We start from the raw sequence: 40,625 nt of genomic DNA, 5'->3' as shown, positions 1-40,625 counted from the left end.
GAGCCAGGATCAAACTCTCCGATAAAAGTTTGAATAGCTCTTTTTGCAACGATTCAATCGTTGCGGTAAATCTAGAATTAACGTTGACGTAATTGTCTTGTTTTGTTCAGTTTTCAAGGTTCAATTTGTTGCTTGCTTCGTTTGAAGCGACCCTTTAAATATTACAGTATCAACACCGAAGTGTCAATAACTTTTTTTAAAAAGTTTTTTGTGTATCTGCCGTGTTTTGCGGCAACAGATAATAATATACCACCATATAAACTAGGGCGCAATACTTTTTTTCATCTTTTTTAATTCTTTTTCAAAATAGGTCTCAAGCCATATACTTTCTTTCTGCTTGTAAAATCAACCCAAATAAAAAAGCAGCGGCCGGCAGCCGCTGCTTTCTTCTATATAGTATCGATCAGTCACGATGACGCATCAATGGGAACAGCAGGACGTCACGGATGGACGGAGAGTTCGTTAACAGCATAACTAGCCTGTCGATCCCGATTCCAAGGCCGCCAGTCGGAGGCATACCGTATTCCAATGCTTCAATGAAGTCGTCATCCATCATGTGTGCTTCATCGTTACCCTCTTCTCTTTCTTTCAGCTGAGCTTCAAAGCGTTCTCTTTGATCAATTGGATCGTTAAGCTCTGTAAACGCGTTTGCGTGCTCACGGCCCACGATGAACAATTCGAAACGATCTGTGAATCGAGGATCCTCATCGTTTTTCTTCGCAAGCGGAGAAATCTCCACCGGGTGTCCGTAGATGAATGTAGGCTGAATAAGCTTGTCTTCTACTTTTTGCTCGAAGAATTCATTTACGACATGACCGTATTGCATATTGTCTTTAATTTCAATGCCATGCTCTTTAGCCAGTGCACGTGCTTCTTCAGCGGACATTTCTTTCCAGAAGTCTACTCCTGTATGTTCTTTAACGGCGTCTACCATATGAAGGCGGGTCCACTCAGGCTCAAGGTTCACTTCATAATCCCCGTATTGAACAGTAGTAGAACCGAATACCTCTTTTGCAATATGGGCGACAAGGTTTTCAGTCAGTGCCATGATGTCTCGGTAATCTGCATATGCTTCATAAAGCTCGATCATAGTGAATTCAGGGTTGTGTCGTGTAGACACTCCTTCATTACGGAATACTCGGCCGATTTCGTATACTTTTTCAAGACCGCCGACGATCAGGCGCTTCAAGTGAAGCTCGATTGCGATTCGCATATACAGCGGCATATCAAGAGCATTGTGATGCGTCGTGAAAGGACGTGCAGATGCTCCTCCCGCGATACTGTGCATCATTGGGGTTTCTACTTCAAGGTAGCCGTTGTTATCTAAGTATCTTCTCATTGATTGAATGATGCGGCTCCGGGCGATGAATGTCTCTTTGCTTTCCTGGCTTGTGATCAGGTCAAGGTAGCGCTGACGGTAGCGTTGCTCTACATCTTTCAACCCGTGGAACTTCTCGGGAAGAGGACGAAGCGCTTTTGTCAGCAAGGTGAATTCTTTTGCTTTAACTGAAAGCTCTCCAACCTTCGTTTTAAAAACTGTCCCTGTAATACCGACGATATCTCCAAGGTCTGCTGTGTTGAAGTATTCATACGCTTCTTCGCCGACTGCATCTTTACGTACATAAATTTGGACTTGTCCTTCGAGGTCCTGAAGGTGGGCAAATCCCGCTTTCCCTTTTCCGCGCTTCGTCATGATTCGGCCGGCAATCGTTACCGAAACCTCTTTTTCTTCCAGCTCTTCTTTCGAAAACTCATCATATTGTGATTTTATATCTGATGAGCTGTGTGTGCGTTCAAAACGTTTACCGAAAGGATCCATTCCTTTTTCACGGATGGATTCCATTTTTTCGCGCCTTACGCGGAACTGGTCATTTATTTCTTCGTGACTCATTGTGTTTCACTCCTATTCTATCTGCTTTCCTGCTTTACTAGACTGATACGAATATATACCATACTATTTTACACAATATCCGGGATTGTAACACCCCTAAAGTTCCAGTTCTTCGAGAAAACTGTCCCGTGTGTTTCACGCGGGGCGAAGGATACTGCAATAAAAAATCTATCTAAAAAAGGCCGCTCCGTTCATGATGGGTATCATGATTGGAATCCAGCCTTTATCAGAATAACAGATTTCGATTGATTTATCACGTGACGGTTTATTCACTATGTTCCAAATCACCCTGAGGGTCCAGGTCCTCGATCGTAATACCGAGCACATCTGCCACCTTCACCAGGAAGTCTTCTTTAGGAATGCGGCTCCCTCTCTCCACTTCACCGAGAACGGATACGGAGATGCTCAGTTCCTTTGCCAGCCCTTCCTGAGTGAATCCTTTCAGCTTTCTGAATGCACGAACGCGTCTTCCCCATTTATCTGTTTCCATAACCGAACTCCTTCTTTGTCAGGTATTTCGTCCAGAAAGCGATTGAACGGGGTGCCGTCAGCAGGATGCGTGATAGACGGTTCAAGCTCTAATAGCGGTATGAGAACAAACGCTCTTTCCTGCATCCTTGGATGAGGGACGAGGAGATCCTCTGCGTCAATCGTTTCGTGATCATAGAGCAGTATATCCATGTCTATGATCCTCGGTCCCCACTTGAACTCCCTTTTTCTCCCAATGTCATGTTCCACCTGCAGGCACTGCTGCAGCAATATTTCCGGACTTAAATCCGTACGGACTTCAATCACCATATTCAAAAATTCGCCTTGATCGGTAAAACCTACTGGATCCGTTTCATAGATGGACGATTTCCTTCTTACCTCTATCTTACCATGACTATCCAGGATATTAATGGCTTTTTCCAGATAAACCTCCCGCTCCCCCATATTCGATCCGAGGGAAAGGTATGCCATGCTCTTCATTGTGATCGACTCCTCGTAATCTCCACCGCCACCGACCGGTAATGACCGGGAATCGGCGGGTCGGGCTTGATCAGTGTTATCGTGCAGCTTTCAACAGCAGAGAATGATTTTAATAATTCCGAGGAAATCCTTTCGGCCACCGCTTCCACCAGATTAAGAGGTTCCCCTTCCACCACAGATTTGGCTATGGAATACACATCCGCATAGTTGACTGAGTCTTCAAGATTGTCAGTTTGGCCAGATTTTTTCAAATCGAGATGCAGCTCCACGCTCACCCGGAACCGCTGACCAAGCTTGTTTTCTTCGGAAAAAACCCCGTGATAGCCGTAGAATTCCATTTCGTTCAACATGATCTTATCCATCGTACTGCCCCTTTCCCATTAAAGCATCCGTCATCTTCGCCATCCTTGACATTTCCTTCACATCATGGACGCGTACGAGCTGGCAGCCCTTCTGAATGCCCCAGCATACCGTCGCACCCGTCCCTTCCATTCTTTCTTCCACCGGCAGGTCGAGCACGTGGCCGATGACCCGTTTTCGCGAGGTGGCGTAAAGAACCGGATATCCGAGGGATACGAGAATGTCGACGTTCCTCATCATTTCAAGGTTCTGTTCGAATGATTTGGCAAAGCCGATTCCCGGGTCGAGGATGATCCGGTCATCCTTCACCCCTGCTTTTTTTACAAGGGAGATGCTTTCCTGAAGATCTTGCACCGCATCCCTCATGAAGACGTCATACTCTTTATCCACGCGGTTGTGCATCAGGATGATCGGCACCCCTTTTTCAGATGCCACTTCTGCCATGAGCGGGTCTTTCTTGGCTCCCCAGACGTCATTGATGATATGGGCGCCTGCCTCGACAGCCGCTCTGGCAGTCTCCGCTTTATACGTATCGATCGAAATCGGGACATCGACTTCTTTGACAAGCGCTTTTATGATCGGGACCACCCTTGAAATCTCTTCCTCTGCCGTGACAGGGGTATGCCCCGGACGAGTCGATTCGCCGCCGACGTCAATGATGTCCGCTCCTTCTTCCACCATTTCCTTCGCACGCGCCGCCGCTTTCTGCACGGAGTCATATGATCCTCCGTCAGAAAATGAATCCGGCGTCACATTCAGGATCCCCATGATGAGGGTTTTGCTGGAATAGTCCAATTCATAGTTTCCGCATTTAATCGTTTTTGTCATGGGTGTTCCCTTCTTTCATGTCTTCTATGGAGTTCAAGTAAGGTACGTATTCCTGATAATGTTCATGCAGCAATCTCACATAGCGGCCGTCACGGCCTCTATATGTTTGATCCCCAATTTTCCTGACGGGTACGATTTCCTGCACGGAATTCGTTAAGAATACTTCGCTTGCCCCTTCCAGATCGCTTTCTTGGTAAAATCCTTCACGGACAGGAAGTTTCAATTTCTCCGCCAGGGCAAGAATGAACTGTCTGGTGATCCCGTTTAAAAGTCCGGTTTCAACAGCCGGCGTAAAAAGTTCTCCTTCTTTCAACCAGAAGATATTCGATGTGATGCCTTCGCATAGATAGCCGTCACCCGTAAGAAAGATCCCTTCTTTATCCGGGGCGGGACCGATTTCCCTTTTAGCAGCAAGGTTATTTAGATAATGATGGGACTTCAATCTTTCCTTTATCTCAGGGGTGCTCCGCCTCAGCTTGAGAATGATGCCCTCCTTTTCACGCAATGGCACGGATGGCGGTAATTCTTTTTGAAAAAGGATGACCGTGGGATCAACGTAGGGAGCTGTCTGCAATCCGATTTCACCCGGACCTCCCGAGACATTCAGCCGGCAGTAAGCATCTTCCAGTCCATTTTTTCTTAAAAGGGAGGTCACTACCTGCTTCATTTCAGCTTCCCCTAAATCTGCCTTGATGTTTAATGCATCGAGCCCATTCTTCAACCTCGCTAAGTGGTTCCCAAATAAAAAGGGATGGCCGCCATACGTCCGGAAGGTTTCAAAGACACCAAGCCCGTATAGATAACCGTGATCAAATGGGGAGATGGCCGCTTCTGACTGATGAACGATCTTGCCGCTAGAATAGATATACATTAAACCGGCAGCTCGGCTTTCTTATAGGTTTCCAGGAAGTTCTTCAGAAGCTGCTTTCCATATTGGGTCATGATCGACTCTGGATGGAATTGCACCCCTTCGACCGGGAGCTCTTTATGGCGGATGGCCATGATTTCTCCCTTAGAGGTCTCAGCTGTGATATCAAAACAATCCGGCAGGGTTTCACGCTTTACAATCAGGGAATGATAGCGTGTTGCTTCAAATGGGTTCTTGAGTCCTTTGAAGATGGTCTTTCCGTCATGATGCATGTCCGACACTTTACCGTGCATCAGACGTTCGGCGCGGATGACATCCCCCCCAAAGACCTGGGCAATCGACTGGTGGCCGAGGCACACACCGAAGATCGGTATTTTTCCTGCAAAATGAGAAATCGCCTCAAGGCTGATCCCTGCTTCGTCCGGACTGCAGGGCCCCGGAGAAATCATCAGGTAATCGGGTGACATCGCTTCTATTTCAGAGATGGTGATTTCGTCATTCCGTCTGACGGCCAGTTCTTCACCAAGCTCTCCTAAAAACTGAACAAGATTATATGTGAATGAGTCATAATTATCGATCATGAGTATCATGGTTGTCCCCCGTTTCCTTCCGCCATGGCTTTGGCCACCCAGAGCGCCCTGGCTTTCTTCAGCGATTCCTTGTATTCATATTTAGCGTTCGAGTCGATGACAACGCCCGCACCCGCCTGGATGTATGCATGCTGGTCCTTCACCAGCATTGTCCGGATGACGATATTCAATTCCATATCGCCGTTCACGCCGATCCAGCCGATCGACCCTGTATAAATGCCCCTTCTGACCGGCTCCAATTCTTCAATGATTTCCATCGTCCTTACTTTTGGTGCCCCGGTGATCGTGCCTCCCGGAAAAACAGAACGGATGACATCGGCATTGGTTTTCTGTTCATCCAATGTCCCTCTTACGTTCGAAACGATGTGCATGACATGCGAATACTTCTCGATGACCATGAACTCATTGACTTCGACAGTCCCGTAGGCGCAGACCCTCCCCAAATCATTCCGCTCAAGATCGACGAGCATGACGTGTTCGGCCCGTTCCTTTTCATTGCCGATGAGTTCCTGTGCGAGCGCTGCATCTTCCTCGGCATTTTTCCCGCGTGAACGCGTACCGGCAATCGGCCTTGTGCTCACTTCCGCACCCTTTTTCTTGACCAAAAGCTCCGGCGAACCCGACACGATCTGGAAGTCAGGCGTCTGGATGTAGCTCATATATGGAGAAGGGTTCAATTCACGAAGTTTTTTATAAACCTCGAATGGCTCAACACTGAGTTTCTCGGATTGCCTTACCGATAGATTGACCTGAAAAACATCACCCTGTGAAATATAATCCTGGATTTTTTTTACCGCATTTGAAAATTGCCCTTCATCCATTGATACTCCGCGGCCGGCGGTCTCCTTATCCAGCTGCGTATCGACTTGGATGTCACTATTTGCAAGCTTCCCTTTCCACACGTCCGTCCACGTTTGCAGCAGTGCTTCGGCATCTGACTTCTCCGCCTGCGTGAGGATCATCGTCCACATTACCTCTTCTTCGTGGTCAAATACCGCCCACTGATCTAGATAAAAGAAATACACTTCCGGAATCCCGAGATCATCTTGACTCAGTTCCGGCAGTTTCTCGATTCTCCTCGCATAGTCATAGCTCAGAAACCCGATGACCCCTCCCTGGAAATCAGGAAGATCGGGATTCCTCCCGGTTTTAAGGGGATCCAGCCATTTTTCCAGTTCCACCAATGGATCACCATGTCTGATTTCCGTGTTTTCAGCATCCTGTATGGTAAGGCCGCCCCCTGAGCTTTCCGCGATTGCTTTCGGTTGAAGTCCGGCAACACTATATCTTCCTCCCCGGCCGCTTTCCAGCAATACATGATGCGATTGGTCCCGGCTCAGTTGTTCATATGCTGAGAAGAATTGTTCTTTTGTAGTTCGGGTTTTATGAAAATATAAGTGCTGCACGTGCTTCACACTCCTACTGTTTTATCTTCTTTCATGATACATGAAGTTTGGGGAGGTTTCACTGTTGAAAGTATGGAAAGGGGGAGTTTTGTAGGAATCTTATCGTTTGGTTCAGTGAACTTTGAGTTTTGGCTGTTAATCTTCGAGTTTGGGGAGATAAATCTCAGGGATAGGGAGGGTTATCTTTGAATTTGAGTTGTAAATCCACCGGTTGGGGTCGGTAATCTAAGGTTAAGTCAGTTAATCTTTCGAATTCGGGACAGGAATTTTCGAATTTTCACCGTTAATCTTTGAAAATTGGCCAATAATCTTTCAAATTCACCAATTAATCTTTCAATTCCAGAGATAATTCCGTCAAATGTAAAAATAAGGAATTAACCCACCTGTCCCTCCACGCAAAACTTTTTTGCTGTGCTAACGAAGCCTACTGCTGGACGCTCCCCCAAAGTCTTTCAAATCAGAGGTAAAATTTCATACGACAAAAGAAAAAAATCCCGAAGCAATTGCCTGCTTCAGGATTTGGTTCACTTATTTATTCATCATCAAATTGATAAAGCGGGGTGCTGAGGTAGCGTTCACCGTTGCTTGGGATGACAGCGAGGACTTTTTTTCCTTTGCCGAGTTCTTTTGCCACTTTCAGCGCGGCGCAAATCGCGGCTCCGGATGAGATGCCTCCAAGGATGCCTTCCTCTTTGGCGGCTCTCCTTGCATAATCAAAAGCCTCTTCATTTTTCACCTGGATGACTTCGTCGTAAACAGAAGTATTCAGGACGTCAGGCACAAACCCTGCACCGATCCCCTGGATTTTATGAGGGCCCGGCTTACCGCCCGACAGGATCGGGGAGTCAGTTGGTTCCACCGCATACAACTTGATGGATGGATAATGCTCCTTCAATACTTCGCCGGCTCCGGTGATCGTTCCGCCCGTTCCGATGCCGGCAACAAAACCATCAAGCTGGCCGCCCATTTGCTCCACGATTTCTTTCCCTGTCGTTTCCCTGTGCACTCTCGGGTTTGCTTCATTCTTGAACTGCTGCGGCATGAAGTATCCTTTCTCATTGGAAAGTTCTTCGGCTTTGCGAATCGCGGCACCCATTCCTTCAGATCCCGGCGTCAATACTAGCTCCGCTCCATATGCACGCAGAAGGTTGCGCCTCTCCATACTCATAGTGTCAGGCATGACAAGTACGGATTTATAGCCTTTTGCTGCAGCAACCATGGCAAGGCCGATCCCCGTATTTCCGCTCGTCGGTTCAACGATGGAATCGCCCGGCTTGATCTTACCCGCTTTTTCAGCTTCTTCGATCATCGCTAAGGCGATCCTGTCTTTCACGCTGCTTCCGGGGTTCATATATTCTAATTTTAAGTAAACATCTGCGCTGTTGTCATCTACTAGTCGATTAAGCTTCACTATTGGAGTCTGACCGATTAATTCCGAAATTGAATTAGCCACTCTTACCATACATTCCACACTCCCAATCCCAAGTAATTTTGTTGGATTTATTATCTAAAACGTACCAATTTCCAATCATATTGTCAATTAAAATGACCTCGAGGCTCTACCCGCCGTAGATGGACAAACAGAAATGCGTAAGGGCTTTTCTCAGAGACGGGTGGTATAAGACGAAACGGATACAAAGGCGTTTTTTGCCTTCTTGGTCGGTTTAGCTTAAGACATGTGCCTCTACGCCCTGAAGCAGGACAAACAGAAAAGGTCTACTCTCGTGAGCACCCTTTTCTCTTTTCCTACTCTATTCACCATATATCCCTACTATGATTCGTTAAACCCCTTATGTTTATGTAAATGGAAAAAGACTAGCCGCTAAGCCAGTCTTCCATCATTGTTCCGTGCCGTAAAACCATTCCACTTCTGCTTCATCCCAGAACGCTTCAGGCGTTAGCGGTGTTTCCACTTGTTCCATCGCAAGCTGGCGGCGTATCTGGTCCTTTACGTCTTTATAGCTGTATTGTCTTTCTTTAACGGTATCTTTTAAAAGATAAATGACATAATCTGATCCCGATTTTACCGGCTGACTCCATTTCCCTTCCTTTGTGGATTCGAGCACCTTCACTGCTTCAGGTGATAAAAGCTCACCGTCTGCAGGAACATAGCCGATGTCCCCGCCAAGATTGGCACTCCCGTCATCGGTGGAACGCTCCATTGCCAGGACATCGAAGCTTGAGCCGTTCTCTAATTCCTTGATGACCTGCCCGGCATCGGATTTGTCTTTTACTTTGATTTGTTTCAGGTTGAACATTTTAGGGATCGAGTACATTTCTTCATTCTGGGTATAGAAGTTTTTCATGTCTTCTTCCGAAACTTCTACATCCTTGGTCAGAAGCTCTTCCAGCAGTAAGTCGGTCCTGATCTGGGCTTTGACAGTTTCCTCGTCTGCAGTGAACTCTTCATCGAAAGAGTTATACGCAGAGCGTATCAGATCAAACTCTTGATCGACTTCTTTATCGGAAATGGAAACATTATATTTTTTCGCAGCTTTTTCGATTACTTTTTGGTTGACCAGCTGTTTCAGCTCTTGTTCGCCGTACTTTTGTTCAAGAGCATACAGCCAGTCCTCCCTGGATACAGAATCACCGCCGACCGTGGCAACGATCTCGCTGCCTGCACTGATTCCCCCTACGCCCGGGGAAGCATCGGGTTTCAACCATAAGAATAATGTGATGATGTTCGTGACAAGCAGTACAGCTGCAGCAATCAGAAAAGGTTTAGGTTTACGTTTCATCGATTGTATGTCTCCCTGACTTTTTACTATTTCGCTTCGGCTTTAAGTTCTTCCAATTCTTTGCCGGAAAAAACATATGACTCATTACAGAAGTGGCATTTCGCTTCTGCTTGTCCTTCTTCATCGATCATATCCTGAATCTCATTTTCACCAAGGCTGATGATCGCATTGGCAAAACGGTCTTTTGAACACTTACACTGGAATGATACCGGCATCGTTTCAAGGACCTTCACTTCACCTTCTCCAAGCACTTCTTCCAATACTTCTTCAGGAGTCAGGCCTTTTTCGATCAGCTTTGATATCGGCGGGATTTTAGACAATCTTTCTTCGATCTTAGTGATCGTTTCATCGTCAGTCCCCGGCATCAATTGCAGGATGAATCCTCCTGAAGCGAGGATTGAGTTGTCGGGGTTTACCAGGACGCCGACTCCGACAGAGGAAGGCACCTGTTCTGAAGTCACAAAATAGTAGGTGAAATCTTCACCGAGTTCTCCGGATACAATCGGCACCTGTCCTGAGAAGTGATCTCTCATGCCGATGTCTTTAACGACTGATAGAGTACCTGATGTACCTACTGCACGGCGGACATCGAGCTTTCCGTGCTCATTCAAATCAAAATGGACATGCGGGTTGGTGACATATCCCCTCACTTCACCCTTGGCGTTGCTGTCTACAAGGATGGCACCGATCGGGCCTCCGCCTTCCACCTTGATCGTCAGTTTATTTTCTCCTTTGAGCATCGCGCCCATCATGACACCGGCACTGATGGAACGGCCAAGCGCAGCTGAAGCTGTCGGCCAGGTATCATGTTTTCTCTGCGCTTCGCCGACAGTATCTGTACTTTTGACGGCATACGCGCGCACTTGCCCATTATAAGCCAGGGCTTTTACTAAGTAGTCGCTCATATTCAAGCTCCTTTCCTTTTTCTTAATTCATGTTTCGTTTATAAATCAGTTTCAATCCTTTAAGGGTAAGGAATGGATCCACGACATCGATTGTGTTCGATTCTTTCGATATCAACGCCGCCAGTCCCCCGGTTGCAATCACGGTCGGTTCCTTTTTACTTTGGGTTTTCATCCTTTGTACGATTCCCTCAACTTGTCCGACATATCCATAAAGGATGCCGGCCTGCATCGCGGTTACCGTGTTCTTTCCGATGATGTTATCCGGACGGGCGATTTCGATCCTCGGTAACTTTGCCGCCTTCGAATAAAGGGCTTCAGTCGATATGCCGATGCCGGGTGCGATTGCCCCGCCCATATATTGTTTTTCCTCGTTGATGTAACAGTAAGTAGTCGCCGTACCGAAATCGACGATGATCAGCGGGCCGCCGTATTCATGGATGCCGGCAACCGCGTTCACGATCCGGTCTGCACCGACTTCACGGGGATTTTCATATTTGATATTCAAGCCTGTTTTGATCCCGGGTCCGACAACAAGGGGCGTGACATTGAAATACTTTTCGCACATGCGTTCCAGGCTGAACATAATCGGAGGCACGACGGACGAAATGATGATGCCGTCTATTTCTTCGAATTTCAAGTCTACATGCTGAAAGAGATTCTTGACCAGCATACCGAATTCATCTTCGGTTTTGTGCCTGTTGGTTTCAGATCTCCAGTGATATTTTAAATGGTCGCCTTCATAGACGCCATAGACAATGTTTGTGTTCCCTACGTCCATTACAAAAATCAATTTTCTCACCTACTAAGCGTATTGTTTTACACACTGCCAACATCATACCATATCTAATAAATAATAGGTAAGTACAAAAACCGGGCGGTTGATCACTGTAAATTTAAAACTTAGATTGTTCTTAAATACCGCTTATGATTTCCGTGCAAGACTTCGCTTTCCGCGGGTAGCCCGTGAGCCTCCTCGTCGCATTCGCTCCTGCGGGGTCTCACATTAGCTACTCTTCCCGCAGGAGTCTCCGTCTTGCACTCCAATCAACGCTGGAGCCGGTTTTAATGAATTTTTTGTGTTATGCAACCCGCCATTGTGAAATGAATATAAAAAAAGACTGCACCCGTTACAGGTACAGTCTTCTCTTATTATACGCGATCCGTTTTGTCAGGATCGTCGGTTTTTGGTGTTGTGTCCGGTGTTTCTGCTTCGATCACGTTTTGTTCGTTTTTCTTTTGGATGTTTACCTTTACGTCTCCGTTGTCTGTTTTGTCAGATTCGTAAACGCGTTCAGGCAGTTTTCCGTGATCGACGAGGTGTTTGATTTGGGCTGCATCGAGTGTTTCGACGTCAAGCAGCGTTTTGGCGATCAGTTCAAGCTTGTCGCGGTTCTCGGTGAGGATCTTCTTCGCGCGTGCATAGCTTTCTTTGATCATGCGCTGCATTTCCATGTCGATTTCATGTGCGATGGCATCAGAATAGTTTTGTTCACTATTGATGTCACGGCCCAGGAACACTTGACCGCCTTGCTGTGAACCGAATTGAAGCGGTCCGAGCTTGTCGCTCATACCGTATTCGGTCACCATCTTGCGTGCGATACCCGTTGCACGCTGGAAGTCATTATGGGCACCGGTGGATACTTCGCCGAAGATGATTTCTTCTGCGACACGTCCTCCGAGCAAGCCCGTGATTTTATCAAGAAGCTCAGGCTTTGTCATAAAGTAGCGATCTTCTTTAGGCAGCATGACGGCATATCCTCCAGCCTGACCGCGTGGAACGATGGTCACTTTATGTACCATATCCGCTTCATCCAGTATGACCCCGATCACAGTATGACCGGCTTCATGGTAAGCAACGATTTTACGTTCTTTTTCAGATATGACGCGGCTCTTCTTAGCTGGCCCAGCAATGACGCGGTCCGTTGCTTCGTCGATGTCACGCATATCGATTTTCTTTTTGTCCTCACGGGCTGCAACAAGTGCTGCCTCGTTCAGAAGGTTTTCAAGGTCGGCACCGGAGAAACCAGGGGTCCTCATGGCGATCGCCTTCAAATCAACAGTATCATCAAGCGGCTTGTTGCGGGCATGTACCTGCAGTACTGCTTCACGGCCGATGACATCCGGGCGGTCAACCGTAATCTGACGGTCAAAACGTCCTGGACGAAGTAATGCCGGGTCAAGAATGTCCGGTCTGTTCGTTGCGGCAACGATGATGATCCCTTCGTTGGCTCCGAAACCGTCCATTTCAACAAGAAGCTGATTAAGCGTCTGCTCACGTTCATCGTGGCCTCCGCCAAGTCCCGCTCCACGCTGGCGTCCCACTGCATCAATCTCATCGATGAAGATGATACAAGGCGCATTTTTCTTTGCGTTTTCAAATAGATCACGTACACGTGATGCACCGACACCGACAAACATTTCAACGAAGTCAGAACCACTGATTGAGAAGAACGGTACTCCCGCTTCTCCTGCCGCTGCTCTGGCAAGCAATGTTTTACCGGTACCCGGAGGTCCAACTAACAGCACCCCTTTAGGTATGCGTGCACCAATTTCAGAGAATTTACGCGGATCCTTAAGGAATTCCACGACTTCTACAAGTTCTTGTTTCTCTTCATCCGCTCCTGCTACATCTTTAAAGCGGACTTTCTTTTTCTCTTCACTGTAAAGCTTCGCCTTGCTCTTACCGAAATTCATGACTCGGCTTCCGCCGCCCTGAGCCTGGTTCAGTAAGAAGAAGAACAGTATGAAGATGATGACAAATGGAATGATCGTTGTAAAGAACGATACCCATCCGCTTGTTTCTTTGGCCTGTAATACATTTACATCAATACCCTGCTCGGAAGCTGCAGCATTGATTTGGTCCATTAACTTGCCATCGGTAGTAAGGACATAGGTTAAGAAGGTTTCTCCTTCTTTAGCACCTTTCAGCTCTCCTTTTACCTCATATACACCTCTTCCAGGCTGAATGGAGAATGATTCGACTTCCCCTTTTTCAAGCTGGTTGATGAACGTGCTGTATTCGATATTTTTGGTTGGTTCGTTGTTGTTACTGAAATAACTCACCACACCTATAATGACTAAAAAGACCAGTAAATAGAATATGGTGTTACGAAAGATCCGGTTCATCCCTTACCTCCTCCCACGGGTAAACAAACTAACTAAAATAGTATCATAGTAAATCATGGCATTACAACAAATAGGCCTTGATGTTTTCCGTTAAAATGAATAGAATGATTCCTCTTTAGATTACGCTTATTCACCTGTTGTATACACTTCAGGTTTCAAGACACCGATGTAAGGAAGATTACGGTATCTTTCCGCATAATCCAGACCGTAGCCAACGACGAATTCATCCGGAACGATAAAGCCGACATAGTCTGCTACGATGTCCGCTTTGCGGCCGGACGGCTTATCTAAAAGTGTGACGATACTGATCGACTTCGCTTTGCGGTAGCGGAATAATTCCACAAGGTAGCTCAGCGTCAAACCGCTGTCGATGATGTCTTCGATGATCAGGATGTCACGGCCTTCAACTTTTGTATCCAGGTCTTTCACAATCTTGACTTCACCGGAAGAAACAGTGGAGTTCCCGTAACTTGATACGTCCATGAAATCCATTTCCATATGTGTGTCCATGCGTTTGCACAGGTCAGCCATGAATGGCATTGCACCTTTCAACACACCGATGGCGAGTGGGAATTTATCTTGATACTCCTCTGTCAGCTGCGCCCCTAAATCCTTGATTTTTGCCTGAAGTTCTTCCTCTGAAATCAATACTTTTTCAATATCCTGATTTAACAATGTTCAACTGCCTCCTAGAAGATGATTGCTTTTAAATTGTAATACTAAACTATTTTCCCGGGCTTCTCCTAAATCGTATATTGACTTTTTAATGCCCGGCACCCAGAGTATGTTATCCTCGGCATCCGTGACAACCGGCCACGCGTCGCGCAAATGGCGAGGGACCTTTTCATCAATAAATAAGGATTTAAGCTTTTTGGTCCCATTTAAACCCTTGATTTTCAATCGATCCCCTGTCTTCCTCGTCCGGATGGATAACGGGAGCGCTGTATCTCCTCGATGGAGGTAAATGCAGTCACCGCCGCTTGAACCGCGGACTTCTGAAGAATCCTTGAGAATAAATTGAGAACCGCTTGGAAGTGTAAGAGGTGTATGTTCCTTTAACTCATAGCAATAAGGGGCTTGACCAGACTCTAATTTCCCAAAGTGAAAATAACAGGTGTCATATGCCCTTGTTACTCTGAGACCTCCAGGTAAATCCAAGCTAGCATTAGGTGAATTTCCTCTTAATATACCCAATACATCGTAAATATGTATAGTCGATAAAGAAGATGGTCTTAGTTTGTAAAGATAGTTTAATATTAGATTAATCCCTCTTCTTTGTAAAGGCTCAGCCATTGCAAGGAAGCCTTCGATATTCAATACGGAGAAAACCTCAGTATTATTCCATACTTTATTCAACTTTACCCGTGTTAATTCCTCTAAAAACTCTTCATCTTCTGTTATTTCTTCACTAAATTGTTGAAATTGATGATGGACCTGGGGGTTTTCTTCCTTCAGGAAAGGAATGACCGCCCTCCTGAAGCGGTTCCTTGTGTAAAGATCTTTTTCATTGCTGGGGTCGATGCGGGGGGTGAGTCCGTGCTCTCTGCAGTAGTCCCAGATATCCTTTTTGGTCACTGTCAGGAATGGACGGATGATCATTCCCCTTTGGATCTCGCGCTTATACGGGATGCCTGCCCTTCCCTTTCCGGCAGAACCCCTGGTCATCCTCATCAAGATCGTTTCCATCTGATCATCCCCGTGATGGCCAAGTGCCAGCTTGTCCGCAGATACTTCCTCCATGACTTCCCCGAGGAACCCATAGCGGACGTTGCGGGCGCTTTCCTGGAGGCTGCCCGATTTGTCTTCCATGACTTTCCCGACATCGATTCTTTCACCGTAAAAAGGGATGTCCCGCTTTTCACAAAAATCCTTAACAAAAAGGAGCTCCTGATATGACTCCTCTCCCCGAAACATATGATCGAGATGAGCAGCAATCACTTCGGCTCCCCATTCCTTTCTATTCACATGAAGAAAATGAAGCAGCGCCAGCGAATCCGGTCCTCCGGAAACGCCTGTCACGATCCGGTCGCCTGCTTCGATCAATCCATGACGCTGTATGAAATCTTTCACCGTATGCTCAAACATGTTACGTTCCTCTTCCCGGGCTCTTTTTCCCCATTGTAACAATTTCAGCGCTCAGCTACTACCAATCTACATCAGCTCTCCGTATATGTATAAGACATAAAGGAGGGAGACGATCATGACCACCAGTACAGTTTCAAGAAAATGACTCGTTTTCTTCCTCTGTTGCTTCTGCACCCTGCTCCGCTGGGAAGCCGGTTGTGCCGCAGAAGATGAAGCGGCTTTTACAGCCTGACCGGCAGAGTGAGCGCTTCTGCCATGCGAGAGCCCATTCAACAAATGAATTCTCATCTCACCCGCTGTACGGAAACTTCCTTCCAGCGCTTTTTCAATGGTGGACTGAAACTTGCTCAATTGGTCTTTCGATGCAATGGCCTTCCTTAATTGCTGCATATTCCCCGTTCCGCTTTTATTAAAACGCTGGGGATAGGCTAGATTAATTAAGATCATACCCACTGAGAAAAGATCATAGGTAGGTTCTGCTTTCCTGGAACCCCCAAGCCAGTAACCGCGGTCGAAGAACTCGGTGAATTCCTTTATGGCCCTTCCTTGTATCGTTGTCCCGCCGACATCGATACAGCGTATCCGGTACGGCGGACCCGTCACGATCAGATTTTCGGGCTTAAGATCGCCGAACACCCACCCTTCCCGGTGGATCCGCTCAAGGTCTGAAAGCAGCTGGGCTATAAGGACACCCGTCCATGAAGGCCCTTTCGATTGTACGAAACTTAATAGATTCATCCCCTGTATATATTCCATCGTGTAAAAATGAATGATGACGCCCCTGGTCTCCCAGTCATCGACTTGATGAAGCTTAGGTCCAAGGGGAGTTCCCTGGACCTTGGAAAAAGACTTCAATACATTGACTTCCGAAGTGATGGAGACATTGCTGTCACTCATCTTCAAGGCAAGGTAGCCGGAGGCGCCCTGCACCAGATAGACCATTCCGTTGGCGCCATATCCCAACTCTTTCACAATGGTATAAATCTGTTTATACCATTTCCCGCGGATCACCGTCCCCGCAGGGAAATTAAATGGTTTCTTCGAAGTATTGTTCATCATCGCCACGAGAGAGCAATCCCCTTAATGAACGTTTTTTCTTAAAGTATGTCAGAGCTTCAGAAATGGCCGGACCTGTCGGGGTGATACCGCCTGGGGACAATTTAGAGAAAATACTCGTAAGCGTTTCAAGTTTAGGTGTCCAATCCAGCAGTTTTTCGACATCCTGTCGTTTCCCGGGAAATACAAATACAGAAAATTTGTTGTCTCCCATTCTCGCATTCAGGCTTAAAGACAGATCCAACAAGGCTTCCTTGACCGTCGGAAGCTTATGCTTCATGCTCGCAGAAGTATCGACAAGAATCAACACTTCCATGTCCACATTCTCGCCAAGCTCATCCACCACTTCCATCACTTCCCCGCGCTGGTCGGGAGGTAATTCTTCCATCGAAGCCGATTTTCCGAGGATTTGTTTCAGTTCATTATTCACCAGTCCCTGCAGCGTCTGGGTCATCGCTTTCCTCGTGACCATCTGGACCGTCTGCGACAGCTGCTGGGCATAGACAATCTGGCTGACCCCGCCGCCTGACAGGGCGATCCCTTCAATCTCCTGCATCCCGTTATCATCAATCACATCATTATCCATTACTCCGATTACATTGACCGTTATCCCCTGCTCCTTTGCGAGTGCCGCCATGGCAATCGGGTCTTCACCCTGGTTCGAACAGCCATCCGTTAACAATAGAATTTGACGAAGTGTACCTGTCTTCATCAGACTCCCCTCCTAATTCAAAAGATGGTATCATCTTCGCCGAATCAGGAGGGATTTATACTTCAATTCACTATATTTATAGAGAAGACCGCCTTCCTTAGGAGATTCTTTTCTTATCCTTTTCATATGGTTTTTGCACTGGGATCGACGCCCATTTCGGAATATTATGTTTGATCTTCGATACCATGATGGTCATATCGTCTTCTATCAAACCGGAACTTGAACGTATCACTTCTTCCATCAGTATATCCGCCACTTCCTGAGGGTCATCCGTTTGAAGTTCCGTCACTTTTCGTTTCATCCAGACATCATAGTTTTCTACATGCTTCGGCCCTTCAAAGGCACCGTCGCTCATCATGATCAACAGATCGCCCGCTTTCAGCTGTTCCGACACGACATCCACATCAAAATCATGCTGCAGCATCCCCATCGGCAGGTTGCTCGCTTCTATTTTCATCACTTTATCCCCGCGCTTAATAAAGCTCGGTGTGGAACCGATCTTGAGGAATTTAGAGGATGCATTTTGAAGGTCGATCATTGCCAGGTCAAGGGTTGAAAAAATTTCATCATTCGTCCTGAGTGACAGGATGGAATTGACGGACTTGATTGCTACCTCCTCCTCGATTCCCGACTCAAGGATCTTTTGAAGCAGCCTGAGCGTTTCGTTGCTCTCATAATGGGCACGTTCCCCGTTCCCCATACCGTCACTGATCGCAACCGCAAACTTTCCGGCACCAAGTTCAATCATTGAATAACTGTCACCCGATACAAGCCCCCCTCCTTTGGCCGCATGCGATACACCTGTATCGACCACGAATTTTTTTGCCGACCTGAATGTCATCTGACAGTATCCGTTCGGAAATTGGGCACAATCCTCCTTAAACAGGATAATATTCTCCCCGGCGATATCCGAAAGCATCGGAGCAATCAGTTTCTCCCCCTGCCCATGACCCCCGCAGTAAGGGGTCGTAATATCTATATCAACATTCCCCTGTTCCAGATTGTAGATTTCAATATTCTCTATATCAATCCCGAATTCATTGATACTCGATAGGATGTGCTCCTCCTGTATAAAATGATTTTCCCTTTCTCTTTGAATCTCTTTCGCGAAGTTCCCCATGACTTCAGAAACGCCAAGTAATTGATCGGCTACTAATCTCCTACTCTCCTTTACTTGTTTTTTCAGTTTCAAATTGGCCTGGTAAAAGGTCAGTTCCTGATAAATCGTATCCTGCAGCTTCTTTTCTTTTGTACAATGCTTGTCCAATTCCCGGTGAAGACTCGGGTTGAGGGGTATTTTCCCCTGGTCGAATTCATTCATCACATCTTTCATCAGATTATAGGTTTTATCGAAATTCCGTGACCAGCATTGATCCTTTTTAAAGCATGTCTGACACGTTTTTTCCGTTACATTGCTTAAGAAATAGTCAAACTCCTTATCTTCCTCCTCTTCAAATTGGTCTTCAATCTGCTGAAAACTTTTCGATAACGCCTGAAACACAGACGAAAACTGAGTGACCCTGTTCGCCGTCACATCCCTTACCCGCCTCATATACCCCTGCTGCTCCTGCTGGTACTCGGGTGTCCCCGGAATATGCTTGGCTATTTTAAGGGCGAGGCTCTGCGGAGTCAGGAACAATAAGAGGATCGCCACGCCCGATTCATACAATGTTTTTGTCAAAACCGTATCACTGTCTCCGTACATCCCCATCAAAAGGGTAGCGATCAGCAAACCGATTGCCGCTCCAAATTTCTTTCCTTCTTTCATCAATCCGCCCAGAAGTCCAGAAAAAGCAAGCAAACTCATTTGATAAAAGCTCGCAACACTAGCCAGACTGAAAATCAGACCTGTCACGACCCCGACAGTCGACCCGATTGTAGCCCCTGCCACAAAAGAGAATAACAGCACCAGGTAGCGGGACAGGATATGTTCGATGGACAGACTGTATACAGCCCAGCCGATCGTGCCTGTCATGATCGACGCTAGCAGGATGATCAGGCTGACTACTTCTTCTGTTTTGAGTGAACGCCTTCTCCGCTGCACTGTCACAAGCGGTATACTTTGTATGAAAATATAGGTTAATAGAAAGGCAAGAGTCGCCTCGATCATGGCCATGACCCCGTTATAGATGGTCAGGACCTGATCCTGCTGGATGTAATTGAAGGCAAGCTTCACACTCAGTGCAGTGAATAACACATAAAATGCTACATATTTAAGTTCATTTTTATGATACTTCTGCGTTAACCGGAAAATTAACAGGAATAGTATCGTACTTGCAAACGTATACGTAATACTAGAGAAAGATAATGTGACGGCCCCGGCGAGCAGTCCAAGTAAAGCAATCGGAGACTTCTCCCTCCGGACAAGGTAGACTGACGCAAAGAAAGGCAGGGCAAATGGAGTCAAATGTGACAGAATGAGTGCCCTTCCCAATAAAAATCCGATGATGAACAGTGCGATCCCTTTTTGTACAAACAGCCATTCCAATTTGGAATAAACCGACTTGATCCCTTTGGAAAATTCCAGTCTGGTGTGTTCAATGTCTACATTTTGAACAGGTTCTATGATTGACTGATCGGCTTTACCCATGTAACAAACACTCCCCATTTACTTTTTTGTTTAGTATAAATGGGACAAGTTCAGAAGTTTGTCAAAATGAGGGAATAAAGCCTAAGAATGTTTCGACGGCATTCTATCGGATACGTTATAATATTCTGATAATTTCACTCCATACCGGAGTGTTTTTTTCCAATTTGCTCCTATACGCAAGACGCAGACTGACTTGAAGGAATTTTGACAAATTCTTTTATAATTTCTGTTGACAAGATTTTTGTTTGTATGTATTATAGATTTTGTGCTTAAAATACATATGGCGGTGTAGCTCAGCTGGCTAGAGCGTACGGTTCATACCCGTGAGGTCGGGGGTTCGATCCCCTCCGCCGCTACCATATTTTTTTAGGCCCGTTGGTCAAGCGGTTAAGACACCGCCCTTTCACGGCGGTAACACGGGTTCGAATCCCGTACGGGTCATACTAGAAAAGCGGAAGCGCCCTAAACTGGGTTTGGCGCTGAAGGTAAACAATGAAAAAGACTATCCGGATCCCGGATAGTCTTTTTTCTTATGCCTTCTCTTTATAGAGTGTCTCTTCGATCTGTTTCTGGTGATGCTTGTCATGCCAGATGAAATCGTCAAAGAACTCGCTCAGGGTATAGTGATGGTCATCCACTTCAAAGGACTCTCCCAGCCGATTCTCATCCAGGCCGTCAATAAAATGAAGGATGGAATTCCGTGTTTCAATACCCTCCTCCAGGAGCCGTTCCTGGGTGATCCGGCCGCGGGCATAGTCTGCAGCTTTCCTGTTGAACGTGTTGAAATCAGGAAATGCAGGGAGGACAGCCCCTTCAGATATATTCGGCAGGACACTTTCGAGGATATACTTGTCCCATTTTATAATATGCGAAACATTTTCAGCAATCGACCATTTCCCTTCTTCCATCGGTGCGAACCATTTATCCTCTTCAACACCCTTCAATTCCTTCAGCCATAAAATAAAATAGTCATGATGATCGAGAAGTTCTTCTCTATTCATATTTGCTCCACCCCATTTGTCTGTGTACAAACAAATATTCGGTGGCGGTAGATAAAACTCCTTTTTACAGTATTAAAATTGTTTATAATGGCCGTTTATTTTGCAGCTAAACCAGTATTACTGCAGGATATGCAGATTTTTTCCATAGAAACGGGGCTGCATTCGGAAAAACCGCCTAACCTTCCTTCAAACCAAAACCAGATTATGAATTTATTATTGAAATCGATAACCGCGTCGTGACCATTCCCCTTACAAAGTTCAACAAAAAAACAGGCACACTCATAAATGAATGTGCCTGCTCCTGTCGTACAACCTGCTATATGAGTTAATAGACAGCAAGTTAACCTCGTTTCGCCCCTCTTCCGCCGCGTCGCGATTCAGTGTTTTTCTTTAAAGATGACAGGCGGTCTTCACTGTCTTTCAGGAAACGCGCCATCTTCTGTTCGAAATTTTCTTTCGTACGCGTATCAGTCGGTTTGTTGTTACGCGGACGCTGAGGGCGCTGTGGGCGCTGCGGGCGTTGTGGCTGATCTTTGGCTTTACGGATGGATAATCCGATCTTTCCATCGTTTTCTACATTAATGACTTTAACCGTTACTTCGTCACCGACTTTAAGGTGTTCATTGATATCCTTAACGTAATTGTCTGCAACCTCACTAATGTGTACCAAACCAGTTGAACCTTCCGATAGCTCCACGAACGCTCCAAAATTTGTAATGCCTGTTACCTTACCCTGTAACTTGCTGCCTACTTCGATTGACATAAAAGAAATGCTCCTCCTTAAAATTATAAAAGATAAACCTTACTATATATTATAGCCAATTAAAAAAAAGAGTGTCAATAAGACACCTCTTCTTATTCTTTCTTTTTCTCCGGTTCCGGGATATTGAATATGATTTCACCATCATCGGATAAGAAGTAATCGCGGCGTGCAAGCTTGGCGATATAATCATCATCATTAAGCTTGACGATCTCTTCTTCCAAGGCATTCTGGTGATCTTTCAGCTGTTCCATTTTATTTTCCAACTGTGTTTTTTCCGCTTGTTTTTCTTCTAACATTTGGGCTCTGGAAATGAGAGTCGAGACCATAAATCCACTAATTGCCAGCACTAACACAAAAAATAAGGATAATCTGCGGACCAAACGTTTTTTTCTCTTCGATGACGACTTATGCATATGCTCCTGATGACGAACATATTCATTTTCCATTGACGTAACGTTTTTCCTCATTCCCAAACCTCCTTTTTACTAAAGTCAGAAGGAAAGGGAAAAGGCGCTATTTCTTGAAGCGCTTTTTCACCTTTTCTATGACTCTATATATTTTTTTGATATTGAACATCGTTATTCCTGCCATTTTATTATATAACTTCTCGACTCTTTTTGTAAGATGATTCGGCAATAAATTCCAAATCCCTTTAAGAATCCACCAAATCGGACTCCATACGAGCTTAAACACCCATCTAAAGATGGAAAAAACGATTTTAAACAGGAATGCTGCGGTTTTCCATAGCCCTTTCGCTATTGAAAAAACGAGCGTGATCAGCAGAACCACTATCCATTTTATCGGCGAATACACCAGCTTTTTCACTGTGGCAACCAAAAAATTATAAAGTGAAATCACAAACAGGATCAGTCTTTCCAGCAAGCGGAGATACGCTTGCTTAAGCAGTGCCTGATAGCCGGCAAACCCGCATAGAAGCGCGACGAAAATATAAAAGCGGAGTTCCCCGTAGTTGACTGAAAACAGGATATAGAAAATGGCCAGTGCCTGATAGATCCAAAACAGCAGATCATTTAAGAATACCAGCCAGCGCTTCCGCTGGGACCTGTTCAGGAACCGGTTGTACGTATCCAGCGACGCACCAAATAACGCTCCCATTCCGATCATTGAAAGCATGGTGTAAAACTGGGTCGTCAGGGTCATCGAAACAGCTTGCTAAAGAGTCCTTTAGCTTTCTCCGAATTGTGTTCGTCCAGATAAATCAGGTCAAACACCTTTCCTTTAATCGAGACGATCCCCTTATCGACATCAAGATTTTTCATTTGCAGATTCTGACCCCTGACCGACAGGATGCCCATGACCGTTTCAAGCAGGAATTCTTCGTTATCGAAGCTTTCCACCTGTTTGACGCCTGTAATATCGAGCAGCTTCCTGCCTCTCATGATGACATCATGTTCCTGGTAAGATGTCTTGTCTTTGTTTCCATCATAATATTGGTTCATCTCTATCCCTCACATTCACATAGTACAAGCTTTGTACTATATGTATGTGGACAGGGGCATTTTAGAACAAAAAGAAGGCCTGCTTACTCCGATTCCTCTTTGATCCGTTCTTCGGAAATGACGGAATAGAGGCTGCTGGCCTCTTCTTTCTTGGTTGTATCAAGAAGCCTCTCAATCTTTACCCTCATCACTTTTTGTCCAAACCTTACACTGAGCTCGTCCCCGACTTTTACGTTGGAGCTTGCTTTCGCCTGGGTGCCGTTGACCAGAATCCTCCCCTGATCTGCTATTTCTTTCGCAAGCGTCCTTCGTTTGATCAATCTGGATACTTTTAAGTATTTATCTAATCTCATTGATACCATCTATAAAAACTCCCCTACTCGATATTATTGTTTTTCGCTTCATTCCAGAAGGAATCGAGTTCTTCCAGCGTAAAATCGTCAAAGGCCTTCCCCGAACTGCGGACTTTTTCTTCAACATAGGAAAAACGGCGGTAAAACTTCGTATTTGTCATCGCTAGCGCTTCCTCGGGAAAAATTTTATAGAAGCGTGCAACATTGACAAGAGCAAATAAGATATCACCAAATTCTTTCTTTAGTGCGGTTTCACTACTATTCTCCATTTCACTTTCGAATTCCTTCAATTCTTCCCATACTTTATCCCAGGCACCCTTCGCATCCGGCCAGTCGAAACCGACCTTGGCGGCCTTTTTCTGATATTCATATGCTTTTATGAGGGCAGGCATTCCCTTGGCCGTGTTTTTGAGCATCGGCTCATGTCCTTCCGCGCCGCCTTTTTCTTGCAGCTTGATTTTATCCCAGTTCGCTGTGACCTGATCCGCATTTTCCACTTCCACTGAACCGAACACGTGAGGATGTCGCCGTACCATTTTAGAAGCTATGGTTTCGATCACTTCCTCCATCGTGAACATTCCTTCATCCTCTCCGATCTGGGCATGCAGCATGACTTGAAGGAGTACGTCGCCAAGCTCCTCGACTATATGATCGATATCATCTTCATCAATTGCTTCCAGTAATTCATAGGTTTCTTCAATCAGATACTTTTTCAACGATTGATGGGTCTGTTCCTTATCCCACGGACATCCGTCCGGTCCCCGCAGCGTTGAGATGATTTCCCTCAGCGTTCCATATTGCTTGAAGGAACCCTCTATTCCCCTGACGGCCGGTACATATAGGCTTGTCAGATTACTGAGACCCGCGGCGCGGTCCAGCTCAACGAGAGGGATTCTCTCCACCTGCTCATCTTTACTGCCCGCAGCGGTTACCAGCATGACCTCATAGTCGTACGGATACAGTTCCATCAAGGTAAGCTTTACTTCAGAAGCGATGAAGCCGTCATACACCTGACCGATGATGAGCTGCTGATTCATATGGATATCCTGAAGCCGCAGGCTCGTTCCATCCAATAGTTGAAACCCGTCAATGGGGTCGGCACCCACTGATGCGAAGAGGGCATCAATAAAACTTTGCCCCCCTCCGACCTTCACGTCAATCTTCCCTTCCTGCTGAAGCCCGAGCAGAAGCTGGACCGTTTTTTCAGCTACAAGCGGATGACCCGGCACGGCATAGACAAGCGGCCCTTTTTCAGCCTGCGAGACAAGAATCTGTGTAATTTCTTCATATACCTCTTCAAAACGGTCATGCTTTTCATATGTTTCATCAAAAGAACGGAACTCCACTCCTTCTGCAGTTAAATCATTGACTACAGGATGTTCTTTTGTACGTAAAAATAGCGTTTCACTGCTTCTAATAAGACGATAGACACCCAGAGGCAGCTGCTCCAAATCCCCGGCTCCGAGGCCGACAATCGTAATCGTATTCATAATACTCTCCTATCTTCTTTTTGAAATTGGCTGTATTTTTCCCAACAGGCGGACCCACTTGCTTCCGAACGGCAAAAAACCGATTTCTTCCTGACTCAGGACATTCCCTCTAAGCAGCACAATAATAAACACTGCCCCGCCGGTCACCACTCCCCCTAAAGAGAAAACAACCGACATCTGCCGCTCAGGCAGCCCTGCGTTCAACGTGATGCTGTACAGAAACATAAGTCCCTGAAGTACAGCCGTCATCGCAGCACCGCTTGCGAACAGCGTCAAATAAAAAGAGGGATCAATCAGTCTGATCGGGAACAGTTTTTTCAACCGGAACACCATCAGCACCGTGATCACTGCCAAGGAAATGACGGTTGAAAGAGACGCTCCCATCGTGCCGTACGAAGGGACAAGGACGGCGTTGCCAGCATATTTAAGCAGAACCCCTGCAATGATGCAATACGCCGGAAAATAAATCCTTCCGATCCCCTGAAAAATCCCTGCAAATGTCAGGATCAGACAGCTGAAAAATATCGAGATGCAAAAAACGGCAATCACACCGGAACCTTCTGCATTTTCAAACAGCATCGTATTCGTCGGGACAATGAGATTGATCAAGCCAAGCGACGCGGCAAATCCGATGATAATGCTGATTTTCAGCGACAATTGACTGTATTCCCTTACGAGTGCTTCTTTTTTACCGATATACGCGCTTGTCACAAGAGGGACGATCGTGAGCGAAATCGAAGTTGCAGCGACATTTCCAAGCTGCACAAAGGGCTGTCCGCGGTCATAGATCCCCTTCAACGCCTTGGCCGCATTTTCTTCCATACCGGAAGAAGTCAATAATGCATACACGTTCAACGAATCGATGAATTGAAGCAGGATCAGCAGCATGGCGCTTACACAGATTGCAGTGCCGTCCTTCAAAAGCCGTTTCCAAATGGAGAGATAATCCTTCGAAAGTGTAAAGATCCCTGACGACAGCCCCTTCTCCTTTTTAAGTGCCTGGAAGAAAATCAGCACGATGACCGCAGCAATCCCGCCGGTGATCGATCCGAATAATGCTCCCTTCCCGACCGTGTATAATGATTGTCCCTGACCGACCAAAATGAAGGAGAATATCAGGATGGTCACTACCCTGAAGCTCTGCTCCGCCACCTGCGATACGGCAGTCGGGAGCATATCTTCTTTCCCTTGATAATATCCCCTCAGTGCTGACAGCGGGGGGAGGAGCAGGAAGGAAAGAGATATGACCTGGATGAGGGGCTTGAGATGCCGGTCCCCCATCCAGCCTGCGATCATGCCTGCACCGAAAAAGATAATCATGAACCAAATCAAGCCTGTGATGCACAAAAAAAGAAAAGAAGTCAGGGCAGCGTCCTTTGCCCCTTCTTCATCATTTTCCTCAATCTTTTCCGCGACAAGCTTTGAAATGATAACAGGAAACCCGTAAGTGGATAACGCGATAGCGATTCCGTAAAAAGGATAAACCTGCTGATATATATAAAATCCGATATCTCCAACGATATTCTGAAAAGGGACACGATAGACGGCGCTTAATATTTTGGTCACGAGCGCAGCCACCGTCAATACCATGGCTCCTTTGAGAAATTGCTTGGAGGAATATTGCTTCCTCAACGGGCTTCCTGCCTTTCCATGTGTTACTTCCAGCTGAACCGGTTTATGTAGAAATTTACTATTATTTTATCATAAGTCGCTGACAGATACCGTGCAAGACTTCGCTTTCCAAGGATGATTGAAAGAAGAAAAAAAGGAGAGTGGCGGCTGCCACTCCCTCTGTATTATGATTCCATCTGTCTTGCCAAGAAGCCAGCTGCCGTTTCCACTGCCTTTTGTTCCACTTCTCCAACCGTACGATCCTTGGAGAAAATCGTAACGGCCCCGATCGGATCTCCGTTTGCTACAATCGGAGCGATCGTATAAGAATTCAGATCTTCTTCATGTCCATCTACAAGCTCGGCTTGTCCCTGCTGGGTGTGCAGGAATGATGTACGGTCATCCATGACCTTTTCAATCAATTCGCTGACATTTTTGTTCAAATACTCTTTCTTCGATGCACCGGCAATCGCGATTACTGCATCACGATCACAGATTAGTACGGCACTTCCTAAGCTGTCGTATAATGCTTCTGCATATTCCTTTGCGAAATCGCTCAGTTCGCTGATCGGAGAGTATTTCTTCAAGATGACTTCCCCGTCGCGGTCTACGAAGATCTCAAGGGGATCTCCCTCGCGGATCCTTAAAGTCCTGCGGATTTCTTTCGGAATAACAACGCGGCCTAAATCATCAATACGACGAACAATTCCAGTTGCTTTCATCTATAGTTGCCTCACTTTCATCAGATGATTTTTATTTAGCAAGGCATCCATTTGGTTTGAATACTTTGCCATTGTTGAGTTTAGTATCTTACATCTTAGAAGTTCTATACACATTCTGTTATTTTTTCTGTCATTTCACTAAAATGCTAGTGCAGGTTACTTTTTCCAAAGTTGGCAGCTGCATTAATACTAATACCCTTATCATAGTAAAATAAACCAGTGAACGCATTTACAGTTCAGTTACAATGTGATAACGAATATTAGAGTTAAATGTCGAAAATCAACTGATTGTATCGAAAGTGACGGCTACTGTAAATGCATTTTAAGTAAGGTGTTTAACGTGGACCGTTTCTTTCCGCTGCAGGCACTTGCTTTCCGCGGGGAGGAAGTCGAGCCTCCTCGGCGTTCCGCCTGCGGGGTCTCGACCTTTCCTCTTAATCCCGTCGGAGTCAAGTGCCTTCCGCTCCAATCCACTCTAGGTTTAAATGTAGATGTATAGTAAATCATTTTCCTCTTTTTAGATTGAACACCTTCATTCTCCTCTACTCTAAATCACAATCTTAAAGCCCATTGCATATTTTGATTTTTTTACTACTATACCTCAATTCAGGACACTGTATTTTCTTCCTTAAGTGCTGTATCCAGGTTCTTGATGATGTCATAGGCCATGTGGAACCATTTTGATGTTTCAAGGCGTGCGGTGTTGATTGATATTTTCAGTTTGGAGCCTTCCATTCCGAGTCCGACTGCACGTCCGTGTTTGTTGCAGATATCGAATACTTTGGAACCGTCGATCCGGCTTGTTCCTTCAGGAGACATATAGATGTTTACGCTTTTCTGTTCCCGCTTGATGTTTTCCAGATCCGTGTTTTTGGCAAAGACCTTCATTTCGGAGATGAGGAATAGATATTCCACTTCTTCCGGATATTCACCAAAGCGGTCGAGCATCTCTTCCTGCAATTCTTCTAACTCAGGGAGTGAAGAGATCGAGCGGAATCGTTTATACATCTCAATTTTCTGATGCCCGTCCTTGATGTAGTCATCCGGGATATAGGCATCCACTTCAATATCGACCTCAAAAGTAGACGCAGGCTGTTTCGGCAGGTCTCCCTTCCGTTCCTCGATTGCTTCTTTAAGCATTTGCGAATACAGATCGAATCCGACTGAGTCGATGAAGCCGTGCTGCTGCGCCCCTAGAAGATTCCCTGCACCGCGGATGGTCAGATCACGCATGGCGATCTTGAAACCGGAACCGAGCTCCGTGAACTCCTTGATGGCCTGCAGGCGTTTTTCAGCCACTTCGGTCAGCACCTTGTCCTTCCGGTACGTGAAGTACGCATACGCCACCCTGTTCGAACGTCCTACCCGTCCTCGGAGCTGATACAGCTGTGATAAGCCCATGCGGTCGGCATCAAAGACGATCAGAGTATTGACATTCGGGATATCGACCCCTGTTTCGATGATCGTGGTCGTGACGAGCACATCATATTCCCCGGTAAGGAAGCCTAAAATGACCGACTCAAGTTCACTTTCACTCATCTGTCCGTGTGCATATGCAATCCTGGCATCTGGAACGAGCATCGAAATTTCATCCGCTTTCCGTTCAATATCTTCGACACGGTTATAGAGGAAATACACCTGTCCGTTCCGCGCCATCTCCCGCTCGATTGCCTCTTTGATTAGCGGTCCGTTGTACTCCATGACATATGTCTGCACAGGGAATCGGTTCTCAGGCGGTGTTTCGATGACAGATAAATCCCTTACCCCGAGCATCGACATATGAAGAGTGCGGGGAATCGGGGTGGCCGTCAGCGTCAGCACGTCGATATTCGTTTTCAGCTGTTTGATCTTTTCTTTATGGGTGACACCGAATCGCTGCTCTTCATCGATGATGAGCAGTCCGATATCGCGGTACTGAATATCTTTTGATAAAAGACGGTGTGTGCCGACTACGATATCGACCGTTCCTGCCTTCAACCCCTTGATGGTCTCCTGCTGCTGCTTCCTCGTCCGGAAACGGCTCAACAGGCCGATTTCAATCGGGAAATCCTGAAAGCGTTCCTTGATGGTTTCAAAGTGCTGCTGGGCGAGTATGGTGGTCGGTACCAGGAAGGCTACCTGCTTGCCGTCAGCGATTGCTTTGAAGGCAGCACGGATCGCTACTTCCGTCTTCCCGTATCCTACATCTCCACAGAGCAATCGATCCATCGGCCTCTCTTTTTCCATATCATGCTTGATTTCGTGGATCGACCTTAATTGATCATCCGTTTCTTCATATGGAAAGGCCGTTTCAAAATCACGCTGCATATCGCCATCCGGCGAGAACGCATATCCTCTGGCCGCTTCACGCTCTGCATATAGCTTGATCAAGTCGTCTGCTATATCCTGAACGGAAGACTGCACCTTGGATTTTACCTTCTTCCACTCAGTTCCTCCAAGCTTATAAAGCTTCGGTTCTTTACTCTCCGAACCGACATACTTTTGGACGAGCTCGATCTGCTCAACAGGAACATACAGTTTATCGCTGCCCTGGTATTTAACATGGAGATAATCCTTGTGCACTCCGTTGATTTCAAGTGTTTCCAATCCCAGGTATTTCCCGATCCCGTGGTTCACATGCACCACATAATCCCCGACTTTCAGTTCGGAGTAGCTTTTAATCCTTTCAGCATTTGAAAGCTTCTGCCTTCTCGGTTTCTTTTTGGTTTTTTTATTGAACAACTCTTCTTCGGTGATGACGGCAAGCTTCTGCATCGGAAGCTCGAACCCGTTCGTCAGGCTGCCATTGACCATCTGTACTTTGCCATTTAATAACTTCGAACCGTCCTCGACAAAGGCAATTTCGATTTTATAGTCATCGAGTACACGCTGCAGCTTCTTTACACGTTCTTCGTCCGGCCCAAGCAGGACGACCGTATACTTTCCTTTCTTCCAGCGGTCAAGCTCTGCTTTCAGGACATTCATCTGCCCATGGAAACTCTGCATCGGTTTCGCGGAAACATTGAAAATATTCTGAGGGCTTGTATTCGGGATATGACGCAGGAACAATGAAAAATAAACCTTAGGCAGCTTCGTGTTTGCCGTCAAGGCCTGAAATTTATGAGACACGGAAATATCGTGGATGATCTGTCCATCCTGCAGAAGGGACGTATACCACTCTGCTTCTTCTCTTTCCAGGGATTCACTCGTTTCCATGATCCTGCTGTATTCGTCGAAGAAAATGACGCTGTCAGACGGCAGATAGTCTAGCAAACTACCAGGCACCTCGTAGGCAAGCGAGAGGTACTTGAATATTTGCTCAGGAATCTGCCCGTTCTCAAGCTGTGCGATTTCGTGTCCGATGTATTCGGTCAATTTTTCTTTCACACTATCCGATTTTATCTTTTTCAGACTTTTGGACATGCCGGACTCGATCTTTTTGATCAAGCTGTCCATGTCCTCATAGTTCATCAGCACTTCTGAAGCGGGACCGATTTCGATGGTGGTCAGCTTGTCGATTGAGCGCTGGTCATCCACCGAAAACGTACGGATCGAATCGATCTCCGTATCGAATAATTCGATTCGTACAGGGTTCGGAAGGGTCAGCGGGTAAATATCGATAATACCGCCGCGGAGACTGAATTCTCCGGGTGTGCTGACCATCCCCGTGCGCTGATATCCCATCTGGACCAATTGATTCAGCACATCATCCAGATCGATATCTTCTCCTTGGGTAAAGGTGATTTGATTCTTTTCCCACTGTTTTTTCTCCGGAAGGATTTTTCTAAGCCCGGCAACAGGGACAATGTATACACCTTTTTGATTTTTAGACAGCTTATTCAATACTTCGATCCGCTGAGAACGCAGTTCCGGACTTGCCACACTGAGCTCTGCTGCAATCAGTTCGTTGGCGGAATAAAGAAAAACTTCATCTTCCGAAAGGAACTGAATAAGATCGTCATATATCTTCTGGGCCTGAAACAGATTGTGTGTGACGACCATTGCCGATTTGCCGGTCTCTAAATATACATCGGCGATATAGGCCGTGCGCGGCGAACCTGACAGTCCTGCGACAAGCTGCTCTGATAATTGTTCTTCAACTCCCGTGATGAGGGATTGAAGTTCTTCACTTTGATGGATTTGTTTTAAAATACCTTTCAAGAGTACGCTCCTCCCCGTGGATCTTTCTATCTCTATTTCTTCATTTGTGCGGAATGGCTCACTATAGTAAAAACAGAAAAATGCTTTGGTTTTGCTACCAAAGCGCTGTTCCTTTTCATGCTTATTAAACTTACTGGATGATATAATCCAGCTGATGATAATCCGGATTTCGTTCAAGACTTTCCTGGCAGTCTTCACAGATTGTGCGGACACGGATATCTCCATTGTCTTGATACTGAACCATGTGCAGACGTTCTTCCTCAGTCAGTTTGTGGATGCCGAGCTGTTCTGAGTGGACCGACATATTGGAGATCGTCCCTACATTTGTACCGCAATGACGGCAATGATAGTGGATAGCCATAGATATCCCTCCAATTCCATTTATACGATTAGTATGAACGGAATAGAAGGGAGTTATTCAGTTGGCTGCTTAGTTTTGCAGCAATACCGCCTATTGCTCTCTTTTGAATCGATTTCTAATTAAATTTATTCATTACCTCGATGAAAGGTTTGTCAAACCATGTTTCACAGGCGTCGACAGAGTCGGTGATGACTTTGTCCAGTTCTGCCTGTTCGTCTTTACTGAATCTGCCGAGCACATAGTCCGGGACACTCATGCCGTTTGTTGGACGGTCGATGCCGACGCGTATCCGGTTGAAGTTCTGGGTGCCCAAATGGGCGATCGTTGACTTGATGCCGTTGTGTCCGCCTGCACTGCCTTTCTGGCGAAGCCTGATCTTTCCTACAGGCAGGTCCAGATCATCATAGATGACAAGCAGGTCTTCCTCATCTATATCAAAGTAATCCATTAACGGGACGATGCTCTCTCCTGATAAATTCATGTATGTAAGCGGCTTTAAAAGGACGATTTTCTCTCCTTTATAGTGATAGGTGCCATAAACCCCTTTAAACTTCGATTGATTTAAAGAGACACCCAGCCGCTCGGCAAGTGCATCCACAATGACAAACCCGATATTATGTCTAGTTTTTTCGTATTGCGAGCCCGGGTTGCCGAGTCCGACGATTAATTTCATGCTTCCACCTCATTCTGACCTATTACTACTAGGATAAACGTAAAAAGCGCAACCTGCAAAAGGTTACGCTAAAAAAATTAATTATTCTTCAGAAGACTCACTTTCCTCGCTCGCTTCAGTCTCTCTGCCTTCTTCGTTTTCAGGAACGCCGTCTTCCTGCTCTTCACCTGTAGAAATTTCTTCTTCCTGTCTAGGCGCCAGGACGGAAGCGATGGTGCGTTCATCTTCTTCATTCAATGTAACGCTGTATTTATCACGTACATCCCCTATCGTCACTGTGTCCCCTACTTGAAGTTCGGAAATATCCACTTCGATTGATTCCGGAATATCAGATGGCTTGGCCGTGACGGATACTTCATGAAGCGGCTGCTGCAGCACTCCTCCGTCTTTAACTCCGGCAGATTCACCTGTAAGCTCGATGCGGACGTCTGCATCAATTTCTTCTGACATGTTAACCGCAAGGAAATCAACATGAGTGATCTGATCTTTAATATGATCCTGCTGGTAATCACTTAAAATGACATTTTGTTTATTTCCATTTACGTTCAATGAAATGATTCCGTTTCGTCCGACTTCACGGATTGTTTTAATGAAAGTAATCGCGTCGACCGCGATTGGTGTGTTTTCTGCTTTATAGCCGTAGACAACGCCCGGGATATTGCCTTCATGTCTCAGCTTCGTTAATGTTGAGCGTTTGAAATCATCTCTTGTTTTTGCTTTTAATTCTGTTGCCATGTTTAATCCAACACCTTCCCTAATCTTTTAATTATAGAGTTCTATATATAGTAATTACCCTATTTATATGGGGAATAAACATGTGAATTGTAGATTCCCCCCCCCCGTTTACAAAGCCCGTTGATTTCCGCTGCAGGTGCTCGCTTACGCGGGGCGGGCGGTGAGCCTCCTCGTCGCTATGCTCCTGCGGGTTGGAAAGGTGGAGGGGCTTTGCTCAGAGGCGGGTGGCATAAGGCGAATTGGCCACGAAGGCGTTCTTTGCCTTCTTGGCCGGTTTGACTTATGACATGTGCCTCTAAGCCGCGGAGCTGGACAAGTCTCACCTGTCCCGCAAATCCCGCAGGAGTCGAGCACCTTCCGCTCCAAACAACTCAGGACTGATAAAGAATTACAATCATTTTTCTTATTTAAGGGGGATTTCATAATCCGATTTTTAATTTGTAAAGGGGATTTATATAAATTAAACATTACCAGCGTTGGATTGGAGTGCAAGACGAAGACTCCTGCGGGAAAAGCGAAGCAGTGGAGACCCCGCAGGCAAAGCCGAGGAGGCTCCACGCTCGCCCGCGGAAAGCGAAGTCTTGCACGGAAATCCAATGCGGTGATCAGAACTGAAGCATAGTAAAAGAACCCGCTTTCTCAAATGGAGAAAACGGGTTCTTTTCATAGCACAAACACTGATATTAATTCTTAATCGAATAGCGTACTTACGGATTTTTGTTCGTAGACGCGGATGATGGCTTCGCTGATCAGTTTTGCCACTGAAAGCTGCTTGATTTTGCCGATCATCTTCTCTTCAGTCAGCTGGATCGTGTTCAATACGACCAGCTCTTTGATGTTGGAATTCTCGATGCGCTCAATTGCAGGACCTGAAAGGACAGGGTGCGTACAGCAAGCGAACACTTCTTTTGCACCGTTTTCCACAAGCGCGTTTGCAGCAAGTGTGATCGTACCTGCAGTGTCGATGATATCATCAATCAAGATTGCCACTTTGCCGTCGATGTTACCAACGATATTCATGACTTCCGCCACGTTAGGCTTAGGACGTCGTTTATCGATGATCGCGATCGGTGCCTTAAGGCGCTCCGCAAGTTTACGGGCTCTTGTAACACCGCCATGGTCTGGAGATACGATGACGATGTCTTCATTTTTGAATCCTTTTTCCTGGAAGTACTCAGCTAAGATCGGCACTCCCATTAAGTGATCAATCAAGATGTCGAAGAAACCTTGGATTTGAGGAGCATGCAGATCCAATGTGATAACACGGGTTGCACCAGCCGTTTCCAACAGATTTGCAACAAGCTTGGCAGTGATCGGCTCACGGGCTCTTGCCTTACGATCTTGACGGGCATATCCATAATAAGGCATCACGATTGTGATGGTTTTAGCAGATGCACGTTTCAATGCATCGACCATGATCAAGAGTTCCATCAAGTGCTCATTGACCGGCTGGGAAGTCGATTGAATGACGAAGACATCGCATCCGCGGATACTTTCTTCGATATTAATCTGAATTTCGCCGTCACTGAAGCGTTTAACAGAAGATTTACCCAGTTCAAGGCCAACTTCATCAGCGATTTCCTTTGCAAGCTCATGGTTCGAATTAAGAGAGAATATTTTCAGCTTAGAATTAATATAAGAGTTTGGCATGGTGGACCTCCAGTTTATTTCTTATGATTAAGATTTTGTACATAGTTTTCTTTATTGACCTGACGAGCCCTGGCAATTGAAAGCGACTCTCCCGGAACGTCTTCAGTTATTGTCGAACCGGCTGCGATGTAAGCACCCTTACCGACCTTCACTGGCGCAACCAGGTTGGAGTTGCAGCCGACGAATACTCCGTCTTCAATCGTTGTCAGATGTTTATTCTTGCCGTCATAGTTGACAGTGATCGATCCGCATCCGATATTGACGTCGCTTCCTACCTCTGCATCACCGATGTAGCTTAGGTGAGAAGCTTTGCTTCCTTTCCCGAAGGAGGCTTTCTTGATTTCGACGAAGTTTCCGATCTTCACTTCATCCCCGATGCTTGAATCAGGACGGATATGAGCGAAAGGACCGATCTGCACATCCGAACCGATGGAGCTGTCATGTGCAACGGATTGCTTCACGACTGTGCGATCTCCGATTGTCGAATCCTTCACTTCCGTATTCGGACCGATCAGGGAGTCTTCCCCGATTGAAGAATTCCCTTTGATCACAGTGCCAGGCATGATGATTGTGTCCCTGCCGATTGACACTCCGGCATCGATATACGTGTTGACGGGATCCTGGATCGTCACGCCGTTTCTCATATGCTGTTCGTTGATGCGCTTTTTCATTGTTGCCTCTGCTTGAGATAATGCTACGCGGTCGTTTACGCCCAGCGTTTCATCAAAGTCGCTTGTTTGATAAGCGCTCACGACTTCTCCCTCTTTCTGAAGGATTTCGATGACATCCGGCAGGTAGTATTCACCCTGAACGTTGTCGTTTGATACCTTTTTGAGGGTATTGAATAATGCTTTATTATCAAAGCAGTATGTGCCTGTATTGATTTCCTTCACTTGTCTCTCTTCTTGTGAGGCATCTTTGTGTTCTACGATGCGTTCCACCAAACCTGATTGACTGCGGATGATCCGTCCGTACCCATCAGGTGCTTCTGTGTAGCCTGTCAGAATGGTTGCTTTTGCTCCCTGTTCTTCATGATGCTTCACAAGTGATTCCATCGTTTCCGCCTTGATCAGTGGAGTATCTCCGCATACAACCAGCGTTGTCCCCTCTAAATTGCCGAGAACATCTTCTGATTGCATGACCGCATGAGCTGTACCCAGTTGTTCTTCCTGAAGGGCAAAATCGCTTTTGCCTTCCAAGTGGGATTTCACCAGTTCAGCACCATGGCCGATGATCGTAACAGTTTTCTCTATATTCAATGTTGTAATTTGGTCGACCACATGTTCCACCATAGGCTTACCGCATACAGGGTGAAGAACTTTGTATAACTTCGACTTCATTCTTGTGCCCTGTCCGGCAGCTAATATAACGGCATATCGTTTTGTCATTTTTGGTCCTCCAATAACCTTTTTATCCATAACGAATATATCCTAAAAACTCTTTCATTTCAAGGATAGAGAAAAATATACATATATTTGTCAAGTAATAGATTTGTTAAAAAATTTGCCGGGTAATTATAGGTAGTGCTTCTAATAGCCGCTATTGATTTCCGTGCAAGACTTCGCTTTCCATCAGAAAAGCGGAAGGGCTTTGGTCAGAGGCGTGGGGCATAAGACGAATCGTCCACGAAGGCGTTCCTTGGCTTCTTAGACGGTTTGGCTTATGACATGTGCGTCTAAGCCCTGCATCTGGACAAATAGAAAAGCGGAGGCGGCTCGGTCAGAGGCGACAAGCATAAGGCGAGCAAGCCGGAAAGGCGCTTTTTGCCTTTTTGGATTGCTTGACTTATGACCTCGAGCCTCTAGCCGCCGGAGCTGGACAGGTCTCACATTGGCCACTTTCCCCCGCAGGAGTCTTCGTCTTAGACTCAAATCAACCGCTTGAAACTGTAATAATCAATGATTATCAATAGCTAATTTCTTCGACTTAAAGACGGAATAGAGTTAACAAGTTGTTACTAATCTAAAATAAAAAAATTAAAATGTTTTATAAAAGAGGTTTCAAGGAGGATTAATTGGGGTATTAGGAAGAAAAGAAAAAAAGAGCACTACTGTGGAAGTAGGCTCTTGTTGCAATAGATTCTTTTAGGAAGCGCCAGCTTCTTCTAACTCCACTTCTTCAAGCTCACCTAGACGGTGATACTCTGCTAACACGGCATCTTGTATTTTGCCGCGTGTACCGGAATTGATCGGGTGAGCGATATCACGAAATTCCCCATCAGGAGTACGCTTACTCGGCATTGCTACGAATAAACCATTGTTCCCATCAATTACACGAATGTCATGGACAACAAATTCATTATCCAATGTAATCGATGCAATCGCTCTCATGCGGCCATCGGTGTTTACCCTGCGTAATCTTACGTCAGTTACTTCCATTCTGTTCACCACCTTTTTCCCTAGATGAAATCTACTGTACTTATTCAACGATTTGATTAGATATTCCTTCTTTAAATGTAAAATTTTTTGAAAAATTTTATTTTTCACTTAATCTGTGCATATATCTTTTGTCCTAAGGCCGTTAACACTGCCGCTTGAAGCTTTTCCAGCATAAAAAAACACCCGTGAAGATTACTTCACGAGTGCGATTACTTCGATTTCAACCCCTGCATCTTTTGGCAGGCGGGCAACTTCCACACAGGAACGTGCCGGTTTATGAGTATGGAAATACTCTCCGTATACTTCGTTGATTGCACCGAAATCATTCATATCCTTAATGAATACGGTGGCTTTTACGACAGTTTCAAGGGAAGCCCCCGCTTCTTTTAACACGGCTTGCAGGTTTTGAAAGACCTGGTGTGTCTCTGCGGCGATATCCCCTTCGACCATATTGCCTTCTGCCGTCAACGGAATCTGTCCGGAACTGTAGAAAAGATTGTTTACGACGATCCCTTGAGAATACGGACCGATTGCTGCAGGTGCTTGATTTGTTGAAACAACACGCATTGTATCTGCCTCCTTTATGATAAGAATGTCAGGTTTGATTGAAAGTAATTTCCCTGTTTCAAGGAAATTTGCTTATTCTTTTCGTTCACATCAGATAATTTCAATAGTGATACATAATCATCCACTAGTCGCTCTTCTGCATTCTCCGATTCCACCAGCACGCCGATGCCTGATAATGTCGCCGAAAATTCTTCCAGAAGATTCTTCATCCCATTGACCGTTCCGCCGGCTTTCATGAAATCATCGACCACCAGTACATTCGATCCTTCTTTCAAGCTTCTCTTGGAAAGGACCATCGATTGAATTCTCTTGGAAGATCCGGAAACATAATTGATACTTACAGTCGAACCTTCCGTCACACGGCTGTCCCTTCGGACGATGACGACGGGAACATTCAGGTATGCTGCAATTGCGTTTGCAATTGGAATTCCTTTTGTGGCGACCGTCATGATGACATCGATTTCTTTTTCAGCGAATGCCGAAGCAAGGAGCTTCCCCACCTTCTTCATTAACAGGGGATTCCCCAGCAGGTCTGTCATGTATAAGTAACCGCCGGGAAGGAGCCTGTCCGAGCTTTCCATATGCTGGCACAGTTCCTCTATCACTTCTTTTGCCTCACCGGCATTTACCTTGGGGATGTATTTCACTCCCCCTGCCGCTCCCGGTACCGTCTGAACAATTCCTATCCCGCGTCCTTCAAAGGTTTCTTTAATGATCGTCAAGTCTTCACTGATGGAGGACTTGGCAGAACCATAACGCTCAGAGAAAAATGTCAAAGGTACAAGTTGGTGAGGGCGCTCTGCTAAATAATGAGTCATGTCAATCAATCGTTCACTACGCTTAAACTTCACCAAAACTACCTCCAAATCCGAATATTATAAAGTAAATATACCATTAATATACGGATTTAAGCAAATGCTTATTCACCAAGCATTCGGACTGCAAAAACTTGGTCACAGAATCCCCTCAGCCCGTTATAGATCCGGTGAAGCCTTGATTCATACTGGACAAGTCCGTAAACTGTCGGGCCGCTTCCGCTCATCAATACTGCATCGGCTCCGAAGCGTTCCATCTGATCCTTGATTTGTGCAACTTCAGGATACAAATCGAGGGTCACCGATTCCAATACATTCCCGAGGTTTGCGCAAATGTCGCTGTACGAACCGCGGTTCAGCGCGGAAATCATCGCTGCAGTATCCGGGTGCTTGATATTCTGGACATTTAAATTTTTATAAACATCAGCTGTCGAAACCCCAATGGTCGGTTTCGCCAGGATGACCCAGCAATTGGGAGGGGCGGGCAGATGTTCAATCTTTTCACCGCGGCCGGTTGCAAGCGCAGTCCCTCCGTATACACAGAAAGAGACATCCGACCCTATTTCCGCTCCGAGATCGGCAAGCTCGTCCGTACTGAGCCCTAAATCCCATAGCTGGTTCAATCCTTTTAACGTGGCAGCCGCATCACTGCTCCCCCCGGCAAGCCCCGCAGCCACCGGGATCACCTTATCAATGGAGATCGCCACTCCCTGTTTTATATTCAACCGGTCCTTTAACAATTGGGCAGCCTGATAGGCAAGGTTTCTTCCATCATCCGGGACAAATCGATTATGGGAAAGGATCTTAATCGTATCTTCAGAAAGATTTGTGAGTTCGATTCGATCTGCTAAATCGATGGTCGTCATGATCATCTCCACCTCGTGGAATCCATCGGGGCGTTTATGTAATACATCGAGTGACAGGTTAATTTTTGCCGGCGCCTTGACTGATAACCTCATTTCATCACCTTCTTACCATACTCTTTTCACTTATTGTATCATACACTTCTTCAGGAAGTGTCATCATCTTGCGATACTCATTCAAATATGATATTTTACCACGTTAACCTGCATTAGAAAAGACGGCCTCATATAAAAAGGATCATCTCATGGAGTTGCACCTGAGATGATCCTCTATTGGTACGGATTAAAGGCAAGATACTCCTAAAAGAAAAGAGCTACAGGCTGTTCATGGAAGACAGCTGGCTGCTGGCGCGTTCGACTGCACGTTTGACCATGTTTCCGGCATCCCGTGATGTGATGCCGCCCCAGCCTTCTTTCTGAACAACATCATAGAACCCGAGTTCCTGTGCAAGTTCTTCTTTTAATTGCTCAGACATGATTCCTCTTCTTCTGCTCATTGTTATTCCCCCTTAAGATGTACCATATGTTTAATATGTACCGGGATGGACGATTCTTTACTAGGGGACAGGAACCAATTTCAGGAGGATTTTTTAGGTTCGGCAGTTAATACCGCTGTTAATTTCCGTGGGATACTTCGCTTTCCGCGGATGACCCGTGAGCCTCCCTCACGATAATGGCAGGTTACTTAGAATATCTTTGTTTTTCTCCGGATTTCTTAAGTGTTCAATATAAGAGACACGGCATGGTCAAACAGATACACCCAAATTTAAATATATCTGGAAACACGCGTGGCACGTTAATAGACCGGAAAGGGGTATTTCCAATAATAGGTACTAAAATATGATCGCACCTTTGGATCTCCACAAGCGACATGGTGGTGGACCCTCCCATTTCTCTCGGCGTCTATGCGCGTAAA

General features: G+C 46.0%; 38 protein-coding genes and 2 tRNA genes. 2 read left to right on the top strand and 38 right to left on the bottom strand.

The window, feature by feature from the left end; translation table 11 throughout:
• Nucleotides 1-403 precede the first annotated feature (403 nt).
• From lysS to spoIIE, 18 genes are all read right to left on the bottom strand, one after another.
• Nucleotides 404-1,891 (bottom strand): lysine--tRNA ligase, encoded by a 1,488-nt coding sequence (gene lysS, locus BHE18_RS09205; RefSeq protein ID WP_071618322.1) that lies wholly within the window; start codon nt 1,889-1,891, stop codon nt 404-406.
• Between the two features lie 265 nt (nt 1,892-2,156).
• A complete protein-coding gene (locus BHE18_RS09200) occupies nt 2,157-2,381 on the bottom strand; it encodes a helix-turn-helix domain-containing protein (protein WP_071618327.1) in 225 nt (74 codons plus the stop codon).
• Complete coding sequence (gene folK, locus BHE18_RS09195) at nt 2,333-2,860, bottom strand: 2-amino-4-hydroxy-6-hydroxymethyldihydropteridine diphosphokinase (RefSeq protein WP_071618321.1); 528 nt, start codon at nt 2,858-2,860, stop codon at nt 2,333-2,335. The genes BHE18_RS09200 and folK overlap by 49 nt, the downstream gene beginning before the upstream one ends.
• Entirely contained in the window at nt 2,857-3,222 is a 366-nt protein-coding gene (gene folB, locus BHE18_RS09190) for a dihydroneopterin aldolase (protein WP_071618320.1), read from the bottom strand. The genes folK and folB overlap by 4 nt, the downstream gene beginning before the upstream one ends.
• Nucleotides 3,215-4,048, bottom strand: coding sequence for a dihydropteroate synthase (gene folP / locus BHE18_RS09185; RefSeq protein ID WP_071618319.1), 834 nt, complete (start codon nt 4,046-4,048; stop codon nt 3,215-3,217). The genes folB and folP overlap by 8 nt, the downstream gene beginning before the upstream one ends.
• Nucleotides 4,032-4,919 carry an aminodeoxychorismate lyase gene (pabC, locus tag BHE18_RS09180; protein WP_071618318.1) on the bottom strand — a complete coding sequence of 296 codons (888 nt, stop codon included), beginning with the start codon at nt 4,917-4,919 and terminating at the stop codon, nt 4,032-4,034. The genes folP and pabC overlap by 17 nt, the downstream gene beginning before the upstream one ends.
• Nucleotides 4,919-5,506, bottom strand: a complete 588-nt coding sequence (gene pabA, locus BHE18_RS09175) for an aminodeoxychorismate/anthranilate synthase component II (RefSeq protein ID WP_071618317.1) — start codon at nt 5,504-5,506, stop codon at nt 4,919-4,921. The genes pabC and pabA overlap by 1 nt, the downstream gene beginning before the upstream one ends.
• Nucleotides 5,503-6,912, bottom strand: a complete 1,410-nt coding sequence (pabB, locus tag BHE18_RS09170; RefSeq protein WP_141771845.1) for an aminodeoxychorismate synthase, component I — start codon at nt 6,910-6,912, stop codon at nt 5,503-5,505. Before pabB ends, pabA begins: the two co-directional genes overlap by 4 nt.
• Nucleotides 6,913-7,444: 532 nt before the next feature.
• Nucleotides 7,445-8,374, bottom strand: a complete 930-nt coding sequence (gene cysK / locus BHE18_RS09165) for a cysteine synthase A (RefSeq protein WP_071618315.1) — start codon at nt 8,372-8,374, stop codon at nt 7,445-7,447.
• Nucleotides 8,375-8,750: 376 nt separating this feature from the next.
• Nucleotides 8,751-9,653, bottom strand: coding sequence for a peptidyl-prolyl cis-trans isomerase (locus BHE18_RS09160; RefSeq protein ID WP_071618314.1), 903 nt, complete (start codon nt 9,651-9,653; stop codon nt 8,751-8,753).
• A gap of 26 nt (nt 9,654-9,679) precedes the next feature.
• Nucleotides 9,680-10,558 carry an Hsp33 family molecular chaperone HslO gene (hslO, locus tag BHE18_RS09155; RefSeq protein WP_071618313.1) on the bottom strand — a complete coding sequence of 293 codons (879 nt, stop codon included), beginning with the start codon at nt 10,556-10,558 and terminating at the stop codon, nt 9,680-9,682.
• Between the two features lie 22 nt (nt 10,559-10,580).
• Nucleotides 10,581-11,348 (bottom strand): type III pantothenate kinase, encoded by a 768-nt coding sequence (locus tag BHE18_RS09150; RefSeq protein ID WP_171910688.1) that lies wholly within the window; start codon nt 11,346-11,348, stop codon nt 10,581-10,583.
• Nucleotides 11,349-11,707: 359 nt separating this feature from the next.
• Nucleotides 11,708-13,684, bottom strand: coding sequence for an ATP-dependent zinc metalloprotease FtsH (gene ftsH, locus BHE18_RS09145; RefSeq protein ID WP_071618312.1), 1,977 nt, complete (start codon nt 13,682-13,684; stop codon nt 11,708-11,710).
• A 126-nt stretch (nt 13,685-13,810) separates the two neighbouring features.
• Nucleotides 13,811-14,359, bottom strand: coding sequence for a hypoxanthine phosphoribosyltransferase (gene hpt, locus BHE18_RS09140; protein WP_032085197.1), 549 nt, complete (start codon nt 14,357-14,359; stop codon nt 13,811-13,813).
• Nucleotides 14,360-14,362: 3 nt separating this feature from the next.
• Entirely contained in the window at nt 14,363-15,769 is a 1,407-nt protein-coding gene (gene tilS / locus BHE18_RS09135; RefSeq protein ID WP_071618311.1) for a tRNA lysidine(34) synthetase TilS, read from the bottom strand.
• A 66-nt stretch (nt 15,770-15,835) separates the two neighbouring features.
• Nucleotides 15,836-16,828 carry a protein kinase domain-containing protein gene (locus BHE18_RS09130; protein WP_071618325.1) on the bottom strand — a complete coding sequence of 331 codons (993 nt, stop codon included), beginning with the start codon at nt 16,826-16,828 and terminating at the stop codon, nt 15,836-15,838.
• Complete coding sequence (locus BHE18_RS09125) at nt 16,797-17,537, bottom strand: VWA domain-containing protein (RefSeq protein WP_032085199.1); 741 nt, start codon at nt 17,535-17,537, stop codon at nt 16,797-16,799. The genes BHE18_RS09130 and BHE18_RS09125 overlap by 32 nt, the downstream gene beginning before the upstream one ends.
• A 97-nt stretch (nt 17,538-17,634) precedes the next feature.
• Nucleotides 17,635-20,127: a stage II sporulation protein E gene (gene spoIIE / locus BHE18_RS09120; RefSeq protein WP_071618310.1), complete on the bottom strand. Its 2,493-nt coding sequence runs from the start codon at nt 20,125-20,127 to the stop codon at nt 17,635-17,637.
• A 282-nt stretch (nt 20,128-20,409) separates the two neighbouring features.
• Between spoIIE and BHE18_RS09115 the strand changes: the two genes are divergently transcribed.
• Nucleotides 20,410-20,486, top strand: a tRNA-Met gene (locus BHE18_RS09115).
• 10 nt (nt 20,487-20,496) lie between these two features.
• A tRNA-Glu gene (locus tag BHE18_RS09110) sits at nt 20,497-20,568 on the top strand.
• A gap of 89 nt (nt 20,569-20,657) precedes the next feature.
• On the opposite strand, the gene BHE18_RS09105 is transcribed toward BHE18_RS09110, so the two are convergent.
• From BHE18_RS09105 to BHE18_RS09010, 20 genes are all read right to left on the bottom strand, one after another.
• Nucleotides 20,658-21,128: a DinB family protein gene (locus tag BHE18_RS09105; protein ID WP_071618309.1), complete on the bottom strand. Its 471-nt coding sequence runs from the start codon at nt 21,126-21,128 to the stop codon at nt 20,658-20,660.
• A 340-nt stretch (nt 21,129-21,468) separates the two neighbouring features.
• Nucleotides 21,469-21,891, bottom strand: coding sequence for a S1 domain-containing RNA-binding protein (locus BHE18_RS09100; protein WP_071618308.1), 423 nt, complete (start codon nt 21,889-21,891; stop codon nt 21,469-21,471).
• Nucleotides 21,892-21,983: 92 nt separating this feature from the next.
• Entirely contained in the window at nt 21,984-22,358 is a 375-nt protein-coding gene (locus tag BHE18_RS09095) for an FtsB family cell division protein (protein ID WP_071618307.1), read from the bottom strand.
• 46 nt (nt 22,359-22,404) lie between these two features.
• Entirely contained in the window at nt 22,405-23,052 is a 648-nt protein-coding gene (gene yabQ / locus BHE18_RS09090) for a spore cortex biosynthesis protein YabQ (RefSeq protein WP_071618306.1), read from the bottom strand.
• Nucleotides 23,049-23,351, bottom strand: coding sequence for a sporulation protein YabP (gene yabP, locus BHE18_RS09085; protein ID WP_032085205.1), 303 nt, complete (start codon nt 23,349-23,351; stop codon nt 23,049-23,051). Before yabP ends, yabQ begins: the two co-directional genes overlap by 4 nt.
• 83 nt (nt 23,352-23,434) lie before the next feature.
• Nucleotides 23,435-23,704 carry an RNA-binding S4 domain-containing protein gene (locus tag BHE18_RS09080; RefSeq protein WP_071618324.1) on the bottom strand — a complete coding sequence of 90 codons (270 nt, stop codon included), beginning with the start codon at nt 23,702-23,704 and terminating at the stop codon, nt 23,435-23,437.
• A 23-nt stretch (nt 23,705-23,727) separates the two neighbouring features.
• Nucleotides 23,728-25,194, bottom strand: a complete 1,467-nt coding sequence (mazG, locus tag BHE18_RS09075) for a nucleoside triphosphate pyrophosphohydrolase (protein WP_071618305.1) — start codon at nt 25,192-25,194, stop codon at nt 23,728-23,730.
• Between the two features lie 9 nt (nt 25,195-25,203).
• Complete coding sequence (locus BHE18_RS09070) at nt 25,204-26,826, bottom strand: putative polysaccharide biosynthesis protein (protein WP_235860288.1); 1,623 nt, start codon at nt 26,824-26,826, stop codon at nt 25,204-25,206.
• Nucleotides 26,827-26,990: 164 nt separating this feature from the next.
• Entirely contained in the window at nt 26,991-27,527 is a 537-nt protein-coding gene (gene spoVT, locus BHE18_RS09065; RefSeq protein ID WP_032085208.1) for a stage V sporulation protein T, read from the bottom strand.
• A gap of 606 nt (nt 27,528-28,133) precedes the next feature.
• Nucleotides 28,134-31,667: a transcription-repair coupling factor gene (gene mfd / locus BHE18_RS09060; protein ID WP_071618304.1), complete on the bottom strand. Its 3,534-nt coding sequence runs from the start codon at nt 31,665-31,667 to the stop codon at nt 28,134-28,136.
• A gap of 130 nt (nt 31,668-31,797) precedes the next feature.
• Nucleotides 31,798-32,028, bottom strand: a complete 231-nt coding sequence (locus tag BHE18_RS09055; RefSeq protein WP_071618303.1) for an anti-sigma-F factor Fin family protein — start codon at nt 32,026-32,028, stop codon at nt 31,798-31,800.
• 115 nt (nt 32,029-32,143) lie between these two features.
• A complete protein-coding gene (gene pth / locus BHE18_RS09050; protein ID WP_071618302.1) occupies nt 32,144-32,701 on the bottom strand; it encodes an aminoacyl-tRNA hydrolase in 558 nt (185 codons plus the stop codon).
• 81 nt (nt 32,702-32,782) lie between these two features.
• Nucleotides 32,783-33,436, bottom strand: a complete 654-nt coding sequence (locus tag BHE18_RS09045; protein ID WP_071618301.1) for a 50S ribosomal protein L25/general stress protein Ctc — start codon at nt 33,434-33,436, stop codon at nt 32,783-32,785.
• 690 nt (nt 33,437-34,126) lie between these two features.
• Nucleotides 34,127-35,086 (bottom strand): ribose-phosphate diphosphokinase, encoded by a 960-nt coding sequence (locus BHE18_RS09040; protein WP_071618300.1) that lies wholly within the window; start codon nt 35,084-35,086, stop codon nt 34,127-34,129.
• 14 nt (nt 35,087-35,100) lie between these two features.
• A complete protein-coding gene (glmU, locus tag BHE18_RS09035) occupies nt 35,101-36,474 on the bottom strand; it encodes a bifunctional UDP-N-acetylglucosamine diphosphorylase/glucosamine-1-phosphate N-acetyltransferase GlmU (protein WP_071618299.1) in 1,374 nt (457 codons plus the stop codon).
• A 696-nt stretch (nt 36,475-37,170) separates the two neighbouring features.
• The gene (spoVG, locus tag BHE18_RS09030) at nt 37,171-37,464 is read right to left on the bottom strand and encodes a septation regulator SpoVG (protein ID WP_032085215.1); all 294 of its coding nucleotides are present in this window, start codon (nt 37,462-37,464) and stop codon (nt 37,171-37,173) included.
• A gap of 192 nt (nt 37,465-37,656) precedes the next feature.
• On the bottom strand, nt 37,657-38,031 hold the full coding sequence (locus tag BHE18_RS09025) for a RidA family protein (RefSeq protein WP_071618298.1): 375 nt from the start codon (nt 38,029-38,031) through the stop codon (nt 37,657-37,659).
• 14 nt (nt 38,032-38,045) lie between these two features.
• A complete protein-coding gene (gene purR, locus BHE18_RS09020; RefSeq protein WP_071618297.1) occupies nt 38,046-38,882 on the bottom strand; it encodes a pur operon repressor in 837 nt (278 codons plus the stop codon).
• A gap of 68 nt (nt 38,883-38,950) precedes the next feature.
• Nucleotides 38,951-39,805 (bottom strand): 4-(cytidine 5'-diphospho)-2-C-methyl-D-erythritol kinase, encoded by an 855-nt coding sequence (gene ispE, locus BHE18_RS09015; RefSeq protein ID WP_071618296.1) that lies wholly within the window; start codon nt 39,803-39,805, stop codon nt 38,951-38,953.
• A gap of 218 nt (nt 39,806-40,023) precedes the next feature.
• Nucleotides 40,024-40,206 (bottom strand): small, acid-soluble spore protein, alpha/beta type, encoded by a 183-nt coding sequence (locus tag BHE18_RS09010; protein ID WP_032085219.1) that lies wholly within the window; start codon nt 40,204-40,206, stop codon nt 40,024-40,026.
• Nucleotides 40,207-40,625: the final 419 nt, after the last annotated feature.

This window comes from Rossellomorea aquimaris (assembly GCF_001877785.1).
Lineage (GTDB): Bacteria > Bacillota > Bacilli > Bacillales > Bacillaceae_B > Rossellomorea > Rossellomorea aquimaris_A.
This window is presented reverse-complemented; position numbering and strand designations above follow the sequence as displayed.

Coding starts and splice junctions, on each gene's coding strand:
- lysS (WP_071618322.1), bottom strand. CDS start 1,891: ATGAGTCACGAAGAAATAAATGACCAGTTCCGCGTAAGGCGCGAAAAA.
- BHE18_RS09200 (WP_071618327.1), bottom strand. CDS start 2,381: ATGGAAACAGATAAATGGGGAAGACGCGTTCGTGCATTCAGAAAGCTG.
- folK (WP_071618321.1), bottom strand. CDS start 2,860: ATGAAGAGCATGGCATACCTTTCCCTCGGATCGAATATGGGGGAGCGG.
- folB (WP_071618320.1), bottom strand. CDS start 3,222: ATGGATAAGATCATGTTGAACGAAATGGAATTCTACGGCTATCACGGG.
- folP (WP_071618319.1), bottom strand. CDS start 4,048: ATGACAAAAACGATTAAATGCGGAAACTATGAATTGGACTATTCCAGC.
- pabC (WP_071618318.1), bottom strand. CDS start 4,919: ATGTATATCTATTCTAGCGGCAAGATCGTTCATCAGTCAGAAGCGGCC.
- pabA (WP_071618317.1), bottom strand. CDS start 5,506: ATGATACTCATGATCGATAATTATGACTCATTCACATATAATCTTGTT.
- cysK (WP_071618315.1), bottom strand. CDS start 8,374: ATGGTAAGAGTGGCTAATTCAATTTCGGAATTAATCGGTCAGACTCCA.
- BHE18_RS09160 (WP_071618314.1), bottom strand. CDS start 9,653: ATGAAACGTAAACCTAAACCTTTTCTGATTGCTGCAGCTGTACTGCTT.
- hslO (WP_071618313.1), bottom strand. CDS start 10,558: ATGAGCGACTACTTAGTAAAAGCCCTGGCTTATAATGGGCAAGTGCGC.
- ftsH (WP_071618312.1), bottom strand. CDS start 13,684: ATGAACCGGATCTTTCGTAACACCATATTCTATTTACTGGTCTTTTTA.
- tilS (WP_071618311.1), bottom strand. CDS start 15,769: ATGTTTGAGCATACGGTGAAAGATTTCATACAGCGTCATGGATTGATC.
- BHE18_RS09130 (WP_071618325.1), bottom strand. CDS start 16,828: ATGATGAACAATACTTCGAAGAAACCATTTAATTTCCCTGCGGGGACG.
- BHE18_RS09125 (WP_032085199.1), bottom strand. CDS start 17,537: ATGAAGACAGGTACACTTCGTCAAATTCTATTGTTAACGGATGGCTGT.
- spoIIE (WP_071618310.1), bottom strand. CDS start 20,127: ATGGGTAAAGCCGATCAGTCAATCATAGAACCTGTTCAAAATGTAGAC.
- BHE18_RS09105 (WP_071618309.1), bottom strand. CDS start 21,128: ATGAATAGAGAAGAACTTCTCGATCATCATGACTATTTTATTTTATGG.
- BHE18_RS09100 (WP_071618308.1), bottom strand. CDS start 21,891: ATGTCAATCGAAGTAGGCAGCAAGTTACAGGGTAAGGTAACAGGCATT.
- BHE18_RS09095 (WP_071618307.1), bottom strand. CDS start 22,358: ATGAGGAAAAACGTTACGTCAATGGAAAATGAATATGTTCGTCATCAG.
- yabQ (WP_071618306.1), bottom strand. CDS start 23,052: ATGACCCTGACGACCCAGTTTTACACCATGCTTTCAATGATCGGAATG.
- yabP (WP_032085205.1), bottom strand. CDS start 23,351: ATGAACCAATATTATGATGGAAACAAAGACAAGACATCTTACCAGGAA.
- BHE18_RS09080 (WP_071618324.1), bottom strand. CDS start 23,704: ATGAGATTAGATAAATACTTAAAAGTATCCAGATTGATCAAACGAAGG.
- mazG (WP_071618305.1), bottom strand. CDS start 25,194: ATGAATACGATTACGATTGTCGGCCTCGGAGCCGGGGATTTGGAGCAG.
- spoVT (WP_032085208.1), bottom strand. CDS start 27,527: ATGAAAGCAACTGGAATTGTTCGTCGTATTGATGATTTAGGCCGCGTT.
- BHE18_RS09055 (WP_071618303.1), bottom strand. CDS start 32,028: ATGGCTATCCACTATCATTGCCGTCATTGCGGTACAAATGTAGGGACG.
- pth (WP_071618302.1), bottom strand. CDS start 32,701: ATGAAATTAATCGTCGGACTCGGCAACCCGGGCTCGCAATACGAAAAA.
- BHE18_RS09045 (WP_071618301.1), bottom strand. CDS start 33,436: ATGGCAACAGAATTAAAAGCAAAAACAAGAGATGATTTCAAACGCTCA.
- BHE18_RS09040 (WP_071618300.1), bottom strand. CDS start 35,086: ATGCCAAACTCTTATATTAATTCTAAGCTGAAAATATTCTCTCTTAAT.
- glmU (WP_071618299.1), bottom strand. CDS start 36,474: ATGACAAAACGATATGCCGTTATATTAGCTGCCGGACAGGGCACAAGA.
- spoVG (WP_032085215.1), bottom strand. CDS start 37,464: ATGGAAGTAACTGACGTAAGATTACGCAGGGTAAACACCGATGGCCGC.
- BHE18_RS09025 (WP_071618298.1), bottom strand. CDS start 38,031: ATGCGTGTTGTTTCAACAAATCAAGCACCTGCAGCAATCGGTCCGTAT.
- ispE (WP_071618296.1), bottom strand. CDS start 39,805: ATGAGGTTATCAGTCAAGGCGCCGGCAAAAATTAACCTGTCACTCGAT.
- BHE18_RS09010 (WP_032085219.1), bottom strand. CDS start 40,206: ATGAGCAGAAGAAGAGGAATCATGTCTGAGCAATTAAAAGAAGAACTT.